The organism is Planococcus sp. RAB007_Raresut (genome assembly GCF_057369535.1).
The window spans coordinates 115,344-168,799 of record NZ_JBXYIF010000002.1 but is presented as its reverse complement, the minus strand read 5'-3'; the positions used below and the strand labels follow the sequence as shown (position 1 = coordinate 168,799).

At 46.1% G+C, this 53,456-nt stretch carries 73 protein-coding genes and 1 pseudogene (2 of these 74 cut by a window edge); 15 read left to right on the top strand and 59 right to left on the bottom strand.

Annotated elements, in window-relative coordinates; translation table 11 throughout:
• The 12 genes from arsA to AC2Q9J_RS04715 form a co-directional block, all read right to left on the bottom strand.
• On the bottom strand, positions 1-666 hold the start of the coding sequence (gene arsA / locus AC2Q9J_RS04770; protein WP_499037659.1) for an arsenical pump-driving ATPase. It extends 1,107 nt beyond the left edge of the window; only the first 666 of its 1,773 coding nucleotides appear in the window; it begins with the start codon at positions 664-666; the stop codon falls past the left edge of the window.
• Between the two features lie 13 nt (positions 667-679).
• Positions 680-1,039, bottom strand: coding sequence for an arsenite efflux transporter metallochaperone ArsD (arsD, locus tag AC2Q9J_RS04765; protein ID WP_101801113.1), 360 nt, complete (start codon positions 1,037-1,039; stop codon positions 680-682).
• Positions 1,040-1,066: 27 nt separating this feature from the next.
• Positions 1,067-1,486 (bottom strand): arsenate reductase (thioredoxin), encoded by a 420-nt coding sequence (gene arsC, locus AC2Q9J_RS04760; RefSeq protein WP_499037657.1) that lies wholly within the window; start codon positions 1,484-1,486, stop codon positions 1,067-1,069.
• 44 nt (positions 1,487-1,530) lie between these two features.
• Entirely contained in the window at positions 1,531-1,881 is a 351-nt protein-coding gene (locus AC2Q9J_RS04755; RefSeq protein WP_499037655.1) for an ArsR/SmtB family transcription factor, read from the bottom strand.
• Between the two features lie 170 nt (positions 1,882-2,051).
• Complete coding sequence (locus tag AC2Q9J_RS04750) at positions 2,052-2,894, bottom strand: alpha/beta fold hydrolase (protein WP_499037653.1); 843 nt, start codon at positions 2,892-2,894, stop codon at positions 2,052-2,054.
• A gap of 15 nt (positions 2,895-2,909) precedes the next feature.
• Positions 2,910-3,395 carry a tetratricopeptide repeat protein gene (locus AC2Q9J_RS04745; protein WP_499037651.1) on the bottom strand — a complete coding sequence of 162 codons (486 nt, stop codon included), beginning with the start codon at positions 3,393-3,395 and terminating at the stop codon, positions 2,910-2,912.
• Between the two features lie 109 nt (positions 3,396-3,504).
• Complete coding sequence (locus AC2Q9J_RS04740) at positions 3,505-3,711, bottom strand: hypothetical protein (RefSeq protein WP_499037649.1); 207 nt, start codon at positions 3,709-3,711, stop codon at positions 3,505-3,507.
• 18 nt (positions 3,712-3,729) lie between these two features.
• Positions 3,730-4,794 (bottom strand): DmpA family aminopeptidase, encoded by a 1,065-nt coding sequence (locus AC2Q9J_RS04735; RefSeq protein ID WP_499037647.1) that lies wholly within the window; start codon positions 4,792-4,794, stop codon positions 3,730-3,732.
• A 37-nt stretch (positions 4,795-4,831) separates the two neighbouring features.
• A complete protein-coding gene (locus AC2Q9J_RS04730) occupies positions 4,832-5,836 on the bottom strand; it encodes a DUF2268 domain-containing putative Zn-dependent protease (RefSeq protein ID WP_499037645.1) in 1,005 nt (334 codons plus the stop codon).
• A 9-nt stretch (positions 5,837-5,845) separates the two neighbouring features.
• Positions 5,846-6,373, bottom strand: coding sequence for a hypothetical protein (locus tag AC2Q9J_RS04725; RefSeq protein WP_499037644.1), 528 nt, complete (start codon positions 6,371-6,373; stop codon positions 5,846-5,848).
• Positions 6,374-6,388: 15 nt separating this feature from the next.
• The gene (locus AC2Q9J_RS04720) at positions 6,389-6,928 is read right to left on the bottom strand and encodes a kinase (RefSeq protein ID WP_499037642.1); all 540 of its coding nucleotides are present in this window, start codon (positions 6,926-6,928) and stop codon (positions 6,389-6,391) included.
• Positions 6,929-6,944: 16 nt separating this feature from the next.
• Positions 6,945-7,484, bottom strand: coding sequence for a hypothetical protein (locus AC2Q9J_RS04715; protein WP_499037640.1), 540 nt, complete (start codon positions 7,482-7,484; stop codon positions 6,945-6,947).
• 102 nt (positions 7,485-7,586) lie between these two features.
• Between AC2Q9J_RS04715 and AC2Q9J_RS04710 the strand changes: the two genes are divergently transcribed.
• Positions 7,587-8,126 carry a short-chain dehydrogenase gene (locus tag AC2Q9J_RS04710; RefSeq protein WP_499037639.1) on the top strand — a complete coding sequence of 180 codons (540 nt, stop codon included), beginning with the start codon at positions 7,587-7,589 and terminating at the stop codon, positions 8,124-8,126.
• Between the two features lie 446 nt (positions 8,127-8,572).
• Here AC2Q9J_RS04710 and AC2Q9J_RS04705 read toward each other — a convergent pair whose 3' ends face one another.
• The 4 genes from AC2Q9J_RS04705 to AC2Q9J_RS04690 all read right to left on the bottom strand — a co-directional run bounded on the left by AC2Q9J_RS04705 (position 8,573) and on the right by AC2Q9J_RS04690 (position 10,067).
• The gene (locus AC2Q9J_RS04705; RefSeq protein ID WP_499037637.1) at positions 8,573-8,878 is read right to left on the bottom strand and encodes a hypothetical protein; all 306 of its coding nucleotides are present in this window, start codon (positions 8,876-8,878) and stop codon (positions 8,573-8,575) included.
• Positions 8,878-9,081, bottom strand: coding sequence for a helix-turn-helix transcriptional regulator (locus AC2Q9J_RS04700; protein WP_499037636.1), 204 nt, complete (start codon positions 9,079-9,081; stop codon positions 8,878-8,880). The genes AC2Q9J_RS04705 and AC2Q9J_RS04700 overlap by 1 nt, the downstream gene beginning before the upstream one ends.
• Before the next feature lie 112 nt (positions 9,082-9,193).
• The gene (locus AC2Q9J_RS04695) at positions 9,194-9,793 is read right to left on the bottom strand and encodes a DUF2812 domain-containing protein (RefSeq protein WP_499037635.1); all 600 of its coding nucleotides are present in this window, start codon (positions 9,791-9,793) and stop codon (positions 9,194-9,196) included.
• Positions 9,780-10,067, bottom strand: a complete 288-nt coding sequence (locus tag AC2Q9J_RS04690; RefSeq protein WP_499038260.1) for a PadR family transcriptional regulator — start codon at positions 10,065-10,067, stop codon at positions 9,780-9,782. Before AC2Q9J_RS04690 ends, AC2Q9J_RS04695 begins: the two co-directional genes overlap by 14 nt.
• Positions 10,068-10,379: 312 nt before the next feature.
• Between AC2Q9J_RS04690 and AC2Q9J_RS04685 the strand changes: the two genes are divergently transcribed.
• Positions 10,380-10,835: a GNAT family N-acetyltransferase gene (locus AC2Q9J_RS04685; protein WP_499037633.1), complete on the top strand. Its 456-nt coding sequence runs from the start codon at positions 10,380-10,382 to the stop codon at positions 10,833-10,835.
• A 55-nt stretch (positions 10,836-10,890) separates the two neighbouring features.
• Here the strand turns inward: AC2Q9J_RS04685 and AC2Q9J_RS04680 are convergent, their stop codons facing one another.
• From AC2Q9J_RS04680 to AC2Q9J_RS04645, 8 genes are all read right to left on the bottom strand, one after another.
• The gene (locus AC2Q9J_RS04680) at positions 10,891-11,358 is read right to left on the bottom strand and encodes a GNAT family N-acetyltransferase (protein ID WP_499037632.1); all 468 of its coding nucleotides are present in this window, start codon (positions 11,356-11,358) and stop codon (positions 10,891-10,893) included.
• Between the two features lie 43 nt (positions 11,359-11,401).
• Positions 11,402-11,896 (bottom strand): GNAT family N-acetyltransferase, encoded by a 495-nt coding sequence (locus AC2Q9J_RS04675; protein ID WP_499037630.1) that lies wholly within the window; start codon positions 11,894-11,896, stop codon positions 11,402-11,404.
• A gap of 11 nt (positions 11,897-11,907) precedes the next feature.
• The gene (locus tag AC2Q9J_RS04670) at positions 11,908-12,351 is read right to left on the bottom strand and encodes an ASCH domain-containing protein (protein WP_499037629.1); all 444 of its coding nucleotides are present in this window, start codon (positions 12,349-12,351) and stop codon (positions 11,908-11,910) included.
• A 21-nt stretch (positions 12,352-12,372) separates the two neighbouring features.
• Positions 12,373-12,849 (bottom strand): GNAT family N-acetyltransferase, encoded by a 477-nt coding sequence (locus tag AC2Q9J_RS04665; RefSeq protein ID WP_499037627.1) that lies wholly within the window; start codon positions 12,847-12,849, stop codon positions 12,373-12,375.
• Positions 12,850-13,353: 504 nt separating this feature from the next.
• Positions 13,354-13,707, bottom strand: a complete 354-nt coding sequence (locus AC2Q9J_RS04660) for a cupin (RefSeq protein ID WP_499037625.1) — start codon at positions 13,705-13,707, stop codon at positions 13,354-13,356.
• A gap of 48 nt (positions 13,708-13,755) precedes the next feature.
• A complete protein-coding gene (locus tag AC2Q9J_RS04655) occupies positions 13,756-14,430 on the bottom strand; it encodes a metallophosphoesterase (protein WP_499037623.1) in 675 nt (224 codons plus the stop codon).
• 55 nt (positions 14,431-14,485) lie between these two features.
• On the bottom strand, positions 14,486-15,022 hold the full coding sequence (locus AC2Q9J_RS04650; RefSeq protein ID WP_499037621.1) for a GrpB family protein: 537 nt from the start codon (positions 15,020-15,022) through the stop codon (positions 14,486-14,488).
• Between the two features lie 21 nt (positions 15,023-15,043).
• Positions 15,044-15,514 (bottom strand): GNAT family N-acetyltransferase, encoded by a 471-nt coding sequence (locus AC2Q9J_RS04645; protein WP_499037619.1) that lies wholly within the window; start codon positions 15,512-15,514, stop codon positions 15,044-15,046.
• 245 nt (positions 15,515-15,759) lie between these two features.
• On the opposite strand from AC2Q9J_RS04645, the gene AC2Q9J_RS04640 reads away from it, so the two are divergent.
• The 3 genes from AC2Q9J_RS04640 (at position 15,760) to AC2Q9J_RS04630 (ending at position 18,066) form a co-directional block, all read left to right on the top strand.
• Positions 15,760-16,095 (top strand): ArsR/SmtB family transcription factor, encoded by a 336-nt coding sequence (locus tag AC2Q9J_RS04640; RefSeq protein WP_499037617.1) that lies wholly within the window; start codon positions 15,760-15,762, stop codon positions 16,093-16,095.
• A 24-nt stretch (positions 16,096-16,119) separates the two neighbouring features.
• Complete coding sequence (locus AC2Q9J_RS04635; protein WP_499037615.1) at positions 16,120-17,052, top strand: cation diffusion facilitator family transporter; 933 nt, start codon at positions 16,120-16,122, stop codon at positions 17,050-17,052.
• A 573-nt stretch (positions 17,053-17,625) separates the two neighbouring features.
• Complete coding sequence (locus AC2Q9J_RS04630) at positions 17,626-18,066, top strand: YybH family protein (protein ID WP_499037613.1); 441 nt, start codon at positions 17,626-17,628, stop codon at positions 18,064-18,066.
• 35 nt (positions 18,067-18,101) lie between these two features.
• On the opposite strand, the gene AC2Q9J_RS04625 is transcribed toward AC2Q9J_RS04630, so the two are convergent.
• The 5 genes and pseudogenes from AC2Q9J_RS04625 to AC2Q9J_RS04605 form a co-directional block, all read right to left on the bottom strand.
• Positions 18,102-18,572 (bottom strand): hypothetical protein, encoded by a 471-nt coding sequence (locus AC2Q9J_RS04625; protein WP_499037611.1) that lies wholly within the window; start codon positions 18,570-18,572, stop codon positions 18,102-18,104.
• Between the two features lie 84 nt (positions 18,573-18,656).
• Complete coding sequence (locus AC2Q9J_RS04620) at positions 18,657-19,151, bottom strand: hypothetical protein (RefSeq protein WP_499037609.1); 495 nt, start codon at positions 19,149-19,151, stop codon at positions 18,657-18,659.
• 53 nt (positions 19,152-19,204) lie between these two features.
• Positions 19,205-19,708: a GNAT family N-acetyltransferase gene (locus AC2Q9J_RS04615; protein ID WP_499037607.1), complete on the bottom strand. Its 504-nt coding sequence runs from the start codon at positions 19,706-19,708 to the stop codon at positions 19,205-19,207.
• 13 nt (positions 19,709-19,721) lie between these two features.
• Positions 19,722-20,558, bottom strand: a complete 837-nt coding sequence (locus AC2Q9J_RS04610) for a nucleotidyltransferase domain-containing protein (protein ID WP_499037606.1) — start codon at positions 20,556-20,558, stop codon at positions 19,722-19,724.
• 219 nt (positions 20,559-20,777) lie between these two features.
• Positions 20,778-20,909: pseudogene (locus tag AC2Q9J_RS04605) on the bottom strand (DUF3934 family protein); the annotation flags it as partial.
• Positions 20,910-21,545: 636 nt separating this feature from the next.
• On the opposite strand from AC2Q9J_RS04605, the gene AC2Q9J_RS04600 reads away from it, so the two are divergent.
• On the top strand, positions 21,546-23,042 hold the full coding sequence (locus tag AC2Q9J_RS04600) for a murein hydrolase activator EnvC family protein (protein ID WP_499037604.1): 1,497 nt from the start codon (positions 21,546-21,548) through the stop codon (positions 23,040-23,042).
• A 948-nt stretch (positions 23,043-23,990) separates the two neighbouring features.
• Here the strand turns inward: AC2Q9J_RS04600 and AC2Q9J_RS04595 are convergent.
• The 4 genes from AC2Q9J_RS04595 to AC2Q9J_RS04580 form a co-directional block, all read right to left on the bottom strand.
• Complete coding sequence (locus AC2Q9J_RS04595; RefSeq protein ID WP_499037602.1) at positions 23,991-25,643, bottom strand: b(o/a)3-type cytochrome-c oxidase subunit 1; 1,653 nt, start codon at positions 25,641-25,643, stop codon at positions 23,991-23,993.
• Positions 25,644-25,645: 2 nt separating this feature from the next.
• A complete protein-coding gene (locus tag AC2Q9J_RS04590) occupies positions 25,646-26,113 on the bottom strand; it encodes a cytochrome c oxidase subunit II (protein WP_499037600.1) in 468 nt (155 codons plus the stop codon).
• 28 nt (positions 26,114-26,141) lie between these two features.
• Positions 26,142-26,264, bottom strand: a complete 123-nt coding sequence (locus AC2Q9J_RS04585) for a cytochrome C oxidase subunit II (protein WP_112221975.1) — start codon at positions 26,262-26,264, stop codon at positions 26,142-26,144.
• Between the two features lie 225 nt (positions 26,265-26,489).
• Positions 26,490-27,164 carry a Crp/Fnr family transcriptional regulator gene (locus AC2Q9J_RS04580; protein WP_499038258.1) on the bottom strand — a complete coding sequence of 225 codons (675 nt, stop codon included), beginning with the start codon at positions 27,162-27,164 and terminating at the stop codon, positions 26,490-26,492.
• A gap of 227 nt (positions 27,165-27,391) precedes the next feature.
• Between AC2Q9J_RS04580 and AC2Q9J_RS04575 the strand changes: the two genes are divergently transcribed.
• Together AC2Q9J_RS04575 and AC2Q9J_RS04570 are read left to right on the top strand one after the other, a co-directional pair.
• Positions 27,392-27,865, top strand: coding sequence for a universal stress protein (locus tag AC2Q9J_RS04575; RefSeq protein WP_499037598.1), 474 nt, complete (start codon positions 27,392-27,394; stop codon positions 27,863-27,865).
• Between the two features lie 348 nt (positions 27,866-28,213).
• Complete coding sequence (locus AC2Q9J_RS04570) at positions 28,214-28,621, top strand: DUF1259 domain-containing protein (protein WP_499037596.1); 408 nt, start codon at positions 28,214-28,216, stop codon at positions 28,619-28,621.
• A gap of 81 nt (positions 28,622-28,702) precedes the next feature.
• On the opposite strand, the gene panB is transcribed toward AC2Q9J_RS04570, so the two are convergent.
• Positions 28,703-29,539 carry a 3-methyl-2-oxobutanoate hydroxymethyltransferase gene (gene panB, locus AC2Q9J_RS04565; protein WP_499037595.1) on the bottom strand — a complete coding sequence of 279 codons (837 nt, stop codon included), beginning with the start codon at positions 29,537-29,539 and terminating at the stop codon, positions 28,703-28,705.
• 341 nt (positions 29,540-29,880) lie between these two features.
• Between panB and AC2Q9J_RS04560 the strand changes: the two genes are divergently transcribed.
• The 3 genes from AC2Q9J_RS04560 (at position 29,881) to AC2Q9J_RS04550 (ending at position 31,623) form a co-directional block, all read left to right on the top strand.
• Positions 29,881-30,540, top strand: a complete 660-nt coding sequence (locus AC2Q9J_RS04560; RefSeq protein WP_499037593.1) for a hypothetical protein — start codon at positions 29,881-29,883, stop codon at positions 30,538-30,540.
• 18 nt (positions 30,541-30,558) lie between these two features.
• Entirely contained in the window at positions 30,559-31,119 is a 561-nt protein-coding gene (locus AC2Q9J_RS04555) for a peroxiredoxin family protein (RefSeq protein WP_499037591.1), read from the top strand.
• A gap of 87 nt (positions 31,120-31,206) precedes the next feature.
• Positions 31,207-31,623, top strand: coding sequence for an NUDIX domain-containing protein (locus AC2Q9J_RS04550; RefSeq protein WP_499037589.1), 417 nt, complete (start codon positions 31,207-31,209; stop codon positions 31,621-31,623).
• Positions 31,624-32,005: 382 nt separating this feature from the next.
• Here AC2Q9J_RS04550 and AC2Q9J_RS04545 read toward each other — a convergent pair whose 3' ends face one another.
• The 7 genes from AC2Q9J_RS04545 to AC2Q9J_RS04515 form a co-directional block, all read right to left on the bottom strand.
• On the bottom strand, positions 32,006-32,554 hold the full coding sequence (locus tag AC2Q9J_RS04545) for a GNAT family N-acetyltransferase (protein ID WP_499037587.1): 549 nt from the start codon (positions 32,552-32,554) through the stop codon (positions 32,006-32,008).
• An 89-nt stretch (positions 32,555-32,643) separates the two neighbouring features.
• A complete protein-coding gene (locus AC2Q9J_RS04540) occupies positions 32,644-32,883 on the bottom strand; it encodes a hypothetical protein (protein ID WP_499037585.1) in 240 nt (79 codons plus the stop codon).
• 59 nt (positions 32,884-32,942) lie between these two features.
• The gene (locus tag AC2Q9J_RS04535; RefSeq protein WP_499037583.1) at positions 32,943-33,461 is read right to left on the bottom strand and encodes a DinB family protein; all 519 of its coding nucleotides are present in this window, start codon (positions 33,459-33,461) and stop codon (positions 32,943-32,945) included.
• A complete protein-coding gene (locus AC2Q9J_RS04530; RefSeq protein WP_499037581.1) occupies positions 33,462-33,938 on the bottom strand; it encodes a GNAT family N-acetyltransferase in 477 nt (158 codons plus the stop codon).
• A 19-nt stretch (positions 33,939-33,957) separates the two neighbouring features.
• A complete protein-coding gene (locus AC2Q9J_RS04525) occupies positions 33,958-34,431 on the bottom strand; it encodes a GNAT family N-acetyltransferase (RefSeq protein ID WP_499037579.1) in 474 nt (157 codons plus the stop codon).
• A 15-nt stretch (positions 34,432-34,446) separates the two neighbouring features.
• The gene (locus AC2Q9J_RS04520) at positions 34,447-35,145 is read right to left on the bottom strand and encodes a Type 1 glutamine amidotransferase-like domain-containing protein (RefSeq protein WP_499037578.1); all 699 of its coding nucleotides are present in this window, start codon (positions 35,143-35,145) and stop codon (positions 34,447-34,449) included.
• Positions 35,146-35,334: 189 nt separating this feature from the next.
• Positions 35,335-35,988: a hypothetical protein gene (locus tag AC2Q9J_RS04515; protein WP_499037576.1), complete on the bottom strand. Its 654-nt coding sequence runs from the start codon at positions 35,986-35,988 to the stop codon at positions 35,335-35,337.
• 227 nt (positions 35,989-36,215) lie between these two features.
• Between AC2Q9J_RS04515 and AC2Q9J_RS04510 the strand changes: the two genes are divergently transcribed.
• The 4 genes from AC2Q9J_RS04510 to AC2Q9J_RS04495 all read left to right on the top strand — a co-directional run bounded on the left by AC2Q9J_RS04510 (position 36,216) and on the right by AC2Q9J_RS04495 (position 39,319).
• Complete coding sequence (locus tag AC2Q9J_RS04510; RefSeq protein WP_499037574.1) at positions 36,216-36,524, top strand: hypothetical protein; 309 nt, start codon at positions 36,216-36,218, stop codon at positions 36,522-36,524.
• A 118-nt stretch (positions 36,525-36,642) separates the two neighbouring features.
• On the top strand, positions 36,643-37,161 hold the full coding sequence (locus AC2Q9J_RS04505; RefSeq protein WP_499037572.1) for a sigma-70 family RNA polymerase sigma factor: 519 nt from the start codon (positions 36,643-36,645) through the stop codon (positions 37,159-37,161).
• Positions 37,154-38,485 (top strand): DUF4179 domain-containing protein, encoded by a 1,332-nt coding sequence (locus tag AC2Q9J_RS04500; protein WP_499037570.1) that lies wholly within the window; start codon positions 37,154-37,156, stop codon positions 38,483-38,485. The genes AC2Q9J_RS04505 and AC2Q9J_RS04500 overlap by 8 nt, the downstream gene beginning before the upstream one ends.
• Before the next feature lie 102 nt (positions 38,486-38,587).
• Positions 38,588-39,319 (top strand): SDR family oxidoreductase, encoded by a 732-nt coding sequence (locus tag AC2Q9J_RS04495; protein ID WP_499037568.1) that lies wholly within the window; start codon positions 38,588-38,590, stop codon positions 39,317-39,319.
• A gap of 511 nt (positions 39,320-39,830) precedes the next feature.
• Here AC2Q9J_RS04495 and AC2Q9J_RS04490 read toward each other — a convergent pair.
• The 18 genes from AC2Q9J_RS04490 to gnd all read right to left on the bottom strand — a co-directional run.
• Positions 39,831-40,259 (bottom strand): DUF4064 domain-containing protein, encoded by a 429-nt coding sequence (locus AC2Q9J_RS04490; protein WP_499037567.1) that lies wholly within the window; start codon positions 40,257-40,259, stop codon positions 39,831-39,833.
• Between the two features lie 29 nt (positions 40,260-40,288).
• Positions 40,289-41,245 (bottom strand): ABC transporter permease, encoded by a 957-nt coding sequence (locus AC2Q9J_RS04485; RefSeq protein ID WP_499037566.1) that lies wholly within the window; start codon positions 41,243-41,245, stop codon positions 40,289-40,291.
• On the bottom strand, positions 41,238-42,158 hold the full coding sequence (locus AC2Q9J_RS04480) for an ABC transporter ATP-binding protein (protein WP_499037565.1): 921 nt from the start codon (positions 42,156-42,158) through the stop codon (positions 41,238-41,240). The genes AC2Q9J_RS04485 and AC2Q9J_RS04480 overlap by 8 nt, the downstream gene beginning before the upstream one ends.
• Before the next feature lie 199 nt (positions 42,159-42,357).
• Positions 42,358-42,768, bottom strand: a complete 411-nt coding sequence (locus AC2Q9J_RS04475; protein ID WP_499037564.1) for an HIT family protein — start codon at positions 42,766-42,768, stop codon at positions 42,358-42,360.
• A gap of 11 nt (positions 42,769-42,779) precedes the next feature.
• On the bottom strand, positions 42,780-43,541 hold the full coding sequence (locus AC2Q9J_RS04470) for a metallophosphoesterase family protein (protein ID WP_499037562.1): 762 nt from the start codon (positions 43,539-43,541) through the stop codon (positions 42,780-42,782).
• 33 nt (positions 43,542-43,574) lie between these two features.
• A complete protein-coding gene (locus tag AC2Q9J_RS04465) occupies positions 43,575-44,222 on the bottom strand; it encodes a class I SAM-dependent methyltransferase (RefSeq protein ID WP_499037561.1) in 648 nt (215 codons plus the stop codon).
• A 75-nt stretch (positions 44,223-44,297) separates the two neighbouring features.
• The gene (locus tag AC2Q9J_RS04460; RefSeq protein WP_499037560.1) at positions 44,298-45,146 is read right to left on the bottom strand and encodes a hypothetical protein; all 849 of its coding nucleotides are present in this window, start codon (positions 45,144-45,146) and stop codon (positions 44,298-44,300) included.
• 19 nt (positions 45,147-45,165) lie between these two features.
• Complete coding sequence (locus AC2Q9J_RS04455; RefSeq protein WP_499037558.1) at positions 45,166-45,642, bottom strand: 8-oxo-dGTP diphosphatase; 477 nt, start codon at positions 45,640-45,642, stop codon at positions 45,166-45,168.
• Positions 45,635-46,198, bottom strand: a complete 564-nt coding sequence (locus AC2Q9J_RS04450) for a GNAT family N-acetyltransferase (protein ID WP_499037557.1) — start codon at positions 46,196-46,198, stop codon at positions 45,635-45,637. The genes AC2Q9J_RS04455 and AC2Q9J_RS04450 overlap by 8 nt, the downstream gene beginning before the upstream one ends.
• Positions 46,195-46,713, bottom strand: coding sequence for a GNAT family N-acetyltransferase (locus AC2Q9J_RS04445; protein ID WP_499037556.1), 519 nt, complete (start codon positions 46,711-46,713; stop codon positions 46,195-46,197). Before AC2Q9J_RS04445 ends, AC2Q9J_RS04450 begins: the two co-directional genes overlap by 4 nt.
• Before the next feature lie 12 nt (positions 46,714-46,725).
• A complete protein-coding gene (locus AC2Q9J_RS04440; protein WP_499037554.1) occupies positions 46,726-47,304 on the bottom strand; it encodes a nucleotidyltransferase family protein in 579 nt (192 codons plus the stop codon).
• A 35-nt stretch (positions 47,305-47,339) separates the two neighbouring features.
• Positions 47,340-47,879 (bottom strand): GNAT family N-acetyltransferase, encoded by a 540-nt coding sequence (locus AC2Q9J_RS04435; protein ID WP_499037552.1) that lies wholly within the window; start codon positions 47,877-47,879, stop codon positions 47,340-47,342.
• Positions 47,880-47,957: 78 nt separating this feature from the next.
• The gene (locus AC2Q9J_RS04430; protein WP_499037550.1) at positions 47,958-48,362 is read right to left on the bottom strand and encodes a GNAT family N-acetyltransferase; all 405 of its coding nucleotides are present in this window, start codon (positions 48,360-48,362) and stop codon (positions 47,958-47,960) included.
• 78 nt (positions 48,363-48,440) lie between these two features.
• Complete coding sequence (locus tag AC2Q9J_RS04425; protein ID WP_499037548.1) at positions 48,441-48,884, bottom strand: DUF4181 domain-containing protein; 444 nt, start codon at positions 48,882-48,884, stop codon at positions 48,441-48,443.
• A complete protein-coding gene (locus AC2Q9J_RS04420) occupies positions 48,877-49,173 on the bottom strand; it encodes a hypothetical protein (RefSeq protein ID WP_499037547.1) in 297 nt (98 codons plus the stop codon). Before AC2Q9J_RS04420 ends, AC2Q9J_RS04425 begins: the two co-directional genes overlap by 8 nt.
• 23 nt (positions 49,174-49,196) lie before the next feature.
• Complete coding sequence (locus AC2Q9J_RS04415; protein WP_499037545.1) at positions 49,197-50,852, bottom strand: FAD-binding dehydrogenase; 1,656 nt, start codon at positions 50,850-50,852, stop codon at positions 49,197-49,199.
• A gap of 531 nt (positions 50,853-51,383) precedes the next feature.
• Positions 51,384-52,928 carry a gluconokinase gene (gene gntK / locus AC2Q9J_RS04410; RefSeq protein ID WP_499037543.1) on the bottom strand — a complete coding sequence of 515 codons (1,545 nt, stop codon included), beginning with the start codon at positions 52,926-52,928 and terminating at the stop codon, positions 51,384-51,386.
• Between the two features lie 456 nt (positions 52,929-53,384).
• On the bottom strand, positions 53,385-53,456 hold the end of the coding sequence (gene gnd / locus AC2Q9J_RS04405; protein ID WP_499037542.1) for a phosphogluconate dehydrogenase (NAD(+)-dependent, decarboxylating). It continues 813 nt past the right edge of the window; the window shows 72 of its 885 coding nt (coding positions 814-885); its start codon lies beyond the right edge, outside the window; it ends in the stop codon at positions 53,385-53,387.

Here is a 53,456-nt window from a genome sequence, read left to right as displayed (position 1 = left end):
ACGGTCCGCTTCAAGCAGAGATGAATTGTCGGGACGGGCAACCAATAATAATGTTGTCTTCTCGCGATCCGCCAGCGATGCAACGGCTTTGCCGTACATCCCTTTCTTTCCTTCCAGACCCGCAAGCGGACCCAGACATGAAGCGCCATGTGTACTTTCTTCCAAAAATCCGCTCCACGCCGTCGGCAATTGCAACAGGCGAAGCGTATGGCCAGTCGGTGCTGTGTCAAATAAGACATGATCGTATTGATCCAGAATTACTTCATCAGCCAATAAGTGTGAAAACTCATCGAACGCGGCAATCTCCACAGTGCAGGCACCCGACAATTGCTCTTCCATCGTCGCCAGTACAGCATCGGGTAATTTTCCGCGGTAAGGACCCACCACATTTTCCTTATAGATGCGAGCCGATTCTTCCGGATCGATGTTGCAGGCGTACAAGTTAGGGACAGCGGAAATCGCTCTTGGCTCATTCGACAATTCCACTTCCAGCACATCCTGCAGATTGGAGGCGGGATCGGTGCTGACGAGCAGCACTTTTTTCCCTTGGTCAGCGAGTGCGACCGCAGTTGCGCAAGCCGTTGATGTTTTGCCGACGCCTCCTTTTCCGGTGAAAAACAAGAACGGCGTCAATTGCATTTTTTTCGGATTGAACAATGAATGCATCAAATTCTCTCCTTTATTTGCCAAACTCTACTGATACGCGAACCCTTGGCTTTTCCTGCAATTCGGAAGGAGTGGTGCCGAACCAATCAGCTAATTCCTCATTTGTAGGGTATTCGGCTGTTTTCACAATTTCACCATCAAGAAGGACAAGCGGAAGTGCATCCGGACCGCCATTCGCCAATGCCTGGTTCACTGTCTGATTTTCCACAAATGCACTCGGGTCATTGCTGAGGTTAAAACGCTCAATTTGAAAACCTTTTTTCTCCAGTGAATAAACGGCAGAAGCAATGCGTGTCAGTTCCGGGTCGACGACAGGTCCGCAGACGCCCGTGGAGCAGCACATTGCCGGATCAAAGATTTCTACTTTTTTCATATGGTTTCCTCCTCTATTCGGAACTTCTTACTTGCCTGTTTCAGCGAATTCGCGGATGCGCGCGCCGATTTCGTCGCGGACGTTCTGGAATACCGTCCATTTCTCTTCTTCCGTGCCTTCCGCTTTTGCCGGATCGGTAAAGCCCCAGTGATCGCGCTTCACATGCGGTGGTGTCATCGGGCATTTGTCGGCAGCGTCACCGCATAAAGTCACAACGAAATCTGCATTGTTTAAAATCTCGGTATCGATGATGTCCGAAGTCTGCTCCGAAATGTCGATATCCACTTCGTTCATCGCTTTCACCGCGTTCGGGTTCAAGCCATGTGCTTCAATTCCCGCGCTCAGGACTTGCCAATCGTCGCCAAGAATCTGTTTCCCCCAGCCTTCTGCCATCTGGCTGCGGCATGAATTTCCTGTGCATAAAAAGTACAATGTTTTTTTCGTCATATTAAAAACTCCTCAGTAGTTTAGATTTTTTGCGTGCCACTTCTTTAATTACAGCTGATACGCAGTCCCTGTTTCTCCAGGTCTTTGAGCCGCTCGTCCTGGCTCGGGATAAATTCCAGGATGTGCAGCACCATCTCGTACGTATCGTTGTCCTTATTCAATGAATAAAAAATCCACTGGCCGCGCCGCTGCTCTTTCACCAACCCGACATCGCGCAATTTCCGCAGATGCTGGCTGATGGCCGACTGGCTGATCTGAAAGATTTCCACGAATTCGCACACGCAGCAATCGTTCTTTTCCAGCAGCTTCATCATGGCAAGCCGTGTTTTGTCGCCCAATAATTTAAGGACCATACCGGCTTTCTCGATTTCGACTTCTTTTACTGTCGCTTCCATCTTCTGTTTCACCTCGTTCGTTTTAAGGTAACTTCTATATTATTTCCGAAACTAAAAACAGCATATCAGCATATGCTTATATGTTCAAGTCGTTATTTGAATTACAGGTTTTATGGCAATAAAAAATGGCCGCTCGTTTATATGCGGCCATTCCATTAATCTTATTCTGTTTATAACTGTGCTGTAAACGTTTGATAGACCTCGCTGAACCGTTCCGCTTCCTCCAGAAATGGGTAATGATTGCTGTCATTGAATATTGCCAGAGTGGAGCCCGATATCAATTTGTTCATTTCCACCGAGTATTCAAGCGGGCATTGCACATCGTGTTTTCCGCATATGATCAAAGTCGGCGCAGTGATCAGTCCCAGTTTTCTGGTGACATCATACACATGCAGTTCCCTGCTGAAGAAATTGAGCCGTGCAGCTGACAGTTCTTTTCGGATATCTTTCGAAAAATAATCATCGTACTTATCCGGATTTGCTAAAGAGAGTTTCGTGCGCTGTATCTTTAGACTGTACTTTTCCTCTGCCGACAAACCAGGTTGCTTCAGCTCTTCCATCAGCTTCTGCATTTTTTCAAATTGGGGGTGTTGTTCGTTATAGATGCAGTCCCTTGAAAACGTCATGTATTCCCTGGCCGCTGCGCCGACGATTACATTAAAGCTGAGTTTTTCTGAAAAATAAATGCCATAGACAACGCCCAGCATGCCGCCCGTCGAATGGCCGGCAAAGCCCCATTTATCGAATCCCAATGCTTCGCGGATCGCCTCTAGGTCAAGCACCGTTTCAAGCATACTGAGTTGATAGGGATCAACTGCTTTTGCGGATTTTCCCGCTTCTCTCAAATTGACCAAAAACACTTGGTTCGTCTTCGTAAAAGCATCCGCAAAGGAATCGCCGGTTTCATTGAACTCGGAATAATGGTGAGTGACGCATAACGGGTCGCCTTCACCTTTTGAAAACACTTCAAATTCTCCACGGGCGGTTTCGATTATTTTTTGGATCCATTTCATAAGAACGCTCCCTTTTTATGTCCAAGTTTCATCCAATTTGTCGGAGTAGAATTCAATCGCTCTGTTATAAGCTGTAATCTCTTTATCAGCAGAAGTTTCACTCAAGCATTTTAACAGGATTTCCATTGCCGCCTGGTGCTCCTTTAAGTTATAAAGCGTCATTGCATAAAAGATCTTCATCGCATTGTTAGCTGGAAATAAATCTATGCCTTTCAAAAAGGTTTCTTGCGATTCCTCATACCTTCCCAATGTTCTATAGGTGCTCCCCAAGCCCACTAAAGCTCCTTCCAGTTCTTCATTCTCCAGCCCAAGACTTATCGCTTTTTCATAATACGGCACTGCTTTCTGTTCTTCTCCCAAAAAGTCAAAGCTCCACGCACATTGATAATTGATTTGCGGATCTTCCGGATATTCTTTTACTAATTCCAAAATCAGTCCGTTTGACCTTTCGGGCTGGCCGCTTTTCCTCAATTCAATCGCATCAATCAGTTTTTGATTCATCGCTCTTCACCAATCTTTCATAATATAGCCATTTTAACATTCATCAAAAGCGAGGAAATTACCGATTCAGCCAATCAAGGGGAATAACAGCCAGCTGCTTCTTTTTATTTTAATTTTTGTTGAATGATTTCTTCATTTCATTCACCACAATATAAACAATCAACACTGCTTGAACCACTATGAGAAAAGAGATGAAGATACGTGAGAAGAAACCAGCTTGAATCTGCAGTATTATATCAATTACTGCGTATATAATGGCCGCGATTGCAAGAAGCATAACAAACATAACTTTCTTTTCTTCACTGATTTTCACCACTGAAACTCCCCCTCTCCCTCACACTAACGTTACGTCAAACTCCTCGATCAAGTCTTTGAACGCCGGTCTTTTATTGCCGTCGCGGCCAATAATTTCCTCTGCTGTTACCAGTGAATTCAATACCGCTTCTTCCGTCGCTTCACCTATCGCGCGGAAAGCAGTGTCCATATCTTCTTCGTGAATTTGCGGGATGGTTAGAAGCTGTTCCGGTTTTTCGTGTGGTATGCGGGCAGCGGTCGAGAAGCCGATGATGATTTCACCGCTGCCATTGGTGATGATCGAACCGGTTCTGGACAGGCCGGTAACCGCCCTTTTGAGGATCCGGTTTAATTGGCGTTCAGATACAGGCAGGTCGGTTGCAACGATAATCATGACAGAGCCTTTATCTTCTTCCTTATAAGATTCGAGAAGAGCCTCCTTCAATTCCTGCCCGACTGCTTTGCCTTGTATAAGCAAATCACTGAGAATACCGAAATTCGACAACACGAGTACCCCGATTGTATAGTTGCCGTGGCTCATCTCCATAATCCGGGAAGCGGAACCGATTCCGCCTTTCAGCGAGTAGCACAGCATACCGGTCCCTGCTCCGACCGCTCCTTCCGCGAAATCAGATGAAGTGTTATGGAGCGCCTCGAGAACATGTTCCCGCTTTACAAATTTCGCGCGGATGTCATTCAGGAGCATATCATTACATTCGCCGATCACTGCGTTCACCGTTCCAGTCGTTCGTCCAATTTCAGGGTTCTGCTCCAGCATGTAATCCGTCAGCGTATCGGCAGCTGTTCCGACAGCCAGCGTATTCGTCAAAACAATCGGCGTCTCCAAAGTGCCGAGCTCCTTCATCTGAATCGTTCCCATCGTTTTGCCGAAACCGTTGATGACGTGGCTCGAAGCGATCAGTTTTTCTTTGAAGATGTTGCCTTGATGCGGCAGGATGGCTGTTACACCTGTTTGGCTGTTCCCTTCGCTGAGCGTCACATGCCCGACTGTTACACCTTCCACATCGGTGATGGCGTTGCGCGGTCCCGTTTGGAGCCGTCCGATCGTTATTCCGTACTCGCGTATCCGTTTTTGGTTGAACATGTTATCGGCTCCTTTGAGTTTATTGAAATTAAGTTGCTTACTCTCCAAAATCACTGCCTGCCAATATTTCTTCAGCGCTCATCCCCAGCCATTCACTGACATCCATTTCAGGGTGGTTAGCCAGAAAACTCTGCATGATTTCGTGTCCGATGATGTAATTGGCGAACGGCGGGATGCTTTCTAGGGGATTGCCGTTAAGGAAATCTTCCCAAACCTGCATATCGGCAGAATCTTTTTGATTCATGAACATGGTGCGCACCTGTTCAGTAACCTTGCTGTCCTCATTTGAAATCCATGACAGGTTTATACTTGGATAGCTGAGCAGTGAAAAAGCCACTGCTTTCCCTTCCATCATCGTCGCTTCAAGCAATGTGGATTCAGCCGTCGAACTTTCGAAAGTTCCTTTTTCCATGTCAATCAAATGAAAATATTCATGGGCTACTGTATGCTTCAACTCTTCTGCAGCAAGACTTGAATGCACGAACAGAATCATTACTTCTTCATTCAAAGCTACTCCTCTTGCATTCAATTCCGGACTCATCCCATGGATATAAGCCGGATTTGCCGGAAAAATATGCACGGTTTTATTACCGCCAGGCAAAAGTTCGGCAGATCTTTCGAGCGACTCTTCAATTGCCGATTGGAACTCCGCTTCTTTATCAGACAACGCTGCGAGTGCACTCTGCAGCGGTATGATGTCTTGCGGTGGAGTTAAAATCAATAGATCCATGTATTCGAGCCCTTCGCCTTCACTAAAAGCATTTTGCCGGAAGGGGTGAAAAATGGTTTGAGCATACGCATCGCCCAGTTCCTCAGGCTGCTCTTTCGCCAGTTCCACATAGTCATCAAATGCGTCATAGTAGGAAAAGATTTTGAATTGCTGGGTACCGACTTCCAGTACGGCAGGTTCCGGTTCTGGAGTTTGCTCTCCGCTTTCTTTCACTTCGTCCGTTTCAATAGGTTCTTCTGACGAGCATCCGGAAAGAAACGCGATTAATAGGGTTGCTGCGCCAAGCTTCTTTAAATGATTTATAGTGTCCACCTCACTTCGTTACTGTTCAGGGAAGACCTTTACATCGAATTCATATCCTTCAAGCCATTTACCTGTCTGAGCTTCTTCTATATCAATACACATAAATAGAGAGTGGTTGAATAAATCATAGATGTCTCCAGATGCCAAGACTTCAACTTTCCCTTCGCTTTTTTCATGCGCCTTAACTAAATATCGTTGGTTTTTGTAAATATCAAAGTACTTCTCATCCAACTTCAGCTCTTTTACCAAAACGCTCAAATCTTTTTCAGTCCTGTTTTCAATCTGCATTTCCAATGTATGAATTTTTGTAGCCTCATTTAAGTAAACGGATGAAATCAAGAAATGATAGTCGTTTGTATTTAATAGGAGAATTTCAAGATGGTGATCACTCTCATCCCCGGCAAAGGCTTCCCATTCTTCTTGAGACCAGTCATCCATCTTGCTCGTGTCAAATACCCGCTTTCCTTCTGTCAAATCAATCGATACGAGCTTACGCTTCTCTTCCTCTTCATTTGAGTGAGTCATGTGTCCTACTCCCATCTTCACCAGTCTATTTCCCTTTCATTTCCTGCCTGAATTTTGTTGTATGTCTGGCATTTTATAACCTGAACTGCAAATCAAATCCAAAATATCTTCCTTTGTCATTTCTGCAATCAGCAGCGTTTCACCCGCTGTGCCGAGATAATCTTTCGGCCGCCACCAGGCTCGCAATGATTCTTCTCCAAACGAATCTGCAAGCGAGCGCGACTTATGGCGCTCGATTGTCTTTTCAAATGGCAAATCGAAATAATACACATCTGCATTGCCTTCATAAAAACGAATCAAGTCCATCAGCATTTCCCCATAACGTTCTTTCGTGAGAATTCCTTCCAGAATAACAAACTCACATTTGCCTTTGCCGTACTCGGTGATCTGCCGGATAAGCTCCAGCGACAGATTTCCTTTCCTGTCACGGACGCTCAGCATGTCCCGCCGCACAACATCCTGCGACACCAAAAGCGTGCCATCTCCAAAATGGTCCTGCAGGCTTTTGGCTATTGTGGTTTTGCCGCTTCCGGAATTTCCGCGTAGAATTATCAATTTTGTTTCGATTGGAATCAAGCCTTTCTCAAATAACTTATATATTTACTTCTGCAACTTCTTTAGCCGTTCTCCTTTGCAGAATTTCATCAATCACCCAAAAAATCATTGCGCAGATAACCGGGAGGATCCACAATTCACCTATCAGCAGCATGCCAAATCCAAAATGCACAAATCCTGCCGCCGCCATGCGGTGGGGGTAACGCGCTGATAACCAATCTGATAACAGTGAAACTGGCAGGCCGTAAATAAGAAAACCGAAAAGTGCCATGAAAAAGACGAGTATAATAAATCCGAACGACTCTACAAATTCAGAAAAAATATTCAGATTCAGTAAATCACCGGACAACAGCACCGGCACAAATAAAAGCAAGACTGTAAAAACAAGCGTTCCACTCAATGCGGCTATGAACTTTCGCTTCATCCGCTCTTTAGTGAATAACTCATTGCCAAATGGCAGAAAAAAGAACAACATGGCGGATATCAAAATGATTTTTAAGTATGAGGGCGTTTCGGACACCAAGACCAAAAATGAAAAGATTGAGAATGCAGCTATTTTAAAGATCAGATGCTTCATTATGAATACTCCTTTTTTCTTTATCATACCTCATTAATTCCCTTTTACTGGCTTTTAATTTAAAATTATCACATTATTCTGTTCAGCAAAGGACTGATTCTTATGAAACACGCATTGGTGATCGGAGGCACCGGCATGCTTGCCCAGGCTTCTGTCTGGTTGTCGCAAAACGGATACCGCGTTTCGGTGATCGGCCGTAATCCCGAAAAGATGCAGAGGCTGATTGAAAAGAATCCGGCAGGGATAAATCCGGTGTCGGTCGATTACAGGAACACCGAAAAATTAGCTGAGCAGTTATCCCAGATTCAGCAAAAGAATGGGCCGATTCACTTGGTGCTTGCCTGGATCCATTCAGATGGGCCAGACGTGATCCCGTGTTTAATCGATTCCCTGCCGCGAGATTTCGAATGGAACTTATTCCACGTCAACGGCAGCAGTTCTAACCTGGCAGAAATCAAAGCTCAGGTTTCTGTACCCGCAAATGTCCATTACCATCAAATCCAGCTCGGATTCAAGCTGGAAAACGGCGGTTCGCGCTGGCTGACGCATGACGAGATTTCGGCTGGCGTCATAGAAGCGATGCGGGAAGGGAAAGCGCAACATATTGATGGAACGCTTAGTCCCTGGGATAAACGGCCTTAAGATCTGAATTGAAAAACATTCGCCCCGGCGAATGTTCCTGGGATGGTCTCCGCCAGGCGGAAACCATCCGATCATTCAATGTTTTTGCGTAATTCCCTAATATTCAGCGATATTTGAGCACGGGATCCAGTTGAATTTCCAGTTATTTGGATATACTGTCCATTGGAAGGCGAATACTGTCCGTTAGACATGAAATACTGTCCATTAGAACGAAAATACTGTCCGTTAGACATGAAATACTGTCCATTACGTTTTGAGGAGAAAATTCAGCGGTCTCCAGAAGCCGAATCTGATTAATATTATGTGTTATTCTAAACCCAATCCCTATTTATTTATGTATACTTTCCGAAACTACTCAAATACATTCTGTTTTACCTTAAATACTTTCCATTCCAAAAAGGAGAGAAGAACTGCATGCCGCAGTTCTTCTCTCCTTTTATATTTCATTAAAATTTAAAGCTGTAGTAGAACGTTGAACCCGCCCAGCCGATCATATGGATTAGAAGAAGAATGCCCAATATCTGTACTGCCGCCAGTTGGAAACCGAAAATCACCAGCGCAAATAAAATATACATGGCTGCCAATGAGATTTTCCAAGCACTGGCGAAAGATTTGGTGGTAATGCTTTCATATCTTTCATCCAGCCCCCTGTTTTCCGCCGCTTTTTTGCGTCCCCACCATAAACCGAAAAGTCCGCCTGAAGCGCCCAGCACCAATCCTAAAAGTCCCAATAGTTGCTCCACATCCATCATCATTCACTCTCCTTTTCAAAAATAAATACATCTTCAATCGTGAGCCCAAACAGCTTGGATATTTTGTAAGCAAGTTCTAAAGAAGGTTTATACCGCCCATTTTCAATTGAGATAATTGTCTGTCTTGAAACTCCCAATTTCGTTGAGAACTGTTCCTGAGTCCAGCCGGAAGAAGTTCTGAGTTCTTTGATTCGATGCTCCATATCTCACCCCTCCAAGTAAAGCTAACTTTACGTAAAGTATACTTTACTTATTTCTTTTTGTAAAGGGTGCTTTACGTAAATATAAAAAAAAGAAACTTCGATTGAAGTTTCTTTAATCTGCCTTCTCTATTTTCTTTATTCGCATTTGATATTTTAAAGACATGATCAACAGCACTGCCAAACATATGAAGAAAAACCATGGCGTACCAAACCGCAATACGGCAAAAGGTGTTTCAAAAAGAAAGGCGAATAGGAATTGGCCGCCTTCCTTGTCCCATAAGCCGGGTGTGAAATAGGCATCTTTCAGGTTTCGGTATTGTGAGAGATTGTTGAATAACGCAATCGTCAATACGAAGAATGTCAGGCAGAGTGTACCGTAGTATTCGAGCAGACGGCGGAGGTAAGCTTTCTGGGATGCATCATCCGAAAAAAGCTCATCCATTCCATCAGCTGGTTTGAGCCAGTAATGGGTTTCTCTGCCGCCCAGGTGCTTCCATCCATACTCTTCATGGAGTTCGATGTAACGCTCCTTCGCTTCTTTAGTTTTAAAGGTTTGGTAATCAATCCTAATGATTTGATCTGCGGCTTCCGCTTTCTCGAAATGATAGAAGCCCGACGAACTCACACGGTTGCAAAGCCAGCCTTTTTCAGCCATCGCATTCAACCAGGCCTCTTCTTTTTGGATATCCATGAACATTCTAAATTTCTTCATGTCCAGAGCCTCCTTTATAGAGTGAAAGAATGTGCTGTAAACGTTGGTGCTCGACTTTCAAAATCGCCATGCCTTCATCCGTAATTCCGTATACTTTTCTCCGCGGTTCGTCCGTCGGCAACTGCTCAATCCAGTGATATTTCAGCAAGTTTTCAACTGCCCCGTACAACGTTCCTGCGGCTATCCTGACTTCTCCGTTACTCATCTTTTCAACTTTTTGCATGATGGCATAACCATGCAGCGGTTCCCTTACAGCCAATAAAATATAATGCATCGTTTCTGTTAATGGAAGCAGCTTATGTCTCTTCACTTGGTCATCTCCTATACAGTTGAACTATATATTTCTATAATACACAGTTAGACTGTATAGTTCAACTGTATATAATGTTTTAAAAGGTTTTTACCGGACTCCAGCAGACAAATCAAAATGCTATAATTAAAATGCCTGACATTTATAGCAGGCATCAGATAGTTAAGGAGGCGTTCATTATGACAAACAAGAATATCGTTAACATCCATGAATACAAGGGGTCAGCGCCGAATTGACTTTCTATTTCGCGTTCCCCGACAATCGAAAGGGGAAAAAATGATGAAAGAAAATGTGAAAATTATCGAATTGAACTCAGAAAACTGGTACGACTGCTGTAATTTGGAGGTATCGGAAGAACAAAAGAATTACATGGAACCTAACGCTGTCTCGATTGCCCAGTCAAAATTCGAGCCAAGCTTAAAACCATACGCCATCTATTCAGACGACAAAGTGGCCGGTTTTTTGATGTATAACTCTATTCCGGAAGAACTTGGCGGTTATTGGATCTACAGAATCATGGTGGATCAAGCTTTCCAAGGCCAAGGCATCGGGAAAGCAGCAAGCGAATTAATGCTGGCTGAAATGACCAAGTCATTGCATTCCCAAAAGATAGTGGTCGGTTATCATCCCGAAAACACTGGAGCACATCAATTGTACGCAAGCCTTGGATTTGTGGACAACGGAGACCGGTTTGGCAAGGAAATGGCCGTTGTAAAAAACTTAGCAGAATAATTTTAAAAACAAAAAGGACCTCTAGAAGGGTCCTTTTTCCTTTGCCTCTTTCACTTTAAATCCGTTTTCCCATCGCAGTGGATGCTGGACGGTAACCCAATTTTTCATAAACTCTTTGGGCACCGGGATTATTGCCGAAGACATTCAATCCCATGGAAGTGACGCCGGCACTTTTCACAGTTTTCTCCAGTTCCTTCAGCACCAGGCTGGCGAATCCTCTTTTTCTGAATGCTTCATAAATCAGGATGTGGTAGATATAGGCTTTATTGCTTTCAGCTTGGACGTTGTACCAGATTACGCCAATGTTCTTTTCGTCTTCCGCCGAGTAAATATTGCGGATGTGCTGCTCTGCTGAGTCCTGCTTGTCCGGAAGTAATGTCGCCATTAAACCTTTCGATTCTTCCAAAGCTTTGTCCATCGGAATTATAAAGTTATCGGATAGATCCTTGGCGTAATCGGGGATGAAATATTCCATGTATCGATCGAATTCTTCTTCATTCATTTCCTTCAGCTGTGTTTTCATTGCCTGCATCCCTCAAATTCTGTGAAATTCTTCTGCTCTGCCTTCATATCTCCCGCGAATACCGCAGTGACACCTGCTCTTCACCGGTATCCGTCAACTCCGTTTTCTTCCCTTGAAGCCTAAATCCCCGCGCTTCGTAAAACGGGATGCCATGCTGATTGTCTTCCTGCACAGAAACCCATTGTTCCGTTGCGCCTTGTTCCTTCTGAAATCCGGTCAGCGCTTCAAGCAACAGTCTTCCGATTCCTTTGTAGCGGTGAGTTTCATCTACATAAAGCATGAAAATCTCGCTCACACCGGGACTGGTCATGCCGCCGCCTATCACTCCCGCTACGTTAGAGTCGATCAAAGCCACATGTGTATAGTATCCGGCTTCCATATCGCTGCGGATGCGTTCGTGGTTATACCAAAAAGCGGTATTTTGTTCCTGGTACTCTTCACTTAACTTGCCTTCTACGGTTTGCTTCCAGCCGGCAGAGCAAATCGCGGAAATCGCTTCGATGTGATTTTCAATTGGTTTGGTTATAGCCACTTCCATGCTCTTCTCTCCTATTTTGTATGGATCGTCTCAAAACGCTCGCAGACAAGCTGCATTGATTCCGAATATTCGAGACCCAATTTCCCCAACTCGCTTTTGAAGAATTTCTCGTGGGCGTTCCACCAGAATTCATAATCCCCTTCGCCTTCTGCCAAGACAAATTCCACCGGCACTTCGTTCATCGGCATCATCGAAACTTCTGTCACGCGTATGATGGCAATCGGCTCCTCTTTTGCATCCAGCACGATGTTGTACTGGCCAACATACGGCAAGGGCTCATTTTCAATTTCATAAGAAACATGGGCAGAACAAGTCGCTGTTTTCTTGCCTTCAACAACCAGGTCTGCCAGCCAGTCCGCTTCCGCCCCGAATTGAAATGCTTCCACTTTTTCAGGCTTCGGTTGCCCCTGTGTTGCCCAATAATCATTCCAGAATTTTTCTGCCTGTTCGTTCATCAATAAAACCTCGTTTCTAAATCAATTTGTGTTGCTGCAGTCATAAACCATTTTTACAAATTCAAAGACGCTGCCATTGGTGGCTTGCTGGAATCGTTCCGTTTCTTTGAAGCCCATCTTGTCATAGACTTTTATCGCGCGCTTGTTGAAAGCGGCTACGGATAAAGTTATTTTTTCGGGATCGTAAGTGGTTCTCACAAACTCCATGCCGGCTCTCAAAAATTCGGTTCCTTTTCCGTTGCCGGTCAGATCCGGTTTCATGCCCAGCCCGATATCGATCGTACCATCGGCCGTTTGAGTGAAGCTGTAGAACCCGATGACTTTCGCGTTTTGGATGACGCTGAAATATGTATGTTTGCGTTCCTCGGGATTCAGGAATTCCGCTAAATCTTCCTGATCCGCGTCCATATCGTAAAAGGAATACTCCCCGCTATAGCGCCAATCGGCAGCGATTTCTTCCGCCTGCTGCTGTGTCATTGTTTGAAAAGAGTAGTCCATCGCCGTTTCACCTCTTCGCCGGAATTATTTGATGTTTTCAAAATTTAACCCTCTAAATTTTACCATAAATAAAATCAGCGGACGCTAAAGGTTTGGGTGTCTGGTAATGAAAAAGGCTTCGCGGACGCGAAGCCTTCCTTAAGGGACTGGAGTTTTTCGCCCGGCGAAAAACATCCGCTGTTGTCCTTGAACTTCGGGTGTGGCGGGATTTGTGAGTGAAAAGCGCTGAATGGGGCTTGAACAGGTCAAATGACGTGTATAATTTAATCGTACTGCATGCATAACAGCATATTACTGCCTCGCCGAGATTCTATGAGCGGTATTTTGCATTCTATGAGCGGTTATCGGAGTTCTATGATCACTTATTAAGGTTCTATGATCACTCAGTGGATTCTATGATCACTTATTAGGGTTCTATGATCACTCAGCGGGTTCTATGATCACTCAGCCGTTTTCAGCTTAAAATAATCTGCTCACTTCGCTTATCCAGTAACGACACAGCGATTATTCAGTCTCCATAAACAATGAAGGGTTCAATTCTGCACTTTCAATGACGATTGCGGTCAGTCCCTTTTCCGACTTGGTTTCATGCCACTCGCCTTTTGCCCAGAACACAGCGTCGCCAGACTCAACGTTAAAATATTCGTCACTCTCCCCGCGAACGGACCCTGAACCATTTAAAATCAGCAACAGTTGCGGCACTACTGCCGGGTGGTATCCGACGAGGCCGCCTTCTTCCAAGTACATGCAGCCTATGTTGGCCGCTTTATCTGTTTGAATTATGCGGGACATAATAAAATCAGAACCGAATTTTGATATTTTTTTACCGCTGTTCTTATCGAATTTATAAATCTCCATTATGTACCTCTTCCTAAGCTAGCCTTTTTTATTGATTAAGCTGACACTTTACCTTTTCTCCACAAAATAACTCTTCCGGCTCGGCAGCTCCAGACAATTCAGCTGCCCCCCGTAAACTGCGCCACCATCTATACCGATGATGTTATTGCTTCCGAAAAAAACAGCATCGTTTCCATCGCCTCGCAACACATGTGCCGGAGTGTGGCCGAACACAACCGTCTTTTCGCCTTCATAGGCTTTATAAAACTCTTCCCGTATCCAGATCAAGATATAAGGATCAGTATCCTGAACCGGAATGCCGGGCTGGACACCCGCATGCACAAAAATAGTATCGTCTGTTTCATGGAAAAAGCTTAGCTCCTTAATAAAGGCCACATGCTCAAAAAAGATATCTGATGTCGGAAGCTCGGCATCTTTAATTGACGGATCATAGCTCTGCAAAGTAGGAATGGCACCATTCCTCGCCCACCTCTCCAGGGCAGCGGGTTCACCGTTTGCTGTAGCCACCATCATCGCATCATGATTGCCGCTCAACACAATCGCGCCGCCTTTTTTCAACTCGGTGACCCGCTCCAACACGCCTTTTGAATCCGGACCGCGGTCCACATAATCTCCCAGTAAAATCAGCTGGTCTTCGGCAGCATCATACCCCGCTTTTTGCAGCAGCTCCTCAAAAAGTTCAAGCTCTCCGTGAATGTCACTGATCACCAAAGTTCTTTTCATGAAAAACACTCTCCTCGCTATACCTTCTTGATTGCCAGAAACCGATTTCCTTTATTTAAAGTGACTCTGTTCTCTTTGCAATAATTTCTTTCACACACGCTTCCTTAAAGTCTGTGTATTCCTTAATGCCTGTATTGTAATTTTTCAAGTACTCACATTTAATCTCCTGATATTGTGTTCTGGCTTCCACATTCGAATTCAGATGATCTCTAAAGAAAATCAGGTTATCCCAGAGTTTTCCACGATATTCAACCAGATGGATAAAATGAGTCTTTTCCTGATAGGTGCCGTCTGTAAATTTTGCTAACACCATTTCACCAGGCCGCTCCACTTTCAAACGGAGGAATCCTGTTTTTTGAAACGCCTGCACCAAATCTTTATCCACTTGTCTCAAATCCTCAACTCCAACGACTAAGTCCAGAATCGGCTTGGCAGCCATTCCTTTGATCGCTGTGCTGCCAATATGTTCAATGCGGCTTTCCGCAATCCCAGTATTATCAACCAGCTCTTTTTGCACACGAATAAATTCTTCATGCCATTCGGACGTATATTCCACTATCTTCACTTCACCCTTTTTAAGGCCCAGTTCCATGAAACCCCTCCTCCATAACAATCAAACCAACGCTTTCAAAAAATGGCTTCGCTCTTCATCTTTCCAGTCCACTCCATAGCCCATCTTCTTATAAAATTCGATTGCGCTATGCCACTCGTTGTTTGTCTCCAAGACCAGCTCGTTATATCCCAGTTGCCTAGCTGTTTCTTCCAGCTTTCGCAGCATCGATTCGGCCAGGCCGCCGCGTCTATGGGACTTCTTCAAAGACATCCGCTGGATTCTTCCAGCAGTTGTGCCTTCTTTGGTTAATGCTCCTGTGCAGATGACTTTATTACCCTGTAGCCCAACCAGGAATATGCCGCCATCCTGGCTATAGTTTTGGATGATATTCCTTAGATCCGGATTGAAGGAATGGTCCAAAAATCCGAAACGCTCTTCCAGTCCGTCGAGAATCAATTGCCTCGCCGCCTCTTCGTATTGCTCAGTTACTGGTGTAATTTGCATGGATTGCTGAAGATTGTTAGTGTTCATTTCTCTATTCCTCCAAACTCTTCACAGACGAATACAACTTATTATCACTAATATTAACATTAATTCCCATCAATAATTCAGAATTTTAGCTATGAAAATGAAGTTCGTTCTCCAATCCTGCTTGCTTTCAGCGGAGATGTCCAATGCTTGACGCTTGCTGAATGGAGGCCATATACTTGTATATGAACATATACTCATATACAAGAAAGCAATTGTTTTTATTCTCAGCGGAGGTGTCAGATAAGATGAAAAAAGAGGTTGAACCAAAAGAGCAATTTCTTGAAAGCGAGCATCTTTTGGATGAAGAGACGCTTTTCATCGTCTCCCAGACGTTTAAAGCATTGAGCGATCCGACACGTATCCGGATTTTGAATCTGCTCTGTACCGCTGAACATTCGGTCAACGAATTGGCGGAGAAATTGGATTTGGGGCAGTCCACGGTGTCGCATCAATTGCGCTTTCTGAAGCAATTGCGTTTGGTGAAATTCAGAAGAGCCGGGACGACCTTGTATTATTCGAAAGATGATGATCATGTCATTAACCTGTTGAATCAAGCCATTGAACACGCCACCCACCATTAAGATCTGAAGAAAGGGGGAGATGAGATGGCGCACGATCACAGCCATGCCCATACACACGGAGCTAATAAAAAAGTTTTGCTCGTTTCATTTTTAATCATTACGACTTACATGATTGTCGAGGTCATCGGCGGATTGTTAACGAATAGTTTGGCGCTTTTAGCGGATGCCGGGCATATGCTGAGTGACGCCATTTCCCTGGCGATCGCCCTCATTGCATTCAAACTGGCTGAAAAAGCCGCAAACCACAGCAAAACTTACGGCTATAAGCGGTTTGAAATTCTTGCAGCGACAATAAATGGCGTGACGTTAATTGGCGTGGCTCTATACATTTTTTACGAAGCTATCGGCCGGTTTGCAAACCCGCCGGAAGTCGCCACTACCGGTATGCTCATTATCAGCGTCTTCGGTTTATTGGTAAATATCCTGGTGGCCTGGATCATGATGCGCGGCGGAGATACAAAAGATAACTTGAATATGCGCGGAGCTTATCTGCATGTGCTGAGTGACATGCTGGGGTCGGTCGGCGCCATATCTGCCGCCTTGCTCATAATTTTCTTCGGCTGGAGCTGGGCGGATCCCGCAGCGAGTGTCATTGTTGCAGCGCTCGTTCTGCGAAGCGGCTATTATGTAACCAAATCTTCGCTCCATGTACTGATGGAGGGCACTCCGCCGAATATAAAAATTGAAAACATCATCCACACAATCAATAAAACCAAAGGCGTCCTCGGCGTCCATGATTTGCACGTCTGGTCCATTACCAGCGGGATGAATGCCTTGTCCTGCCATGTGGTTGTTGGCGATCAGCTCACTCTTGCGGAAAGCGAAAAGATGGTGCAAAAAATTGAGCATGACCTTGAACACGAAGGGATAAACCATGTCACCATCCAAATGGAAACCGATGCCCATATGCATGAGGACTCCATTCTTTGTATGGATTCCCGTGATCTTCGGCATTAAATTAGAATTACTAAATGAAAATGACCACAGCCATAAGTTAGACCGCCTCAAAAAGAGGAGCTGCCCAATTTTAAATTAGGGCCGCTCCTCTTTTTGCTTAGAGTCATTCAATTTCACCTCTTTTGAAGACTTTACAGACGCTTTAGAGACCGCAATCCAATTTTTTCATCAGAAGCTTGCTGAAATTTTCACCTTTCTGGATTCTTTGAGCGGTATTCGGGGGTCTATAAGCACTTTTTTGATTCTATGATCACTTTTTGGGGTTCTATGATCACTCAGCGGATTCTATGATCACTTTTTTGATTCTATGATCACTCAGATGATTCTATGATCATTCAGCTGTTTTATTGCAAAAAATACGAAAAATCCGCCTGGGCAAGTTCTCCTTCCTGTGCAAAATCGAATCTGCAATCGACAGCTGTTAGGCCGTTTACTTTTGTGGCATTGATATCGGATAAGGAAAACTGGAAATTACATCTGCCATCCTGTTCCAGGCAGGAAAAAGAACTTCCACATAGAATTAATGCAGTAGCACGTTCACCGGTTTGAAACCGGAAGAGGAGGAACCCATAAATGACGGCGAAATTTCACGAAGTTCAGGACGTACTGGATACTTACAAATCAGCCATCTTCGAACAGGATGCTGACAGATTGCTAACCATCTACAATCCGGATATCCATATTTTCGACAGCTGGAACAATTGGGAGAGTAAAGGGATTGCGGCTTGGAAAGAGAATGTTGCAGAATGGTTCAATGGATTGGGCAACGAAAACATTTTGCTCAAAGTAGATTTTAATGACGTCGTAATCGAAGAAGATGCAACAACGGCATTCGTGCATTGCGCGGTAACCTTTGCTGGCCACGATGAAGATTCGTATGAGACACTGCGCCAAATGACCAACCGGTTCACCTTTGGCTTGAAAAAGGCCGATGAATCCTGGAGCATCGTCCATGAGCATTCATCGCTGCCCATCGACATGGATACGGGTAAAGGGATTTTCGATGCGAAATAAAAAAAGGGATTGCTGCGGCAGTCCCTTTTATTTTTCTATTTCTGTATAACCCCTTTTTCCTTATACACCTTTTGCTTTTCTTCCCATGCCTGCAGGACATTTTCATGGTAGTCTTTCGGATTTTCGATCAAGATCCAGGCAATTGAATGACTAGGCGTCGGCATCCATTTCTTCCGTCTTTCCCTTATTTTTTCATGGTGGGTGTAATGGGGATAAATGACTGTAGATTTGGAAAACCAGATATAATAACTCTGAAAAAATCGAATGTCTTCTATTTCACCCCAGTAAACTTTATCGCCTCGCAAATCGATGATGACGCCTTCCTCATCCCAATAAAAAGTCTTTCCGACTTTCCTTTTTCTCCAGAGATAAATAGGATACGCTATGAAAGGAGTGGGAAATACAAGGGTTAATCCGATAAATTTAATCGTTTGCCACAGGCTTTCTTGCGCTGCTTCTGCTATAGCCAGAATACACATTAACAGAATTAATAGCCCTGATACCAAAAAAATTCCCATCGGCAATAAGGATAACTGGTATTCTTTTCCTCGCTTCAGAAAGAACCCTCCTCTTCATCTATAGACAGTCGTTCACTCCACATCCAAAGCAAACACATAACTCGCCTGTCCCTGCTCCCAGTGCGCAAAGATCTCGAAAAGCGTCGGGCCTTCATGCTCAGACAGACCGAATGCAACGGGATATGCAGTGCGGTTGCCCGCTTCGTCCCAGACAAATAGTTGATAGGACAGCGGCGGTTCGCCGAACTCCAGCGTGACATCCGCATGGCGGTCGACTTTCCGTGCGTTGTTCGTGCTTATCATTTCGTGCGGCGGAATCGATTCCGCTTCGATCCCCGCCATCGATTTCTCTTCCAAGTCATAATAGCTCCAGCTGTAGCCTCCCCGGTATGTCTGGAAGGTGTCGTCGCCGATTTTCAGTTCAAGAGGCGGCGGTGTTTGGGATTGTGCATGAATGGGTTCCGACTGATCGGCTTGGTCGCCTGTTTGCTTGTCAGCAGTTCCACAGCCATAAAGCAGGAGCGCAACAATAATAAAGCCGGCAATAATTTTAAACTTCTCCCTCATCTAGTCATCCCCTTTGCACCAGTAGTCGTATCTCACACTTGTAAGGTTTCAACTTAACGCGCGCGTGTAATCTCCATGAGCCATTTACGGTCGCCGTCAATTTGCTTTATCTTTTGAAAGCCGCATTTTTCGTAACAGCGAATGGCACGCGGATTGATCAATTCAGGGTCGACAACGACAGCATCTGCTCCTTTTTCATTAAAAATAAAGCTCAGAAATTCGGTCACCATTCGTGTGCCGTAACCTTGGCCAAAAAGTTCCGGTTCACCGATAAACTGGTCGATGCCATAAATAGTTTCTTCTATAGAATAGCCAAAGCTTTTATAATCTTCATCCGTTAACCGGTAACATTGCATGAAAGCGAACGGTTCGCCTCTTGTTTCGACGATATATGGTTCTACTGCAACCAAGCCGTTAATTCGAGGGGCATATTTTTCGTGAATTTGCCTGACACTCGGCGGCACTTCGGGATCTCCGAAAAATTCCAGGACTTCCATAGTGTTCAACCACTTCGTCATCACGTCGAGATCGTCATGGCTCATTTTGCGTATTTCCAATTCCCTTCCTCCTTTACAGCACCAAATCCAGTGCCCGCCTCATCACTTCACTGTTGTCATCCATTCCAACCCGCTCACTCAATGTTTTATTGAGCCTAGTGAATTCCGCCGATATGCTCGCCAGCGACGTTAATACACTATCCGGATCACGGTCAGCTTCCCAACCAGCCAAGCGCTTCTGCTGTTCCTCATTCAAGCGGCTTCTCGGACCTTCGATTTTTGACCATACCTGATAAGGGCTGTCGAGATGCCGTTCCATCTCCATATACCAGCCGTATGCTGTGAGCCACCGGACGCTGTCAAGATTGGCAAGCGCATATTTGGGTTCGCCCCTCATGGCCGCGCGGTAGGTTTCATGGATGAACGCAAGCATCTTCGTGCGCCAGAATTCCACTTCCGCGGGCGTGATTTTATAGATGGCCTCTTCTGACAGCTGACGGGTCGGCTCAAGAATGCCATGCGGATCATAGAGAATTTTCATGCCTTTCATCCAAATCGACGGTTTGATGTCTTCAATGGTGTGGTACCAGGAATCGACTTTTATGAAGTTGTCGAAATGGCTGACAATCACCGGCGACGCCGCAATGCCTTCATAGAACAGCACATTGCCCCAATTCCCTGCGCGTCCGTACTTATCTGCAATAAAACCCTCCAGCCTTTCGGGTTTCACGATGGTGTGGAGATCAATGTCCGAATAGTTATCCGCATTCCCTTTCGCAAGGGAGCCAGCCAGATAAATTGCAAGCACATCTGAATCCTGCTCAAGATCCTGCCGAATCCGGTCCAGCAATTGGCGCCTCACTTCGGGTAATTGACTGTCACGCTGCAAATGTTTTTCTTCTTTTGTCATCTCTTTCTCCTCCTGCCGTTTCTGTCTATATCCATATCATTCCATTCGATTTGCCCAGAATCAACTTTTTTAGTGCAAAAGAAGGAGATTCACAGTTAAAAGGAGAAGAATATAAAAAAAGCCACCCTTTTCAGGACAGCTTGTGCATTCTTTCTATTAACCATCAATCCAGCCGGGTTCATCTTCGCCCGTTTTTTCGCCTGATTTATTGTCACCGGATTTCTTGGTGTTTTTGCTTGTGTACGGCTTAAAGCTCTTGGCTTTATTGGATCCCGCTTTCCAGCGATTCCAGCCTTTTTTGCCAGTTCCCTGGCCGGTGCCGCTTTTTTTCTTTTCTTTTGCCATTTCCATCACTCCATTACTACCTTGCATTATAGCACGGGAGACGCCCGTTTGGCACACCCACCAGCCCATATGGCGCAAGAAATTTCGGGTGATTTCTCCAATACTTCCTAGAATCATTATCCTCAGATAAGTTTCACTTCAGCTTTTCACGACAATCTAAATCTGTCCCACCCTTTTTTTATTACTGTTTTATTTCAATAAAACACAGGAAGATGTACCTGCTATTTTTACCCCTTCTATATAGAAGCACTTTCGGCCGAAATTATTGCGCATGGAATCCTGTCGATTTTGATTTTATTCACCAGGGAATATTTATTTGGAATAAAACGGGAAACCCTTGCTATTACTGCATTAGATCAAGTTATTTATCTGACTTTTCAACAATTTAATAAGAAGAAGCAACTTTTGGCACAGGCTTTTCAGATTTTATTTGGCGTCAGCCTTAAGATGTGCTTTCTTACCTATAAAAATTACCAAATTGATGACGAAAATGATATACAACTGTAATATAAATTAGGTTTAGAGCTGTTATACTGAACTTGCTGCAATTATAAAGCACTTAAATTTTATCTAACAAAACTATTTGACAGTATATATAGAAACGATAGAAAGAGACCGGAAATTCGAAAGGGGAAAAACAACTTGAACTTGAAGTCGAAATGGATGTTGTCTGGGGTTTCATCATTACTAGCCATCTCAATTTTATTGCCAACCGCCGATGTCAATGCCAATACGTTAAACAAGCTTGAACAGCAACAACAGGAAGCTGAGCAGAAAAAAGAAGAATTGAACTCAGGCATCCAGGAAAAAGATAAAGAAATCAAAGTTACGAAATCCACATTGGAAACGATTCTTGGAAAAATCCAGGAATTGAACAATAAAGTCGAGGAAACTGAAGGCAAGATCAACAGTGTCCAGGCCGAAATCGATACTACAAAAGCTGAAATCGAAGAATTGAAAGCATCAATCGAAGAATTGAAAATCAAAATCGAAGAACGCACTGCATTGCTTCAGGAACGCGCACGCGCGATCCAGTTGAGCGGCGGATCTGTTGACTACATAGACGTCCTTCTTGGCGCCAACAGCTTTGTTGACTTTATCGACCGTTTCTCTGCAGTCAGCACATTGATCGACGCTGACCGCGAAATCATGCGCGAGCAGGCAGCGGATAAAGAATTACTGGCAGAGCAGAAAGCTTCTGTCGAATCAAAACTTGCGCAGCAGGAAGCTCGCAACGCTGAACTGAAAAGCTTGAAAGCCGATCTTGACGGCCAGAAAAAACAGCAGGGCGTCCTTGCTGAAGAGTTGAAAGCTGAACAAAAACGCCTTGAAAGCGAAAAAGGCGAAATGACTGAAGAATATGCTGATGTTATTGAAATTAGCGCTGAATTAGAAAACCAAATCGTGGCTGAGCAGGAACGTCTTGCTGAAATGGCACGTAAAGCTGAAGAAGAGCGCCAGGCTAAGTTAGCGGCAGAGCGCGCGGCAGCTGAAAAAGCAGCGGCTGAACGTGCTGCGGCTGAAAAAGCGGCAGCAGAGAAAGCAGCAGCAGAACGCGCTGCGGCTGATAGAGCTGCAGAAGAACGTGCGGCAGCAGAACGCGCAGCAGCGAAAAACGAAGCTGAGCGCCAAGCAGCAAACGAACGTGAAGCAGCGGCTAAACGTGAGTCAGCTGCGAAAGAAAAAGTAAGCGCACCTGCACCAGTTGTTTCATCACCGCCAGCAGCAGTAAGTTCTGGATTTATCCGTCCGGCATCAGGCCGCATTTCATCACCTTACGGCTACCGCACAATCTTTGGAGCAAGAGAGTTCCACTACGGTATTGATATCGCCAACGGCACTGGAACACCAATCAGCGCAGCAGCTGCCGGTTATGTAACGTTTGCAGGATCAATGGGATCTTACGGTAATGTCGTTATGATGACGCATTCCATCAACGGTAAAACACATGCAACAGTTTACGCTCACTTGAATTCCATTTCTGTTGGAAAAGGTGCATATGTTCCTCAAGGCGGCCGTATCGGCGCAATGGGCAGCACAGGCCGCTCAAGTGGTCCTCACCTTCACTTTGAAGTACACGTAGGCCCATGGAATGGCTCGCGCACAAACGCAGTCAACCCATTAAACTACTTTAACTAAAAATGAATGAGTAAGAGCAAGCACCTTTGGGTGTTTGCTCTTTTTTGTTTGGGTGTGGGATTTGGATGGGAGATGGATTTGGATGGGAGAAGCTTCGCGTCTGCGAAGCCTTCCATTAAGGGATTGGAATGAAGTCCGGAGGCAGCAAGATAGTATTATTTTTGACATAAAAATATTTTGTTGAGCATAACCGATGCTTTGCCGCGCACAAATTTTTCGAAATAGGAAATACAGTATTTTTTCATCAAAAACTACCGGAAGGCAGACCATTTTGAGTTTAATTTTTCTTTCTCCCCCTCTAACTAGTACTTAAGCGGATGCGTTTTGAGCAATTGCAATCAATCATCAGATAATCTGCCGGCTCCAGTGGAAAAAGGCCGTTTTCTAACACCTCCATGCTCCCACCCAGCATCTCCTTCTTATCACAAGCATTTTGAGATGAAAAAGGCTTCGCGGACGCGAAGCCTTCCTTTAAGGGATTGGAGTTTTTCGCGCGGCGAAAAACATCCGCTGTTGTTCTTGGGTTTTGGGTGTGGCGGATCTGGAATCTGAGAGAGGCCGAAATTCAGAGTACATATAATTGGTGAAAATCTCGTGAAATTAGCACTGCGCACATATTTACCTGCCACCGCACATAAAACTTCATTTCCGCACACAAATCCTGTTCTGCGCACATAAAATCGGCTCACCGCACATAACCGCCAAGATGCAGCAAGAATCCTCTCCCCCAGGCTATCCTTCTTTAAAAACACATATCTTTTACCCCCATTTCCGTTAAAATCCAAAGCCACACACACAAAAGCCAGCTGTCCGCAGACAGCTGGCTCTTATAACTCCAATATTTCTCTTTATTCCTCGTCAGAAACGCTTGTTTCGACGAATATTGCTGTGAAGAGAATGAAAATCAGCATCATGGATATGACCATTGTGAACATAATTATTCAACTCCTACCAAGTTTTGAATCCTTCTGAACCAGGTGGTGCATGCATGATCATGGAAGAAAGCGGAATCGCGTAGGCGATGATGATCAGGGCAAAAGCGATGCCGATCCAGATCCACCAGTTTTCAAGCCATTTCGGCGTATGCGTCTTGTCGCTTTCGGCCATCGGGAATTCGACCTGGTCTTCCACTTTCAATGCTTTCGGTGACAGGAACATCGACATGACGACGATATAGATTAAGATCATGGCGGACAGGAACAGGATGCTTCCTCCGACTGCCATTGTTACGTGGCTTGTCAGGATGCCGTCGAACCATTCCATTGCGCTCGGGTGGTTATTGTAATTCGAGAATGCCGTCCGGCGCGGTGCACCGAGCAAGCCGAGAATATGCTGGGAAGTCGACATCAGCAGCATGCCGATCGACCAGGTGATGATTTGGACGAATGCCAGCTTCTGCATGGCTTTAGTGAATTTACGTCCTGTCAGATACGGGATGAGCCAGAATGTGAGTCCCATGAATGTCATCGCGACCGGCGTACCGACCGTGATGTGGAAGTGTCCGACAATCCAAAGCGTGTTATGGACAACTTCATTCAATTGGAAACTTGCGTTGATGATACCGCCCGCTCCGCCAGGAATAAAGAATGCCATCGCGATGAAGATGGATGTGAAGCGGACATCTTTCCAAGGCAATTTCTTGAACCAGCCAAACAGGCCAGTCGCGCCTTTTTTGCGTCCTGAAATTTCAAAGTTCGCGAACATTGTGAAGGCAGTCATAAGTGATGGGATGATAACCATGAACGTTAAGACGACCTGCAGGAATTTCCAGAAGTTCGAGATGCCCGGCTCTGTTAATTGGTGGTGGAAACCGACCGGAATCGAGAACAGGATGAATAGTACAAATGCCAGACGGGCTAATGAATCACTGAAAACTTTGACGCCCAGGATTTTCGGTACGATCACATACCAGGCGATGTATGCCGGCAACAGCCAGAAATACACGAGTGGGTGTCCGAAATACCAGAACAACGACCGGCTTAATTCAACATTGATCGTATCCGTCCAGCCGAATGCCCACGGAATGTATTGGAACAATACGGTTGCGACAACACCCAGACAAGCGATCAGCCAAAGTACAATGGTTGTGATTGTCATGAATGCGAATAACGGGCTCAATTCACCTTTATTATTTTTGCGCCAAACGCGGTAATGGCCGATCAATGCAAAGCTTGAGATCCACGTGCCGACTACGAATAGCGCAAGGCCGACGTAGTACCAGCCGCTTGCCATAAGCGGTGCGTAGAAAGTGTAAAGCACGGATGCTTCACCAGCGACGATCATGGCAGTCGCCAGTACCGTCCCGATTAGCGTCACCCAAAAACCGATCCAGGAAACGAGTCTTACTTTCGGCCCGAATGTTCCAAGGCTCTTGCTCATGCCTGTTACAAAGAATGCGAAGATGAAGAAAGTTGTATATATAAGTGCGAGCAGCACGCCGTGTGCCGTTAAAATTTGATAATAATCAAGCCATGCCGGCAATTGAAGTTTATCGTTTCGGATAAAGACTTGCAGCAGCCCCATCAGTGTTCCAATAAGGAAGGCAATGTAGGCAACGCCGATATACCATAATGCTAATTTACGATCTTGCAAAGCGATCATGCTTAGTACACCTCAATTTCTGTAAACATAAAATGGTGGCCCGTTCCGCAGTATTCATTGCAGAGAATCAAATACTTGCCGGGTTTGTCGAAAGTATAGGCACGTGTCGTAATCTGGCCCGGAACGACCATCATGTTCACTTTCGTGTCGTCGATCGTGAAACTGTGGACGACGTCCTTGCTTGTCACTTTAAATAAAATTTCTTTGCCTGCAGGCACTCTCAGTTCAAGCGGCGCATAACTGAACGCGCTGGCGACAATCGCCACCTGATATGTGTCGTCATCGATCTGCGTCACGCCAGGGTTATCAAAAGGCGCTGTCTGATCGACTTTCTTCGGATCTATTGTGTCCATCCCGCCTGCCGGATGGTGGTCATGCGAAAAGGCGGTAACGCCAACAACGCTTAAGAATACAATTAAAGATATTATTCCAAAAATCAGCCAAATCTTTTCAAACTTATGAAAATGCATTAAAATTTTCTCCCCTCTAGTTCTATCTCTATCTGCCCAAATACATCATATAAACAACAACCCACATCACGACGATGATGACACCCACAACCATTACACTGGCCAGTGTCCCCCGTAGATCCAATCCATCGTGCTCATTATTTTTGCTCATTTATTTTCACCTCTTACGTCATTCGTTCTATATTGTCAGCTTATGCTTTTCCGCTCCGAGGCATTGTGATAAATATCACACCTGGACAGTTTTTTAATGAAGCTGTCAAATTTCGGACAAAAAATTGGTGGAAAGTCACGCGGCAGCCGACCGATGTACCTGAACGCACGCAATCAAAAATTTCCCGCAAAAAAAAAGAAGCTTCCCCGTCTCCGGTTCAGCTTCTCAGTCGATTTTGCATAAATAAATCGGGCATTCTTCACAATTGATCTCATCTTTCAGTCTTGGAATCTGGTGGATGATAAGTTTGCCATCTTTCATGGAGACGACACGGTCTTTCTTCAAGTCGCTCAGCATCCGGTTCACCACTTCGCGCGTCATGCCGCAGAAATTGGCCAGCTCCTGATTGGTCAGCACCATATCGATGAGGACCCCTTCCGGATGGCTTACGCCGTAGCTGTTGCTGAGGCGGATCAGCGTTGAGTAGAGCGCACCTTTTTTGCCGTGCAGCAAAAGATCGCGGAATTTCGTCTGGGTCTTTTGCTGATCGATTCCTGTCCAGCGCATAAATGCCATGGCCAGTTCATGATCCCGCTGCAATGCTTCTTCGAGATCTTCTATCGTAATCTTGAGGCATTCGGTATCTTCGACCGCTTTGGCATCCAGCCGGTATTTGGAAGGCCCGGAAAATACCGTGATTTCTCCGACCATCTGATCTACTCCGCAGATCTTCAAAGTCAGCTCCCGGCCTTCAGGCGTCACCTTTCCAATTTGGACTTTCCCGGATTTCACCAGGTAAACTCCTCTAATCGGATCACCTTCCCGGAACAGGTAGCTTCCCTTGGAATATTTTCTGCTGGTGTGGCGGATTGCGCCATTTCCCAGCAATGCTTCATGTATTCCGAATTCCGTGTTTGTTTTATCCAAATTACTCCAACTTTCCTTCAATATCTTAGATTAAGAATATCATAATAATAGTTTTTTGACGCAAAAATTTTGCGTTTATTTCCTTTTAAAATAAAATCATTTTTGCAGGTAATGTAATAACTATTTATCGCAGAAAAGCAGGAAGATTCATTTGGTGCAGAGAATTGGTTATTGACTAGAGATTTAAGGAGGAGACGGCGATGACTCTCAAATATTCTCACATACTGGTAGCCCTTGACGGTTCAAAACAGGCGAAATGGGCTTTTAAAAAAGCGGTTGGTATCGCTTTGCGCAATAATGCTGTATTGAACTTAGTCAATATTATCGACAACCGTTCATTCGGCATGGTAGAAGCATATGACAAAAATAGTGCGAAACACGCGAAGATCGAAGCTCGGGAACTCTTGGAGAAGCATAAACAAGAAGCGGAAGCAGCAGGCGTCCAAACCGTAAACGTTATTGTCGAATACGGTGTCGTCAAATCTGTCATTCCGAAGGAAATAGCTGAACGGACCGGTGCCGATTTGATCATCTGCGGAGCCACCGGTCTGACCGGTGCTGAACGCATCATCATGGGCAGCATTTCCCAAAGCATTGTCCGCTATGCGAAATGCGACGTCCTTGTTGTCCGGACTGAAGAAGACGCCGCGATGCAAGAGCAGGTCCCCGAATAAAACAGGAATATTGTTAAAACCATAGCCGTTTCCTGACGCAGAGGAAACGGTTTTATTAATTTCAGACAGATGATTGCCGTTTTAAAAAATGTGACAATCGAACCTATTTTCTGCCCTTAGGTTTAATTACATGAAGAAAATGGCAATAGAAGTAAAGACCCGAAAACAATTTGCGTTTCGGCTTACTGTACATATTCCTATTTGCGATAGATCAACCATATAACAGCGGGCTTCGGACAGGATGACACAGACATTTGTGCTGCTGACAACGCCGAAAAGGATCATAGGATTCTTTTGGGCGTTTTTTAGTGAGTTTAATGGGGATAAAATTTGGAAGGAGTGAACATCATGAATCGGTTACAAGAAACAGCAGACGCAGTTGCGTCCCTGCTGGATGCGGAGATTGAAATTTCTGGAGAGACATGCTTCGTCAAAATGAAAAGACGGTTGAATATCCACACCGATCAGAATAATTTTTCCTGTATATTGGAATTGGATATCTCATTTAAAAACTTAAAAAATAATGGCCACGCCTTAAATACAGGAGAAATTCTTTTATTGCCGGAAGAATTGCAGCCTTTCACTGCCGCCTGGTCCAGTTACCATATACCATTGCCGGTCAATTTCAGACAGCATTGCGAAACCAATCCGAATATCGTCTGCCTTTACATGGAATCGGTGGAATGCCCCAAAGACTTTGCCAAACGTCTTGCTGCTTCCTTAAAAGCGTTGGAGCCGCTGGAATCCATAAGCTGATTACGAAAACACTAAGAATGCCGATAAAAATAATTTGAAAAATCCGGATTCCTCTTACAGGAATCCGGATTTTATGCGTCTTCAGGCTTTGCCGCCATATAATTGCTGGAGCTCGTCTTCTTTCATCGTGAAACGGTGTTCTTCAGCCGGGAAAGCGCCGGACTTCACTTCACTTACATAAGCGCTCAGTCCATTTTTCATGACATCCCCCGCTTCCGCATACGAACGGACAAATTTCGGCAGATGGTGCGAGCCGTATTTCACAGTGTCATGGTATACAAGCACCTGGCCGTCCGTTTCGCTCCCGGCCCCAATGCCGATGACCGGAATCGATACGGCTTCCGTCACTTCTTTGGCCAATTGATACGGAATGCACTCCAGCACCAGCATAAACGCTCCCGCCGCTTCACAGGCCTTCGCATCTTCAATCAGCTTTTTGGCCGCGTCAGCCGTCTTCCCCTGCACTTTAAAGCCACCCAGCACCCCGGCCGTCTGCGGCAATAAACCCAGATGCGCCACCACGGGAATGCCGGTGCGCGTCAGCAATCTGGTAACATCAGTGACTTCGTCCGCCCCCTCAAGCTTCAGCGCCTCCGCGCCTGTCTCCTGAAAAATGCGGACAGCGTTCTGCAATGTGCGGTCGATATCTCCATGGAATGAAGCAAATGGCATGTCGACCACCAAAAACGTAGCCTGCGCCCCGCGGCGAGCCGCTTTCCCGTGATGAATCATATCATCGATCGTCACTTTGACTGTAGAGTCATAGCCAAGAACGACCATTCCAAGTGAATCTCCGACCAGGATAATATCCATGCCGGCTTCTTCCGCAATTTTAGCAGACGGGTAGTCGTAAGCTGTCAGCATGGCGATTTTCTCGCCTTCTTTTTTCATCTTTGTAAATGTAGCTGTGTTCTTCATCATTTTTCTCTCCTTTTCAGGGAGAAAACCGGACATAAAAAGCCCTCTGTTCCAGAATTGGTCAGAAGGACAGGATTTTCATCGGCTGGTTTCCTCCGTCCCTGTCATAAATTGATCAAGGCAGAATGTTATTATGGATGTGCGATTGGGTTGCCGGTGCAGTTCCCTATGGATACCGCCCTCCCTCACACTATAGCAGAAGCTGCAATAGTCTGACAATATTTCCCGCTTAATATGGAAATGAAATCATGGTGAAGCCAACTTACTTTCTAAGCAGATTTGATTAAACTTTTTCATATACCCTGTATAGTATATGATAGTTATTATTTTTGGAGGTTCTTATGGCAATCATCAGCAAATTAACCGTCATTCTCATCATCGGAATCAGCTTTGCCCTTGCTTTCCTGGCTTTCTATCTGATGAGCAATCTTACGAAAGAACAGCGAAAACAGCAAATCAGCGAAATCACTTCGCAGCTGATTAACTTCGTGCTGTTTCTGTGGCTCGCGAAAATCCTTTTGAACTTGCCTTTATTCGTTCAGGATCCGCTTGCAGTGCTCGCCTATCCGAGCAATTCGGAAGCTTTTTATCTGGCAATGCTTTTTACTGGAATCCTGGTCTACTTTAAAGCTAAACAAGGAAAAATAGCCGGCGGCCGTCTGGCGCATTCGTTTCTGCAAATCTTTTTGGCGGCTTCATTTGTCTATGAATTCATCCAGATGACATGGCGTGAAAATCCTTTTTCCCTTCCTTACCTGGTCGTCTTCGGCCTTTTATTGGTGTTATTCCATGTGCTGCAAGGGCGGATGAAGCCGCTGAATCAAATCAGCATCGTGCTTGCGGCAGCGGCCGTCGCCTTTTTTACAATCAATTTTATGCTGCCGTATCTTTCGATTTTTGGCTACATCGTGGAACCTTGGTTCCTGGCACTGTTTCTTGCCGCATGTTTCGGGCTGCTTATCAATGGCCCTTCAGATCAACTTGAATCCGAATCAAATTAAACTTTTGGAGGCATCCTCATGAAAAAAGCTTTATTCTTCATAATAATTGGCGCCATGCTGGCATGGGCCATTTACGATTTCACCATGTCCGGCAACGATTCCGCGAACCAGCACAGTGATACTGCTTCTTCCGTTACTTCCGGCGAATCAGCTGATGTGGGTCTCGCTGTCGGTCAGACTGCACCCGATTTCACGCTCGAAACACTGAGCGGTGAACAAGCAAGGCTTTCGGATTTTCGCGGCAAACCGGTATTCATCAATTTCTGGGCTACCTGGTGCCCGCCATGCCGCGCTGAAATGCCCGATATGCAGAAACTTTACGACAATAAAGATATCGAAATACTGGCCATTAACTTGACCGACACGGAAAAAAGCGAAGACGGTGTTGCATCTTTTGTTGAAGAGATGGGTTTAACTTTCCCCGTTCTAATGGATGCGGAAGGCGAGATTTCTTCAGCTTATAACGTTAAGGCTTACCCAACGTCATACATGGTTGATGCAGAAGGAAAAATCAGCCATATCGCTTACGGCGCTATGAATTATAATGTAATGATACAGGAATATGAGAAAATGAATTAAATTCTTTATGGGAGTATATTTCCCGGGAAATATTGTGGGTTATGAGTGACTCAGCTTAGATAATTAGAGATAAAAGGGGTTATTTTTATGTTTGCAGTGAATGTGGAAGGCGCCATCCATCGGAATGGCAAATGGCTGTTGATCCGCAGGAGTGAAAAAGAAGAACATGCCGGCGGCAGCCTGTCACTTGTGGGCGGACAATGTGACATCGAAGGATTTTCATCTGATATTCTTGAAAGAACCCTGGAACGGGAAATCTTCGAAGAAGTCGGCTGTAAAGTTTCTGGCCTTAAATATGTAAACAGCTCTTCGTTTGTGACGGATTCAGGAGTGAACGTCATTGATATCGTCTTCATATGCCGTCACCGGACTGGCGAGCCTTTTGCCAAAAGTGCCGATGAAGTTGATGAGGTTTTATGGATGACCACTGATGAAATTCTTGCACATAAGGAGCTGCCGGATTACCTGAAGGTGAATATCGGCCTGGCGGATAAGATGCTGTAAAAGATGTTGCAAGGTGAGTAATTGCTTTAGGATTTGCTTAAAAAATTTGGGAATGTCATCTGTTAGAAGGCAAATTCGTATAAATTTGATCGTTATAAGTAATTCGGTCGTGGCATGAAGCAGATTGCTTTATATAACATCCCGTTTTCGACATTGATGAAGCGTTTATCGATGTTCAGGAAATTATATCGGCGTTCAGATGATTATATCGGCGCTCAGGAAATTATATCAGCGTTCAGATGATTATATCGGCGCTCAGGAAATTATATCGGCGTTCAGATGATTATATCGGCGTTCAGGAAATTATATCGGCGTTCAGATGATTATATCGGCGTTCAGGAAATTTCAGCTGTTTAAGTATAGAGAAAAAGCCGAAGCCACCTCATGGCTTCGGCTTTCCTTCTTTAATTTCCCGCCATTCGTCTTCCAATATCCCCATTTCCCAAAGACTCCAATAATCATCGCCAAACTTTTGATGATCGCGCATCAGCCCTTCTTTTTGAAAGCCGGCTTTTTCATAGCAGGCGATAGCGGCTTTATTGAAATCAAAGACCCCGAGCGTAACACGGTGCAGTTTGAGATCATCAAAAGCGATTTCCAGCACTTGCTGGATCATTTGGCAGCATAGCCCTTTTCCTTTTGTGTTCGGGTCGCCTAAGATGACACGTCCAATCCGCGCCGATCGGTTATTCCCGTCAATGCGGGACAAGGAAACATGGCCAACCAGCTTTTGTGTTTCGGCGTCAATCACACTATAGATATAGGAGGATGAATTCTCTTTATTCGCGTCTTTCAAATACTCTTTCAATTGAAAGTCATTCAACGGATAGACGAAACTCGGTCCCGCCCATTGAAGCATGAACTCCGGCGTCTCAACCCAGTCGATCAATTGCTTAAAATCTTCCTGTTCGAAATAGCGTAACGTAATCATTGAGGTCCACTTCCTCTTCAGTAATTTCAGCTCTTTACTGATACTCTACCCTATCCCGTTACGCCCTAAAATCGATTACTCCACTTTCCTCACATTTTAAACCCGGCTGCGTTTTCTTTTTTGTTTCTTTGTTCCAGATACTCATCGAGCGCTGATTGTTTTGGCTTCTTGCCAGTCATGATTTTATGAATCTCATTCAATAGCATAAGTCCTCTTATCAAGATGCCAAGGATAATTCCAAATGCCAGCAGGCCTCCGACAAAAGGGCCGAAAAACAATAATAAATAGCCAAGAATCGTGCTTAACAGTATAGCCGTGAACAGTTTCATTCCCAAATCCCCCTATCTCTCTTTTCCAAAAACACTACATATACGTTATTGTTTAAACCTTAACGATGCTTCATTTCCCGTTTCAGCATCCGAATCTGCCCCCGGTGGCTGATTTCATCTTCCAGGACATGAAACCACAGGTAATAATTGTTGTAGGCGACACCGTTTGGCCATGTGTTCTCTTCAAAAAGCCAGGTTTCGTCCTTCAACTTAAGTTGTTTCAATGTATCTTTTCGAACTTCCGCCAATTCTTCCAGGTAGTATTCCACTGGCTGATCCTTAATATCACGCCGCCCCTCGTCCCCAAGATCGACTGCAGATCCCCAGTACGCCATTTCCTCTTCAGTAAAATCACGTTTCTCGAACGATATCACCTGATGCACTTTTTCTATTGCAGCGATATGCATCAGCAGCGCACCGATTGAGTTGCTGTGGCGCGTCTGTAAATGGTCCAGTTCCTTTTGGTTCAATCCACCGATTTCCCAAAGCGTAACGGCGCGTGCGTGTTCAAGCATTGATACCAGTTCGCCAATTTTGTCCGGATAGCCTTTCGGCGCTTTGATGACATAATCGATCATCTAATTCAGCTCCTTTTTGTAATAAATCAATGTGGCCCGTTCATTAATCTTTTGCTCCTTGCCGGTCCGCTGATATCCAAGCTTTTCATACAAACAGCAATTCCCCGTTTCTTCAGCGAGCGTCGAAAGTTCCCACACTTTGTCGTCGGCAAATTTCTGCTCCCCCATCAACATGGCTGTTTGCGCGATGCCTTTCCTTTGATGGCCTGGTCCAATGAAAATCGGGCTGATCCACAAGCTGCCATTTATTTCTTTGCGTACAATGTTAATGGCGCCGGCCAGTTCTTCATCAGCCAGTATCATATAATAATGGCTGTTCGGATTTTTTATTCGGGTGATTGTTTTGTCCAGCGGCTCTGTTGCAGGGCTGGTACCGTGATCCCTGTATTTTTTTAACAAGGGCGCAAACGCAGACAATTGCAATTCGTGTATAGCTGCAGCATCTGATTCTATTGCCTCCTGCAATGTAATTCTCATCTGTCCCGCCTCATTTGCTTCAGTCTTTTTCCACCATCGTCAAAAACCCGGCAAAGTCCGTTTTGAATTCAGCTTCTTTTTTGAATCCGAACTTTTCGTAAAGGCGGATAGCGCGTTTATTGAATGTGGCCACCGTCAGCCGCAGCGGCTTATCGGGTTGCTGATCGAGAATCTCCCGCTTTATATAAGTGAAAAATTCGCTTCCCAATCCGTGTCCGGTCTCAGCCGGCTTCATCCCGAGACCAAAGTCGATATAACCCGCCGGATACACGCCTATTATTCTGCCGGCAGGTACCTGCGCAGAATTGCCCGTGCAATAAAATCCGAAAAGCTCCCCTTCTTCATTGCGGACTGCCCGGTATGTACCATCGAGGATTTCACTCATCGATTCGTCGTTCACCGTATTATTATAGAAATCGTATGGATAGGGATAACGCCAATTCAAGATTTCTGTGGCGATTTTTCCTGTCATTGGTTCTGAAGTGAATTTCATGTTTGCACCTTCTTTTTAGTATGTATCTTTAGCGCCCAGATATTCTATTTCCAGCTCCTCCTCATTCCCCGGTGACACGAAATACGCTTTTGCATCCGGCCGAGAACTGACAATCCGCTTTATTTCCCCGTCAATATAGTGAATGGCGGCTCCGTCGTCTGCGGCAATTCCCGGCTGCAGTGTGCCATCGTCCACCAGCTTCCGGTACGTCGGCCTTCTTTCAGCCTCGCCGTCGTAATGCGGACAATTGCTGCCACTTAGGAAGCCGAGCGCTTTCAACGGTTCGAGCTTATCGCCATAAGAATCCGTCACGCCTTCCTCGAACCAGCAAATTGAACCCGCGCTGATGCCGGCCAATACAATTCCCTGGTCCAGCGCCTTGCGGAAGATTTCGTCCAGCCCCCACTCTCTCCATAGCGCCAGCAGGTTTTTCGTATTTCCACCACCTACATAGATAATGTCCTTATCCAGCACATAACTTTCAAGGTCTCTCACTGGCGGTATAAATAAAGACAGATGGCTCGGCTCACAATTTTCTCCATTGAAGAAGTTATAGAAATTCTGAATCATGCTTTCAGCATCGCCGCTTGCCGTTCCAACGTAGCAGATTTTCGGTTTGTCTTTTCCTGCCTGCTCGAGGATATAGCGGTCCAATAACGGATTTTCCTGTTCCATCAGGAAACCGCCTCCGCCCATCGTGATAATTTGTTTCATAAGGGTTCGCTCCTTCGTTTTCAGTTGGCTTTTCTATTGAGTTTTTGCGAGTTGGGCGTATTTTGGTGGAAGTTGGGCGTATTTCGGCTAAAGTTGGGCGTATTCCATTCGAAGTTGGGCGTATTTGGACCAGAGTTGGGCATATTCCTGGAATTGCCGATTTCAAAAACTGCAGCTTCAGGTTAAAGTCTATTCTGCTGTCACTTCAATTTTTACTGTGTCCAGACCGAGACGTTCTTTTAATTCTTCGGTAATTTCGAGGCTAATGGATTCGCCGCTCTTTAGATCGTGGTAAATATAAAGGCCAGCAGTAACGATTGTGCCGTCCAGCCCTGAAAGTTCCGAGGGTTCCGGCTTCATACTGACAATATGATCCAAGTAATCCCCGCTGATCTTCGCCGCTTCAAATTGCTCGTAGGGCAGGACAAGGTAAGGCGGCTGTCGTTGCGCCAATGTTATTTCAACGGCCCCGCCAGCTGTTTCCACTTTGCCGTCAGCGTCCACTGGCTGGCCGTCGACTGCTAATTCATATTCCCAGAGATCTTGGGCGAATTCCTCTTTTTCTTCTTTACTCATTTGATCGATCAACCCTTTGGCCAAGCCGAGATAATATTCGGTTTCGTCAGCGCTAGTTTTGGCTTCAAGATTCAATTCGAGCTCTTCCAACGCTCCTTGCAACTCTGCTTTCTCTTGCTGCAATTCAGTTATCTCCAACTTCTGTTCTTTCAGCAGTTTCGCGGATGCTTCCGCTTCTTTATTGTTTTCCGCCTCTGTCTCTTCACTGCATCCTGAAAGCAAAAAACCAGCACTCAATAGTAAAGCTCCCCATTTAAGATTTTTCACTTAATCCCTCTTCTCCACCTAAACTTTTATCTTAATGAAATATACTCTAGCCGGGTCTAATTATAGTAAAATTTTACTATTTTATTCTCACTATTACAATGAAATTCGGAACATTTTGACTTGCTTGAAATTACACCGCCCTATTTACTGGCGGATGAGGTAAAATGGATGTATTAAAGATTTGATTCCAATTGCTGATTCTAAAAATGATTTTAGGAGGAATGCGGGTGGATGTGGATACGGTTTTGAATTTATATATTTTCTTTCTTGCCGCTGCAGCTGTCCTGTGTATGGTGATTGCCTGGTTTGTCACTAGAATTTCCGAGAATCTTTTTATCGGTTTTGTCAGCATTTTCATCGCCAGCCTGCTCAGCCTGATGCTGATTTTCGGCTGGTTCCAGTCCATGACTATTGATGCAGAAGAAAATATCCACTGGATTTTCAGCTACGGCCTGGTGCTTCTCCTTTATCCGATCTATCTGTTTACGAATTGGTTCATATTAAAAAGAGCCCGGGGTGTCCGGGCAGAAGAATAGCAATTTCCCGGTTCAGGTGCCGGGATTTTTTTATGCGAATAAATTTTTTTTACTTTGTATGAACTTTTTCGGCATTGCCGTGTCTAATGTGTAACTAGAGAGAAACGAGGTGTTGGCTGTGGACGAAATCGATATTGCCCGAAAAGCGATAAAAGGCGATGAAGAAGCGTTTGTCGCATTGATGCAAATACATAAAGAAGCCTTGCTTCGGACGGCTTTGGCTTTCCTGAAAAACGAGCATGACGCACTTGAAGCCTTGCAGGAAACGACTTACCGGGCATTCAAAAAAATCGGCTCCTTGAAAGAACCTGCCTATGCCAAGACTTGGCTGATCCGCATCACTATTAATTATTGCCAGGATCAATTGAAGAAAGACAAACGTTACGTAAGAGATGGAGAGTCAGCTGACTCAGCAGTATCAGACGACTTGACCCAGCTGGAGTTGCAGGAAGCCTTAAGCACCTTATCAGCCGGTGAACAGCAATTAATTTATATGAAGTACTTTCAGGACGTCAAAATCAAAGACATCGCTGCCCTTGAAAAGATACCGGAAGGCACTGTAAAATCACGGCTCCACAAAACATTGCGGACATTACGAAGCCATTTTGAAGGCAAAGGAGAGATGGACCATGTATGAGAAAGAGGAACAGAAATTGACAGATTTCAAAAATCACCTTGAACAGGTCCCTCTGCCTTTGGAAGCCTCGGATGGCGCGATTATGCAGGGACTTGAAAGGGCAAAGGGTGAAAAGCTGCAGACGCGTGCCAAGCGGAAACGGACGCTTTGGAGTTTGGCGGCTGCGGCGTTGATTATACTGACCTTGGTGACGACGATCCGCGTGTCCCCCGCTTTTGCCAATGCGGTCGCCTCGATTCCGGGTATGGAGAAGTTTGTTGAACTGATCCAAAACGATAAAGGATTACAAGGCGTATTTGAAAACGAATATTACCAGCCGATCGGCGAGTCGCAGACGATTGGCAATGCGACGCTGACGATTGACGGAGTCATTTTGGATGAGTCGGGGATGAATATTTTTTATACGATTGAGTCAGCTGTGGATATGGAGGATATCCTGATTAATCCGATAGCTCTGAAAAACCAAGAGGAGATTTCTCCTGATGGTATTTCTTGGCACCATTCTGATTTTGAAGAAGGTTCACCCAAAATTTTTCAAGATGTCTTAAGTTATAAATTCATAGAGTCAACCAAGTTTAAGAACCTGGATTTCACCCTTGATCTGCAAGTTAAGGTGAATGGCAATGAATTCGATTTCTCCGTACCTTTTACAGTGCCGGAGAATGTGAAGCCAAGTATCGTGTATGAAATGCATGAAGAAGTTGAAGTTGAAGGACAGAAGTTTACAGTGGAAGAAGTAACTATTCATCCGCTTCGGGTTGGAATCCGTCTTACCTTCGATCCGGACAATACGAAAAAGATTCTACAGTTTGAAGACATCCGCCTTGAAGATGAAGATGGCGAAGCTTGGAGTTCCATCGCAAATGGCATCTCTGCAAGCGGAGAGGCTGAGGACGGCGAAATCGTTTATTATCTGCAAAGCAATTATTTCGAAACGCCGGAAAAGCTTCATCTGCGCATCAATAAAATGCAGGCAGTGGATGTCGAAGATTCCTATTTCCTCGTAGATACTGATAAGAATTTATTGCTTCACAGCCCTAAAGATGGCCAATTGGAATTGATTGAATCGAACCGTTCAGGGATTGAAATGATTCTGAAAAGGGAAGATCAACCCGATCACACATATGGAATCGATAAACAGATTACAGATGCAGATGGAGAGTTGCTGGATATACAGTCCTCAGGAATAACTTCGGTATATGAAGGCAAGCAGGATATCAGTATAGACATAAATGACAACGGCTACGCCAACCCAGTGAGAGTTGATCTAGCCGCCTACCCCAACTACATCAACGGAGACGTTAAAATTGAACTGAAAAAATGACAAGCGTACACTAAAGGGCAAGAACCTTCTTGAGGTTCTTGCCTGTTTTATTTCAATAAAAAGCTATTCGAATTCAACTTACAGAAATGGAGTGGATGAAAAATGAGCAAAACGGCTATCATCACCGGTGCCAGCAGCGGCATCGGGCAAGCAGCGGCTAAAGAGTTGGCGAACAAAGGATTTTCCGTCATGCTGGCGGCGCGGCGCGAAGAACGTCTATCGGAATTGAAAAAGGAAATTGAAGACGCGGGCGGACGCGCTGCCTATAAAGTGACAGACGTCACGTCAGCCGAAGAAATGAAAGCATTGGCCGAGGCTACAATTGAGCAGTTCGGACAAATCGATGTCATGCTCAACAACGCGGGCTTGATGCCTTTATCGTTCATGAATAAATTGAAAATCGATGAATGGGACCGCATGGTCGACGTCAACATCAAAGGCGTGCTTTACGGCATCGCGGCTGTTCTTCCGCATATGGAAGAACGGAAAGAAGGCCACATCATCAATGTTTCTTCCGTGGCGGGACATGATGTCACACCGGGGAGCGCGGTTTACAGCGGAACGAAATTTGCCGTGCGTGCGATTACAGAAGGATTGCGTCAGGAGCTGGATCCAGCGATGAACATCCGCGCGACGATCGTGTCACCTGGCGCGGTTACGACTGAACTGGTGGAAACGATCACGGACGAAGATATTTTATCCAGTTTTTCCAGCGGCTTTTCAATGGAATTCTTGCAAGCGGAAGACATTGCGCGCGCCATCGCCTATGCGGTTGAGCAGCCGGCGCATGTCGATGTGAATGAAATTTTGATCCGTCCGAGACAACAGAAGTAAATTTTGTGAGATAGCCCCCTGGAATTTTGAATTCCAGGGGGCTTTTTTGCTGAACGCCGATAAAACTTTTTAATCGCCCGCATTTTCGATTAATCGCCCGCAAATAATTTTAATCGCCCGCATTTCTGTCTAACCGCCCGCAAGCCCTCTGGAATTTTGAATTCCAGGGGCTGTTTTGCTGAACGCGCATAAGTGACAGCTAATCGCGCGTATTTTTTCCTAATCGCGCGTATTAATTTTTAATCGTGCATATTTTTTCTAACCGCGCATAAGATTTTTTAATCGCCCATATTCTCGTCTAATCGCACGCAAGTCGGGGTTAATCGCACGCAAATCATTTTAATCGCACGCAAACTGGTCCTAACCGCACGCATTTCACTCTAATCGCACGCAAACCGCTTTTTCCCGGTTAAACCATTTCCTCAACCCCCACATCCCCTCTCCCAAAACCCCCAAAAACAAAAAAGGAAGCTTTTCGCTAAGCGAAAAGCCTCCCATTTCAATTCCTTAATTACATTTCCAGTGTTCTTTGCGGCTTGCGCACTAAGCACATAATACCCGCAATCAGATAGAAGATACCGGCAATAATACCGAGACCCGTTGTTGTGATTGAGATGATGACTGCAGTGGCGATGAAGATGATTCCGGCGATGACCGGTTTTTTGTTGCCTTTCAGCAAGACCATTGCGACGATGCCAAGAACGATTGCGGCTATGGCTGATATAAGCACTATCCACCCGCCTGCACCAAGCATATCCATCGCCGCTTCGAATTCTTCCATTGAAAAGTCAGTCGACGGATCGCCGGTTCCAGTTGTCAATTCAGTTTCGATCAAGTCTCTGTTGTTCTGCATCCAGAGCATGAATCCTCCAATTGCCGCCATAAATGCATAGCCCAACGCTCCGATAATTCCTAATACGATTTCTGCTGTACGTTTCATTTTTTATTCCTCCTATTTTTTATTCTAAATTAATTCCCTGCTACGTCCCGTTTTGTAAAGGCTGCCCACGCTGCGCCCATGAAGATGGCGAAGTAGACCAGCAGCACGATGATGGAGAAGGTCAACGACATGCCGGGAATCGTCGGCTCCATGCCGTTTGTGTATTGTTCCAGATTCGTGTTTGCGAACAGGATGAATTTCGACCACTCGTATTGCGACAGGAACGCAACAATGGTGTTGCCGGCCATCATCAGGAAGATCGCCAGACCGATTGCCATGCCGCTGCTTCTGAAGATAGCGGAAATCATGAATGCGAAAGTCGCCATCATCACCAGAGTGACGATGCTGAAGCCGTATGATTTCGCGATTTCACCCAGTACGTCATTGTGCACATAATGCGTCATCATGTCCTGCACGACCATCGGATTCAAGCCGTTCAATCCGAATAATAATGCGCCGACAAGCCAGGATGACAGCAATAAGAAGATGAGCAAAGTCAAAGCGAATATCAATACGGACACGTATTTGGACAATAAAATCTTCGTCCGCGAAATTGGGCGGATCAATAGTAATTTAATGGTGCCCCATTTAAATTCGTTTGAAATGATGCCCGCTGCCACGATAATCGTGAACAGGCTGATGACCGAAGTGAGGAAACTGTTTTCAAGCACATATTCCCAGCCGTCATAAGGCTGCGGCTTGATGTTGTTTTCGAGATGGTAATTGTTTTCGGCAATAATCATGTCATTCATGAAGCCGCCAAATTCTTCGTCCTGCATTTCGGCAGTCAGTTGTGCATTTTCAGCCTGCAGTTCCGTCTGCCAATTGTCGCCGTACTCCTTAAAGTCCGATTCGGTTCCGAAAAATTTTGTAATAAGTCCGCCGCCGATGGCAATGACGAGGAGCACCGCAAACATGACCCACGTACCTTTTTTCGCATACAGTTTGATCTGTTCATTCCAGATCAGCTTCATGAAATTACTCAATGCTATTCTCTCCAATCAGGTCAAAGAATTTATCTTCCAGCGTCGCCTGCAGGACACGCACCCCGTAAATGCTGATGCCTTGTTCCATCAGGTTTTTCAGGATCTGTGGAATCTCTTCACGTTTGACCGACATGGAAAGTTCCTTGCTGCCCACACCTACCGCATTCGGAAGATGGGTATCGAGATACGTCTTGGCCGTTTCCATCGGCTCGACTTCGATGTAGACTTCTTTCAGCGCTTCTTCGTTCTCAACGGTCCGCACTTCTTCGATGGCAATCAATTCACCGTTCTTGATGACGCCGATCCGGTCACACATCAATTCGATCTCCGTCAATAAGTGGCTGGATACGATAACCGCCACATTTTCCTTTTCCGCAAGATTGCGTATGTATTTCCGGATTTCACGGATTCCTGATGGATCCAGCCCGTTTGTCGGCTCATCCAATATTAAAATCGATGGTCCATGCAATAAAGCCTGGGCGATTCCAAGGCGCTGGCGCATGCCAAGTGAATAGCGGCCCGTTTTTTCGTGTATCGCTTTTTCCAGTCCGACCAGAGAAACTACTTCTTTGATCCGTTCGTCCGTTACGCCTTCGACCATCCGCGCATATTGCTTCAGATTCTTCCAGCCACTGAGGAATGGATACATCTCGGGATTTTCAACGATAGCGCCGACATGCTGGATCGCTCCTTTGAAATCCGTTTTGATGCTTTTTCCTTCAATCAGCACATCACCTTCTGTGATGTCGATCAATCCGACCATCATCCGGATCGTAGTCGTCTTCCCTGCTCCGTTCGGCCCTAAAAACCCGAACACTTCCCCTGCTCTGATTTCAAAATCCAGGCCTTTGATAATCGGCTTACTGCCAATTGTCTTTTTCAAATTCACCAATTGCATTGCCGGCTTCGACATGACGCGCACCTCCGTATTTTACTTTCCACTCCTCTTTCTACGACTCAACAGGAAGAAGGTTCCCAAAAATGGTAATTCCCATAAAAAGTTATTTATTTCAGGAAAATTTAAGATTTTTCGTTTCGACAATACGGGAAATTAAATAGCACATCTCTGACGTCAGAGATGTGCTTTTGTATGGCAATTATTTCCGAGTTAATTATCCCTGGTGCTGCGGCCGCTTATTTTCCGGCTTTTTGAACCAGTGCCGCAAGCCTTTTCCCGCATACGGTTCATCGTTATAACGCGGGATGATATGAAAATGGCTGTGCAGAATCGACTGGTTCGACGCTTCGCCGACATTCCAGCCGAGCGTGAAGCCATCCGGCGAATACTTTTGCTTCAGATATTCCTGCGCCTGCTGCATCAAGTCGTAAGTATCGTTCCACTCTTCTTTCGTCAGTTCAAACGTATTCACGCGGTGGTTCTTCGGAATGATGATACCAGATCCTTCCAGCACACCTTGATGGCGGTCATGCTGCAAAAAGTAACACGTATCATTTTCAAGGATGATATGCTGTTCCGGATCCTCTGCAAAATTGCAGTATGGGCAATCCTCTTTATAACTCATTGTTTTCTCCCCTATCTCTTTTTCAATGAAGCATTTGCCTGGCCGCCGTGGAATATGCGCAGGATGAAATCGCGCTCCGGCACCTGCAATTTATCGTACGCTTCGAGAAACGCTTTATTGTCATAAACGGCCGATTTTATTTCCACTTCAAAGCCCTCTTCTTTCGCTTCGATGATGGCGTAAGGTGCTTCCGGTTTATCGTTGCAGCCGAGAGCGCCGGGGTTCAGGTAAATCGTACGATTATTATGGAAGAAATGCTGCGGATGGTGATGGCCAAAGCAAATCAGGCTTTCATCGTGGCCGCTGAACATCTTTTCAGCGTTGCCAAGATTCGGCTCGACAATCTGTGAAAACGGATCTTCGCTGATCGGCACTTCCGTTTTTCGATCTTCCATATGATAATGCGTGAAAAGCACCCGGTGCCCGCTGAATTCTTCACGGATGACTCGCGGCAATTTCTCGAGCTTCGCAATAAAATCTTTGTCCATACCATCGGCAATCCATTGATGATGAGCGAGAACATGAAGATGGCTTCTTGGATATTCCCTGCCTGCCGCCAGTGCCAGCACGGCTTCATCGTGATTGCCGGTAATCATCGATACATCATTCCGGCCGAATAGGATACGCAGCACCTCGTTCGTTTCGTGGCCGATCGCAATCATATCCCCCAAACAATAAATATGGCTGACCTCACCAGCAGCATCGATTTCAGCAAGCACCGCTTCCAAAGCGCCGACGTTGCCGTGGACATCCGTTATCACTGCAAATTTCATGGCTGGATTCCTCCATTTTTCATTTCTTCAATACTATTGCGAAACGTCAGTGTTTGATTTCGACAGAATAATCACACCGCCGCAATGCGATACAGGATGGAATTCGCTGTTACAAATATGGCTGATCGCTTTTTCAAATTCATCGTAAGCAAAATAAAACTCGTCTTCGTCCCAATACTTGATGCTTTCCAATCGGCATTTTGCCAGATCTTCTCGCGTACGGAACGCGATATCGCCAATATAGATTTTGCCGTCCGGCTTCAAGCGCGCCAACAGGGTTTCGATAAATACTGTTTTCTCTGCATCCGTCAAATGGTGCAGCGCATAAGTGCTGATAATCGTATCGTAATGGCTGCTGGCAATCGGTTCAGGCAAGCCTTCTGTGATATCCGCCTGCAAAAGCCGCGCTTTCGGCATCTTCTGCTGCGCGATAGTGATCATTTCTTCCGAAAAATCGATGCCATCGATGTGGTGGCCGTTCTCACACAGTTTTGCCGCCAATATGCCTGTGCCAAAACCGATGTCGAGCACATTCGATTGTTCTTTTTGCATTGCTTCATTAAAAATTAGATTCAATATTTCCTTATACCCCGCAAACGGATACTCATTGTTTTCTTCGCTCAATTGAACGGTGCGGTCGTAATCGTTTGCCCATAAATCAAAGCCTTGCTTATTTAACATGTATGTATTCCTCCGTTTATCTTGATTACCTAAATTTTAACATAGCGCGGGTGGAGACAGTTATACGCATACCGCTCAGCCCTCTTCCCCCAGCCACGTCTCAACGGATTCCAAAAACCCTTCTTCTCCCCAGTCGAGTATCGCCTTCAGTTCACCCATCTCTTCAACTTTACTTTGAAAGAAATTATTTCCCAGGAAATATACGAGCCGTTCATAGCCAAAACGCTTGCCGCCGTTGATGGAAAACCATTCCCTGAATAATTCCGTTGAATCGAGTGTACTGTAATCTTCCGCAAATGCCTGTTTTATTTCAGCGGTATTTTGGACAGCAAAATCAAGCCAACCGCTGCCTTCACCGTTGAATGAATAATAAAGGGCCGCGTCCAGACCGGCTGCCGTCTTTCTGGAAAAATGTGTGGCAACACCTTCCTGATAAATCCAAGTCAGCGGATGGGTCCAGTTGATCCTGCTCCAGTCAATGCCCGCCCTGTCAGAAATAATGTGATGGGCCGCATGGCCGAACTCATGCGCTGCGATAACCCGCAGATGGGCCGGCTCCGGCGACAGTTTTTCAAGCGCGAAGCTGATATTCGGGATAAACGCCCGATATGTATACGCATTGGAACCAAAGCCCCCGACAAGCAGATTCACATCAATCGGGAACGTGATGCCGTAAAGCCGTTCGTAAGCTGTAGCGGTTTCTTCTATTAAAGCAGGCAGCCTCCACCGGGCCGCTTCGATTCCCTCCATCGCTTCCGTGTATTTGCTGATCGACTGCTGATGACGTTCTTCCGTGTCCTTGCAGTGATACGCGAAATACTCTGCGAAAATTTCCGGGTATTCGTTATAATAACTTCTTAAAAATGCAGTTGTGCCTTCGTAATTCTTCAGGAAATAACCTGCCGTGTCGACGATTTTCACCATTTGATCCCCCCCCCTTGTCCTATAATTTTCTGACTGATTCCTTCAGCGCATCTTCCTGCACGCCGTCCCATCGCTTATGTACTTCAAATGTGCCTTCTTCGAAAAATAACGGAAAGCGCTCACGGAACCACCCTTGCATCGGCAGCTCCAGCGCTTCTGCCACCGGCACCCATTTCAACTTTCCTTCCGGCGGATTCTCCAGCAGCTCGCCTTCGAATTCCATCGCTGTGTAATTGAAAACCATGTAACGTGAATTCTCGCTGAGATCGGTAAATTCATCCAATCCTTTATAAATCAGCTTTGTAACGGTCAGTCCCGTTTCTTCTTTTACTTCACGGATTGCGCCTTCGGCAATCGATTCCGGATAATCCACTTTTCCGCCGGCTCCGATATATCCCGGAAACCCTTTTTCCGGCGGCCGCTCAATCAGCAGCACTTTATCGCCGTCGAGCACGAGGCACATCGTCATCAAAGTTATTTTTGGACCTTCAGCCATTGCCATTCGCCCCCAGCGCTTTCCACTCCGGTTCAAGCATTGAAAAAATCAACGCGTCATGCGACGTGCCCCGCTGGAATAAATAACCGCGCAAGACCCCTTCTTGTTTAAAGCCAAGCTTTGTCAGCATGTTGTTCGAAGCATCGTTTGCAGGATACGTGACAGCGCCCATCCGGTAGAGACCCAATTCTTCGAACGAATAACGAAGCACTTCAAGCACCGCTTCTTTTGCCAGCCCTCTGCGCCAGAAATCCGGATGCACCTCATAACCGACTTCCGATTTTTTTGAGCCCAGATTTAAATTATTCAATCCGATTGTGCCAATAAATTCGCCCGTCTCTTTCATTTCCAGCCCCCAGCGGTAACTGCGCTGTGCTTCAAAGCCGACTTGAAATGCCGACACCATTTTCTCCGCAATATGGCGGTCTTGCAGACTGTCCATTCCGTAGTACTCCGTTACTTCATCCATGGATAAAATGCCGAACAGCGCATCGATATGCTCCGGACCGATTTGAATCAGGCGAAGCCTTGGTGTTTCCAATACTGGAAATATCATTTCCATTCCTCCTTGTGGATTGCATATACGTATGCGACTCTGCCGGATATCAAACTTTTTTTCTCCAATTTCATACCGCAATTTTCAGCAACCCGCTGTGATGCTTTATTGTCTGGATGGATCAGTGATACGGCACGCTCTTTGCCGAGCACGTCGAACGCGTAATCCCGCAAAGCTTTTGCCGCTTCCGTCGCATAACCCTTAGACCAATAATTCTTGGCGATCCAATAACCGATTTCCCATTCATCAGCCCCGTCCACTTTTTGCGGGATGAGTCCGGCATGGCCAATAGGTTCACCGTCGATTTTCCGCTCCAGCAATAATAGCCCCGTTTTCGGATCTTCCTTATAGCCCTGATAAACCCAGTAAAGAAAACGCAGCGCTCCGTCTTTATCCCGCGTCTCTCCGTTTCCGACATACTTCACCATTTTCGGATCCGCTGCCATCCCGTGCAAAAACGGAAAATCCCCATCCACATAACGGCGAAAAACTAAACGGTCAGACTCGATTTTCACATCTTCCACCTCTTATCGCCGCTTTTTTGATGCTGCGGCTACTTCCACTTTCGGCCATTTCTCCGCCCATTTTTTCGACTCAAGCCTCTTACGATAAACGTTCATGAGACGATCATCTTTTTCAAAAGCTGGTGTTGGGCAAACTTTCATCCCAATTAAATCATCCAATCCGTGCGGCGCCGCCAATTCCAAGTTACTCTTTTCATCCAGCTTTACGCCCAATGCGGTCGCTGTTTCGGGAAACTGCGAAATGGCATCAACCGAGGATCCGTAAGGCGGCAGGTCGTTGACTTCGTGCATTCTTGCCTGATTCTTTACAGACCACGGCAAGCCCGGTATTAACCGATTCAATTGATGTTCATATTCTTTCTCCAGTTCTTCATCCAAATCATTTTCATCATAATAAATGACGTCGATATCGCCCAAAGGGGTTCTTTCTGCGTATTCATGAAGATAATCCCACACTTTGGATCGTACAAAGCCCGCGCACACCCACCAATCGGGCAATTGCAGCGACTCGGCTGAGCGCAGCACCTCCATCATCCATTCGTCTTCTTCAATCTCTTTTAGAATGTCGTCTCTATTTTTCATCCAGCATCTCCCGCTTCAGCAATTGTTCCTATTCTTTAACCGTCTTCCGGATTGATAATGGCCATGACGACGTGATCCTGCCATCTGCCGTTGATCTGCACATTTTTGCGGGCAAGACCTTCCCGTTCGAAACCTGCTTTTTCAAGCGCCCGGATAGAAGGTGCATTATGAGGCATGACGCCGGCTTCAACCCGGTGAAGGCCGAGTTCCCGAAAAGCGTAATCCACAGCGAGTCGAATCGCTTCCGTCGCATAGCCTCTGCCATTGTATTTTTTATCTACAACGTAACCGATCATGCTGCTTTGCAGTGGCCCGCGGAAAATCCGGAAAAGGTTGATCGTGCCCACTAAGTGACCGGTCTCATTCTCCACAATCGCAAAATTATATTCACGGCCAGCTTCGCGGTTTTCTGTGCTTTGCTCAATCACTTCTTTTTGCATCAATAAAGTATAGAAGTCTTCGCCGGCAATGACGGAGAATTCTTTGAAGAATTCTTTATTATCCAATTCCATCTGCAACTTCGCTTGGGCGTCTTTCAGCTTCAAAAAACGGATATGAACTTTTTCTCCCTGCATCTTACCGTCTCCTCTTCCATATCAATTCGGACAAAATCGTGCTAAAAGAACAAAAAGATGTTTCACGTGAAACATTATTTATTCCTCATACGTTTTTCGGAATCCATAAAAAGCGCGAAACTTTTTCGCTTCATAATAAGATCTGGACGTAGTGCTGGCGAGCAGTTCCATCCGCGTTTCCGGATGTAAGTCATGGACATACTGCATCAATTTATCGCCAATCCCGCTGCCGCGCCTGCTTTTCTCTATAATTAATTCGCAGACATAAAGCGTCACCGCTCCGTCCGTCAGCGCACGGAGACAGCCGACCAATTGACCATCCTGTTCCGCCACTGCCGCCAGATTCGACCCTTGCCATGCCGCTTTGGTCTGCTGATGCTTCGCCACCAGATTACTCCAGCCTTCCTGCTCATTCAATTGATGAATTGCCGGAAAATCCGTTTCTTCATATGGACGGATTGTCAGCACTTGCTGTTCTTGCATATTGTGATTCCTGCCTTTCATAAACTGAGTTCATTAGTCATGCTGCCATGTATTTTTTTATTCGAATTCATCTGTATTTTAGAATAAAGGAATATCCGGGAACAGGAAGCTGCCTAAACTTAAAGTAAACAAGATGACCAGAGGGAATTCGAGAAGTGTGAAAAGGTATTCCCTCGGATTCTCTGCATATTTCCGCTCCATGTATGCCCGGTAGAGAGTACTGATCAACGCAACAATGACTGTAGCGTATATGGGGTACAATTCATTTTTTCCGTATCCATAAATCGCAGCTGCCCCTACTCCAATTGCGCCCGCTATACCTATATAAATTTCAATTTTTCTATGCCGGTCATTCACATAACTGGCTTTCAGAAATCTGCGCTTCTCCACGCCTACAATTTTTCTTAGGAACAGATTCACCAGAAACAGGATTGCGAACATTCCCCCGATGAATAAAATCATTTTCAGGGCAAAATTGTCTGGTATCAGGGGGCCAGCATACTCTCTGTAAACATCAAACATGAAGTTCATCCTCAACTTCAGGCTTGGATCTGAGCAATAACACAAACGAAAGCAGGCAAGTCATTAACAAGCCGCTGCCTAAAAGAATTCCTCCGAGGACCAGAAATTGGTTGATGCCGGCTTCGTAAATCATATTGTACTGAACTGTATCCATCATTCCACCATTTCCAGTTATTTCTGAAGCAGCCAGTGACCCTCCTCTTGATCCGCTATTAAAAATCATCAGCAATCCGATGATGATGCTGATACCTGAAATTGCATAAGTGAAAGTAAGATAGTTTTTATTCACCCAATCATCCTCTCCATCGATTTTTAACCACTGAATTCCGCTGCCGCACGTCCAGCGACTCTGCCGGAAAACAGGCAGCCGCCGAGAAAAGTCCCTTCAAGTGAACGGTAGCCATGCACTCCGCCGCCGCCAAAACCGGCAACTTCTCCTGCGGCATATAAACCAGAAATCGGCTGACCGGCATCATTAAGAACACGCGCGGACAAGTCTGTCTGCAGGCCTCCGAGCGTTTTGCGGCTGACGATATTCAGGCGTACCGCGATGAGCGGACCATTTTTCGGATCCAATATTTTATGCGGTGACGCGACGCGGATCAAACGGTCGCCTCTGTAATTCCGGGCTCCGCGCATCGCCGTCACCTGCAGATCTTTCGTAAATGTATTGTCCAGCTGGCGATCACGGGCAACGATTTGCCGTTCGATTTCATTCAAATCCACCAGATTTTCGCCAGTCAGCTTATTCATCCCGGCCACCAGATCAGGCAGATTATCCGCGACAATAAAATCTTCGCCTTTATCCATGAAAGCCTGAACCGGTGCTGTTGCGCCTTTTTTCACCCGTGACAGTACCTGCGGGATACTTTTTCCTGTCAGATCTGGATTCTGCTCAGAGCCTGACAGCGCAAATTCCTTTTCGATGATTTTTTGCGTGAGAATAAACCAGGAATAGCTGTAGCCCGTTTTTTGAATGGTTTCGAGTGTCCCCAGCGTATCGAAGCCTGGGAAGTTCGGCGCCGGGAAGCGTTTGCCTGTTGCATCAAACCATAGCGAAGACGGTCCCGGAAGAATGCGGATGCCGTGGCGCCTCCACACCGGATTCCAGTTTTTGATGCCTTCCGTGTAATGCCACATGCGGTCGCGGTTAACGAGGCGACCGCCCGCCAGTTCTGTAATCGCGAGCATCCGGCCATCCACATGTTCCGGCACACCGGATAACATCTCATGCGGCGCTTCGCCGAGCCGCTCCGGCCAATTTTTACGGATCAATTCGTGATTGCCGCCGATGCCGCCGCTCGTGACGACCACGGCTTTGGCGTTGTATGTAAAGTCTCCAATTTTATTGCGCGAACTCACTTCTCCCCTTGCCGCTTCACTCGGTTCCAGAATCGATCCATGGATACCGGTGACCGCAGCTCCTTCTGTCAGCAAGCCGTCCACTTGATGGCGCGGACGATATTCGACGAGACCGTTTTTCATATGCTCGCGGACGCGGCGTTCGAACGGTGCGACAATTCCCGGACCTGTGCCCCACACGATATGGAAACGCGGCACCGAATTGCCGTGGCCTTCGGCGAGGTAGCCGCCCCGCTCCGCCCATCCGACTACAGGGAAAAATTTAACGCCCATTTTGGCAAGCCATTCCCGTTTTTCACCGGCTGCGAAATCGACATACGCTTTCGCCCATTTCAACCCCCAATAATCTTCGTCGCCGGTTCGGTCAAATCCTGCCGCTCCCAGCCAGTCCTGCCAGGCGAGCTCTTTTGAATCCTTGATTCCCATGCGCCGCTGTTCCGGCGAGTCGACCAGGAATAATCCACCAAATGACCACCAGGCCTGTCCACCAAAAGACGCTTCCGGTTCCTGATCCACCAATAACACTTTCCTGCCGGCATCCGCCAACTCCGCTGTTGCCGTCAACCCCGCCAATCCGGCACCCACTACGATCACATCAAACTCCATCCGCGCTTCCCCCTTGACGATGCTGTTTCTGCTATTATCGTATCATTTTGAGTTGGTAAATTATAGTTAATAATTTTTGTTTTCTGACAATAAAGGCGGTGGCGAGTTCGGAAATTTTATACAATATTTTTTTCCAAAGGAGTTGCTTAGATTTCTGTGAGGAGAAATTCTGCTGAACGCGCGCAAGTTGCTCTTAATCGCACGCATTTCGATTTAATCGCGCGCAAACCGGTCTTAATCGCACGCAAATGATTTTAATCGCACGTAAATCCTGCATATTAGAAATCCAGAGATATCTTAAACTAATAAAAGAAAATATTACCAGCGAACCACTCCACTTCCGTTCTAAAATAAAACTACAATTTGAAAAAAACCTTCGCTATCGCGAAGATTTCCCACAACACCGGACCTTTTCCGCCATGCGAAAAACTTCCCCTATCGGCTTTTATTAAATCTCTCTTCTTTTCCTGCTTTAATTGCCAACAAAAAATCCGGCACCCCATCTAACCGGGGCACCGGATTTTATTCGCGTCAGCCCAGGTGTTTCCGCTGGAAGTCGGCGATGCTTGCGTATTCGTCTGTTAACAGGCGTGACAGCCGGATGAAAATCGGCAGCAGTTCCTTGTAGATTTCTGTGCAGTCCGGATCTGGTTCGTGCGTATGTGTGTGGCCGATCATGTCGCCGACGATGCTGAAGTCTTCGATTTCACCGAGCGCGTACATGCCGAGAACGACGGCGCCGAGGCATGAGCTTTCAAAGCTTTCGGGAACGGTGACGGGCTGGCCGAAGACATCGGCCATCAGCTGGCGCCACATTTCCGAACGGGCAAAGCCGCCGGATGCTTTGATCAGTGTCGGTTCGCCGGTCAATTCCTCAACCGCGAGCAGAACGGTATAGAGATTATAGACGATGCCTTCGAGTACGGCCCGGATCATGTGCTGCTTTTCGTGATGGATGCTCAGGCCGAAAAACGAGCCGCGGGCATTGGAATCCCAAAGCGGCGCGCGTTCACCCGTCAAATACGGGTGAAACAGCAGGCCATCGGAACCCGGATTGACGGTTGAAGCGATACGTGTCAGCACGTCATACGGATCGATGCACAGACGCTTGGCCGTTTCGACTTCCGCAGCCGCGAATTCGTCTCGCAGCCAGCGGAGAATGATGCCGCCGTTATTGACCGCTCCCCCGATGACCCAATGGTCGGCGGTAAGCGCGTAACAGAATGTCCGCCCTTTCGGATCGGTCTTCGGCACCGGTGAAACGGTGCGCACGGCTCCGCTCGTACCAATCGTCACCGCGACGACGCCCGGGTCGATGGCACCGACGCCGAGATTGGCGAGTACCCCGTCGCTTGCGCCGATGATGAACGGCACATCTTTTGGAAGCCCCATGAAAGCGGCATACTCTGTCGCCAACCCGCTCAAGAGGTGCGTTGTCGGCACCGGTTTCGGCAACTGGACAGCATCGATTCCAGCGACTTCAAGCGCGCCGCTGTCCCAATCGAGATTCTCGAGATTGAACAGGCCGGTCGCTGAAGCGATGGAATGGTCAACGACATATTTGCCGAATAATTTATGGAACACAAAACTCTTGATGTCCGCGAACATCGCCGATTGACCGAAAATCTCTGGCTTGTCTTCTTTCAGCCAGACGATTTTGGCCAACGGCGACATCGCATGGATCGGCGTGCCGGTGCGCAGGTAAATCGCATGGCCGTCCATTTCTTCTTTGATGCGGGTGGCATGTTTGGCAGCGCGCGAATCCGCCCATGTGATGCTTTCCGTCAATAATTGATCCTCCGCGCCGACCGCAATCAGGCTGTGCATCGCCGAACTGAAGGATACCAATTTCAGCGTTGCCGGATCGATGGCGCTTTTGCGGATTGTTTCCCGCACTGTCCCAAGAACGGCGCGGAAAATTTCTTCAGGATCCTGTTCCGCCGTCAGCGGAGTCGGGGTGTGCAATGGATAGAAAATCGTCTCCGTCGCCAGCACCTGCCCGGCTTTATTGAACAGAACGGCTTTTGTCGAAGTCGTCCCGATGTCCACTCCAAGATAATGTGATGGTTCAGCCATTGGAACCCTCCTCTTCAGATACTCAAATTATACGTGAATAAAATATGGGTTGCCGGTCTAACTGTTTTAAAATATAAAGGTTAAGACAATAAATCAAATAGACGATATTCCGCAAAACAGCTTCGAAAACATTACCTAAGCTTTCGCATAGTCATTGCTCCTGCATCGCTGCGCTGCTTCGTCGCAAAGAGTTGCCCTCGCAAGCGTCGGTCAACTCTTCGCTGTTTTGCTCCATATCTCCAGAGACTTCTCTCAGCGCAGGCGCGCCTATGGAGCAGGCGAATGCCGACGGAGCAAAGACGAGTGCTCTTCTCGGCTTATTGCGGAAGCTAAGGTGCGCCATACGAAGCTGGCGCCTCCTTTGCGACGAGCTGTGCGCAGGAGCATAATCTCTGCACTGTCCTAAGCGACGAAGCGGAATTTTAAACTGATACTTTAATTCAGTTTATATATCCTTTATTTCTTAACCACAGCATGTCCGCCGAATTCGTTGCGCAGTGCTGCGACGACTTTGCCGGTGAACGTGTC

What these genes read in the sequence shown, in the direction of transcription:
- arsD (WP_101801113.1), bottom strand. Translation starts at nt 1,039, where the DNA reads ATGAAAAAAGTAGAAATCTTTGATCCGGCAATGTGCTGCTCCACGGGC.
- arsC (WP_499037657.1), bottom strand. Translation starts at nt 1,486, where the DNA reads ATGACGAAAAAAACATTGTACTTTTTATGCACAGGAAATTCATGCCGC.
- AC2Q9J_RS04755 (WP_499037655.1), bottom strand. Translation starts at nt 1,881, where the DNA reads ATGGAAGCGACAGTAAAAGAAGTCGAAATCGAGAAAGCCGGTATGGTC.
- AC2Q9J_RS04750 (WP_499037653.1), bottom strand. Translation starts at nt 2,894, where the DNA reads ATGAAATGGATCCAAAAAATAATCGAAACCGCCCGTGGAGAATTTGAA.
- AC2Q9J_RS04745 (WP_499037651.1), bottom strand. Translation starts at nt 3,395, where the DNA reads ATGAATCAAAAACTGATTGATGCGATTGAATTGAGGAAAAGCGGCCAG.
- AC2Q9J_RS04735 (WP_499037647.1), bottom strand. Translation starts at nt 4,794, where the DNA reads ATGTTCAACCAAAAACGGATACGCGAGTACGGAATAACGATCGGACGG.
- AC2Q9J_RS04715 (WP_499037640.1), bottom strand. Translation starts at nt 7,484, where the DNA reads ATGAAGCATCTGATCTTTAAAATAGCTGCATTCTCAATCTTTTCATTT.
- AC2Q9J_RS04710 (WP_499037639.1), top strand. Translation starts at nt 7,587, where the DNA reads ATGAAACACGCATTGGTGATCGGAGGCACCGGCATGCTTGCCCAGGCT.
- AC2Q9J_RS04705 (WP_499037637.1), bottom strand. Translation starts at nt 8,878, where the DNA reads ATGATGGATGTGGAGCAACTATTGGGACTTTTAGGATTGGTGCTGGGC.
- AC2Q9J_RS04700 (WP_499037636.1), bottom strand. Translation starts at nt 9,081, where the DNA reads ATGGAGCATCGAATCAAAGAACTCAGAACTTCTTCCGGCTGGACTCAG.
- AC2Q9J_RS04695 (WP_499037635.1), bottom strand. Translation starts at nt 9,793, where the DNA reads ATGAAGAAATTTAGAATGTTCATGGATATCCAAAAAGAAGAGGCCTGG.
- AC2Q9J_RS04690 (WP_499038260.1), bottom strand. Translation starts at nt 10,067, where the DNA reads ATGCATTATATTTTATTGGCTGTAAGGGAACCGCTGCATGGTTATGCC.
- AC2Q9J_RS04685 (WP_499037633.1), top strand. Translation starts at nt 10,380, where the DNA reads ATGATGAAAGAAAATGTGAAAATTATCGAATTGAACTCAGAAAACTGG.
- AC2Q9J_RS04680 (WP_499037632.1), bottom strand. Translation starts at nt 11,358, where the DNA reads ATGAAAACACAGCTGAAGGAAATGAATGAAGAAGAATTCGATCGATAC.
- AC2Q9J_RS04675 (WP_499037630.1), bottom strand. Translation starts at nt 11,896, where the DNA reads ATGGAAGTGGCTATAACCAAACCAATTGAAAATCACATCGAAGCGATT.
- AC2Q9J_RS04670 (WP_499037629.1), bottom strand. Translation starts at nt 12,351, where the DNA reads ATGAACGAACAGGCAGAAAAATTCTGGAATGATTATTGGGCAACACAG.
- AC2Q9J_RS04665 (WP_499037627.1), bottom strand. Translation starts at nt 12,849, where the DNA reads ATGGACTACTCTTTTCAAACAATGACACAGCAGCAGGCGGAAGAAATC.
- AC2Q9J_RS04660 (WP_499037625.1), bottom strand. Translation starts at nt 13,707, where the DNA reads ATGGAGATTTATAAATTCGATAAGAACAGCGGTAAAAAAATATCAAAA.
- AC2Q9J_RS04655 (WP_499037623.1), bottom strand. Translation starts at nt 14,430, where the DNA reads ATGAAAAGAACTTTGGTGATCAGTGACATTCACGGAGAGCTTGAACTT.
- AC2Q9J_RS04650 (WP_499037621.1), bottom strand. Translation starts at nt 15,022, where the DNA reads ATGGAACTGGGCCTTAAAAAGGGTGAAGTGAAGATAGTGGAATATACG.
- AC2Q9J_RS04645 (WP_499037619.1), bottom strand. Translation starts at nt 15,514, where the DNA reads ATGAACACTAACAATCTTCAGCAATCCATGCAAATTACACCAGTAACT.
- AC2Q9J_RS04640 (WP_499037617.1), top strand. Translation starts at nt 15,760, where the DNA reads ATGAAAAAAGAGGTTGAACCAAAAGAGCAATTTCTTGAAAGCGAGCAT.
- AC2Q9J_RS04635 (WP_499037615.1), top strand. Translation starts at nt 16,120, where the DNA reads ATGGCGCACGATCACAGCCATGCCCATACACACGGAGCTAATAAAAAA.
- AC2Q9J_RS04630 (WP_499037613.1), top strand. Translation starts at nt 17,626, where the DNA reads ATGACGGCGAAATTTCACGAAGTTCAGGACGTACTGGATACTTACAAA.
- AC2Q9J_RS04620 (WP_499037609.1), bottom strand. Translation starts at nt 19,151, where the DNA reads ATGAGGGAGAAGTTTAAAATTATTGCCGGCTTTATTATTGTTGCGCTC.
- AC2Q9J_RS04610 (WP_499037606.1), bottom strand. Translation starts at nt 20,558, where the DNA reads ATGACAAAAGAAGAAAAACATTTGCAGCGTGACAGTCAATTACCCGAA.
- AC2Q9J_RS04595 (WP_499037602.1), bottom strand. Translation starts at nt 25,643, where the DNA reads ATGATCGCTTTGCAAGATCGTAAATTAGCATTATGGTATATCGGCGTT.
- AC2Q9J_RS04590 (WP_499037600.1), bottom strand. Translation starts at nt 26,113, where the DNA reads ATGCATTTTCATAAGTTTGAAAAGATTTGGCTGATTTTTGGAATAATA.
- AC2Q9J_RS04585 (WP_112221975.1), bottom strand. Translation starts at nt 26,264, where the DNA reads ATGAGCAAAAATAATGAGCACGATGGATTGGATCTACGGGGGACACTG.
- AC2Q9J_RS04575 (WP_499037598.1), top strand. Translation starts at nt 27,392, where the DNA reads ATGACTCTCAAATATTCTCACATACTGGTAGCCCTTGACGGTTCAAAA.
- AC2Q9J_RS04570 (WP_499037596.1), top strand. Translation starts at nt 28,214, where the DNA reads ATGAATCGGTTACAAGAAACAGCAGACGCAGTTGCGTCCCTGCTGGAT.
- panB (WP_499037595.1), bottom strand. Translation starts at nt 29,539, where the DNA reads ATGAAGAACACAGCTACATTTACAAAGATGAAAAAAGAAGGCGAGAAA.
- AC2Q9J_RS04560 (WP_499037593.1), top strand. Translation starts at nt 29,881, where the DNA reads ATGGCAATCATCAGCAAATTAACCGTCATTCTCATCATCGGAATCAGC.
- AC2Q9J_RS04555 (WP_499037591.1), top strand. Translation starts at nt 30,559, where the DNA reads ATGAAAAAAGCTTTATTCTTCATAATAATTGGCGCCATGCTGGCATGG.
- AC2Q9J_RS04550 (WP_499037589.1), top strand. Translation starts at nt 31,207, where the DNA reads ATGTTTGCAGTGAATGTGGAAGGCGCCATCCATCGGAATGGCAAATGG.
- AC2Q9J_RS04545 (WP_499037587.1), bottom strand. Translation starts at nt 32,554, where the DNA reads ATGATTACGTTACGCTATTTCGAACAGGAAGATTTTAAGCAATTGATC.
- AC2Q9J_RS04540 (WP_499037585.1), bottom strand. Translation starts at nt 32,883, where the DNA reads ATGAAACTGTTCACGGCTATACTGTTAAGCACGATTCTTGGCTATTTA.
- AC2Q9J_RS04535 (WP_499037583.1), bottom strand. Translation starts at nt 33,461, where the DNA reads ATGATCGATTATGTCATCAAAGCGCCGAAAGGCTATCCGGACAAAATT.
- AC2Q9J_RS04530 (WP_499037581.1), bottom strand. Translation starts at nt 33,938, where the DNA reads ATGAGAATTACATTGCAGGAGGCAATAGAATCAGATGCTGCAGCTATA.
- AC2Q9J_RS04525 (WP_499037579.1), bottom strand. Translation starts at nt 34,431, where the DNA reads ATGAAATTCACTTCAGAACCAATGACAGGAAAAATCGCCACAGAAATC.
- AC2Q9J_RS04520 (WP_499037578.1), bottom strand. Translation starts at nt 35,145, where the DNA reads ATGAAACAAATTATCACGATGGGCGGAGGCGGTTTCCTGATGGAACAG.
- AC2Q9J_RS04500 (WP_499037570.1), top strand. Translation starts at nt 37,154, where the DNA reads ATGTATGAGAAAGAGGAACAGAAATTGACAGATTTCAAAAATCACCTT.
- AC2Q9J_RS04495 (WP_499037568.1), top strand. Translation starts at nt 38,588, where the DNA reads ATGAGCAAAACGGCTATCATCACCGGTGCCAGCAGCGGCATCGGGCAA.
- AC2Q9J_RS04490 (WP_499037567.1), bottom strand. Translation starts at nt 40,259, where the DNA reads ATGAAACGTACAGCAGAAATCGTATTAGGAATTATCGGAGCGTTGGGC.
- AC2Q9J_RS04480 (WP_499037565.1), bottom strand. Translation starts at nt 42,158, where the DNA reads ATGTCGAAGCCGGCAATGCAATTGGTGAATTTGAAAAAGACAATTGGC.
- AC2Q9J_RS04475 (WP_499037564.1), bottom strand. Translation starts at nt 42,768, where the DNA reads ATGAGTTATAAAGAGGATTGCCCATACTGCAATTTTGCAGAGGATCCG.
- AC2Q9J_RS04470 (WP_499037562.1), bottom strand. Translation starts at nt 43,541, where the DNA reads ATGAAATTTGCAGTGATAACGGATGTCCACGGCAACGTCGGCGCTTTG.
- AC2Q9J_RS04465 (WP_499037561.1), bottom strand. Translation starts at nt 44,222, where the DNA reads ATGTTAAATAAGCAAGGCTTTGATTTATGGGCAAACGATTACGACCGC.
- AC2Q9J_RS04460 (WP_499037560.1), bottom strand. Translation starts at nt 45,146, where the DNA reads ATGGTGAAAATCGTCGACACGGCAGGTTATTTCCTGAAGAATTACGAA.
- AC2Q9J_RS04455 (WP_499037558.1), bottom strand. Translation starts at nt 45,642, where the DNA reads ATGGCTGAAGGTCCAAAAATAACTTTGATGACGATGTGCCTCGTGCTC.
- AC2Q9J_RS04450 (WP_499037557.1), bottom strand. Translation starts at nt 46,198, where the DNA reads ATGATATTTCCAGTATTGGAAACACCAAGGCTTCGCCTGATTCAAATC.
- AC2Q9J_RS04440 (WP_499037554.1), bottom strand. Translation starts at nt 47,304, where the DNA reads ATGAAAAATAGAGACGACATTCTAAAAGAGATTGAAGAAGACGAATGG.
- AC2Q9J_RS04435 (WP_499037552.1), bottom strand. Translation starts at nt 47,879, where the DNA reads ATGCAGGGAGAAAAAGTTCATATCCGTTTTTTGAAGCTGAAAGACGCC.
- AC2Q9J_RS04430 (WP_499037550.1), bottom strand. Translation starts at nt 48,362, where the DNA reads ATGCAAGAACAGCAAGTGCTGACAATCCGTCCATATGAAGAAACGGAT.
- AC2Q9J_RS04425 (WP_499037548.1), bottom strand. Translation starts at nt 48,884, where the DNA reads ATGTTTGATGTTTACAGAGAGTATGCTGGCCCCCTGATACCAGACAAT.
- AC2Q9J_RS04415 (WP_499037545.1), bottom strand. Translation starts at nt 50,852, where the DNA reads ATGGAGTTTGATGTGATCGTAGTGGGTGCCGGATTGGCGGGGTTGACG.
- gntK (WP_499037543.1), bottom strand. Translation starts at nt 52,928, where the DNA reads ATGGCTGAACCATCACATTATCTTGGAGTGGACATCGGGACGACTTCG.